At 66.3% G+C, this 51428-nt stretch carries 54 protein-coding genes, 1 tRNA gene and 1 pseudogene; 38 read left to right on the top strand and 18 right to left on the bottom strand.

The window, feature by feature from the left end:
- Positions 1 to 344 (top strand): annotated as a pseudogene (locus tag RR928_RS08095) (iron ABC transporter ATP-binding protein); the annotation flags it as partial.
- 79 nt (positions 345 to 423) lie between these two features.
- On the opposite strand, the gene queA reads toward RR928_RS08095, so the two are convergent.
- Together queA and RR928_RS08085 are read right to left on the bottom strand one after the other, a co-directional pair.
- Positions 424 to 1512 carry a tRNA preQ1(34) S-adenosylmethionine ribosyltransferase-isomerase QueA gene (gene queA / locus RR928_RS08090; RefSeq protein ID WP_332538249.1) on the bottom strand — a complete coding sequence of 363 codons (1089 nt, stop codon included), beginning with the start codon at positions 1510 to 1512 and terminating at the stop codon, positions 424 to 426.
- A 117-nt stretch (positions 1513 to 1629) separates the two neighbouring features.
- Positions 1630 to 2895, bottom strand: a complete 1266-nt coding sequence (locus RR928_RS08085; RefSeq protein ID WP_332538248.1) for an HD-GYP domain-containing protein — start codon at positions 2893 to 2895, stop codon at positions 1630 to 1632.
- A gap of 152 nt (positions 2896 to 3047) precedes the next feature.
- Between RR928_RS08085 and recG the strand changes: the two genes are divergently transcribed.
- The 4 genes from recG (at position 3048) to RR928_RS08065 (ending at position 7669) form a co-directional block, all read left to right on the top strand.
- The gene (recG, locus tag RR928_RS08080; RefSeq protein WP_332538247.1) at positions 3048 to 5168 is read left to right on the top strand and encodes an ATP-dependent DNA helicase RecG; all 2121 of its coding nucleotides are present in this window, start codon (positions 3048 to 3050) and stop codon (positions 5166 to 5168) included.
- A gap of 100 nt (positions 5169 to 5268) precedes the next feature.
- Positions 5269 to 6234 (top strand): LysR substrate-binding domain-containing protein, encoded by a 966-nt coding sequence (locus RR928_RS08075; protein WP_332538246.1) that lies wholly within the window; start codon positions 5269 to 5271, stop codon positions 6232 to 6234.
- A gap of 144 nt (positions 6235 to 6378) precedes the next feature.
- Positions 6379 to 7281 (top strand): 4-hydroxybenzoate octaprenyltransferase, encoded by a 903-nt coding sequence (gene ubiA / locus RR928_RS08070; RefSeq protein ID WP_332549463.1) that lies wholly within the window; start codon positions 6379 to 6381, stop codon positions 7279 to 7281.
- Between the two features lie 37 nt (positions 7282 to 7318).
- Positions 7319 to 7669 carry a hypothetical protein gene (locus RR928_RS08065; RefSeq protein WP_332538243.1) on the top strand — a complete coding sequence of 117 codons (351 nt, stop codon included), beginning with the start codon at positions 7319 to 7321 and terminating at the stop codon, positions 7667 to 7669.
- Here RR928_RS08065 and proC read toward each other — a convergent pair whose 3' ends face one another.
- The 3 genes from proC to RR928_RS08050 are packed head-to-tail and all read right to left on the bottom strand — an operon-like array spanning position 7670 to position 10822.
- Positions 7670 to 8500: a pyrroline-5-carboxylate reductase gene (proC, locus tag RR928_RS08060; protein WP_332538242.1), complete on the bottom strand. Its 831-nt coding sequence runs from the start codon at positions 8498 to 8500 to the stop codon at positions 7670 to 7672. It abuts the gene before it with no gap.
- 40 nt (positions 8501 to 8540) lie between these two features.
- Positions 8541 to 10037, bottom strand: coding sequence for a glycerol kinase GlpK (gene glpK, locus RR928_RS08055; RefSeq protein ID WP_332538241.1), 1497 nt, complete (start codon positions 10035 to 10037; stop codon positions 8541 to 8543).
- Positions 10038 to 10054: 17 nt separating this feature from the next.
- Complete coding sequence (locus RR928_RS08050; RefSeq protein ID WP_332538239.1) at positions 10055 to 10822, bottom strand: DeoR/GlpR family DNA-binding transcription regulator; 768 nt, start codon at positions 10820 to 10822, stop codon at positions 10055 to 10057.
- 221 nt (positions 10823 to 11043) lie between these two features.
- Between RR928_RS08050 and RR928_RS08045 the strand changes: the two genes are divergently transcribed.
- Positions 11044 to 12654 carry a glycerol-3-phosphate dehydrogenase/oxidase gene (locus RR928_RS08045; RefSeq protein WP_332682077.1) on the top strand — a complete coding sequence of 537 codons (1611 nt, stop codon included), beginning with the start codon at positions 11044 to 11046 and terminating at the stop codon, positions 12652 to 12654.
- Positions 12655 to 12656: 2 nt separating this feature from the next.
- On the opposite strand, the gene RR928_RS08040 is transcribed toward RR928_RS08045, so the two are convergent.
- Positions 12657 to 12899 (bottom strand): hypothetical protein, encoded by a 243-nt coding sequence (locus RR928_RS08040; protein WP_332538237.1) that lies wholly within the window; start codon positions 12897 to 12899, stop codon positions 12657 to 12659.
- Between the two features lie 145 nt (positions 12900 to 13044).
- Between RR928_RS08040 and rplN the strand changes: the two genes are divergently transcribed.
- From rplN to RR928_RS07945, 19 genes are all read left to right on the top strand, one after another.
- Positions 13045 to 13413, top strand: a complete 369-nt coding sequence (gene rplN / locus RR928_RS08035; protein ID WP_119558617.1) for a 50S ribosomal protein L14 — start codon at positions 13045 to 13047, stop codon at positions 13411 to 13413.
- 11 nt (positions 13414 to 13424) lie between these two features.
- Complete coding sequence (gene rplX, locus RR928_RS08030) at positions 13425 to 13745, top strand: 50S ribosomal protein L24 (RefSeq protein WP_119558616.1); 321 nt, start codon at positions 13425 to 13427, stop codon at positions 13743 to 13745.
- A gap of 10 nt (positions 13746 to 13755) precedes the next feature.
- Entirely contained in the window at positions 13756 to 14295 is a 540-nt protein-coding gene (rplE, locus tag RR928_RS08025; protein WP_159911542.1) for a 50S ribosomal protein L5, read from the top strand.
- Positions 14296 to 14304: 9 nt separating this feature from the next.
- Entirely contained in the window at positions 14305 to 14610 is a 306-nt protein-coding gene (rpsN, locus tag RR928_RS08020; RefSeq protein ID WP_159911543.1) for a 30S ribosomal protein S14, read from the top strand.
- Positions 14611 to 14630: 20 nt separating this feature from the next.
- Positions 14631 to 15026, top strand: coding sequence for a 30S ribosomal protein S8 (gene rpsH, locus RR928_RS08015; protein WP_159911544.1), 396 nt, complete (start codon positions 14631 to 14633; stop codon positions 15024 to 15026).
- A 26-nt stretch (positions 15027 to 15052) separates the two neighbouring features.
- Positions 15053 to 15586, top strand: coding sequence for a 50S ribosomal protein L6 (gene rplF, locus RR928_RS08010; RefSeq protein WP_159911545.1), 534 nt, complete (start codon positions 15053 to 15055; stop codon positions 15584 to 15586).
- An 11-nt stretch (positions 15587 to 15597) separates the two neighbouring features.
- The gene (gene rplR / locus RR928_RS08005; protein WP_332538235.1) at positions 15598 to 15963 is read left to right on the top strand and encodes a 50S ribosomal protein L18; all 366 of its coding nucleotides are present in this window, start codon (positions 15598 to 15600) and stop codon (positions 15961 to 15963) included.
- 15 nt (positions 15964 to 15978) lie between these two features.
- Positions 15979 to 16497, top strand: coding sequence for a 30S ribosomal protein S5 (gene rpsE / locus RR928_RS08000; protein WP_332682074.1), 519 nt, complete (start codon positions 15979 to 15981; stop codon positions 16495 to 16497).
- 11 nt (positions 16498 to 16508) lie between these two features.
- Entirely contained in the window at positions 16509 to 16691 is a 183-nt protein-coding gene (gene rpmD, locus RR928_RS07995; protein ID WP_119558609.1) for a 50S ribosomal protein L30, read from the top strand.
- An 11-nt stretch (positions 16692 to 16702) separates the two neighbouring features.
- The gene (gene rplO / locus RR928_RS07990; protein ID WP_159911547.1) at positions 16703 to 17134 is read left to right on the top strand and encodes a 50S ribosomal protein L15; all 432 of its coding nucleotides are present in this window, start codon (positions 16703 to 16705) and stop codon (positions 17132 to 17134) included.
- Positions 17135 to 17157: 23 nt separating this feature from the next.
- Complete coding sequence (gene secY, locus RR928_RS07985; RefSeq protein ID WP_213299574.1) at positions 17158 to 18477, top strand: preprotein translocase subunit SecY; 1320 nt, start codon at positions 17158 to 17160, stop codon at positions 18475 to 18477.
- Positions 18478 to 18607: 130 nt separating this feature from the next.
- Positions 18608 to 18721, top strand: a complete 114-nt coding sequence (gene rpmJ, locus RR928_RS07980) for a 50S ribosomal protein L36 (protein WP_003050535.1) — start codon at positions 18608 to 18610, stop codon at positions 18719 to 18721.
- Between the two features lie 21 nt (positions 18722 to 18742).
- Positions 18743 to 19108, top strand: a complete 366-nt coding sequence (rpsM, locus tag RR928_RS07975; protein ID WP_159911549.1) for a 30S ribosomal protein S13 — start codon at positions 18743 to 18745, stop codon at positions 19106 to 19108.
- Between the two features lie 18 nt (positions 19109 to 19126).
- Entirely contained in the window at positions 19127 to 19531 is a 405-nt protein-coding gene (gene rpsK, locus RR928_RS07970; RefSeq protein WP_159911550.1) for a 30S ribosomal protein S11, read from the top strand.
- 89 nt (positions 19532 to 19620) lie between these two features.
- Positions 19621 to 20244 carry a 30S ribosomal protein S4 gene (gene rpsD / locus RR928_RS07965; RefSeq protein ID WP_332538234.1) on the top strand — a complete coding sequence of 208 codons (624 nt, stop codon included), beginning with the start codon at positions 19621 to 19623 and terminating at the stop codon, positions 20242 to 20244.
- 112 nt (positions 20245 to 20356) lie between these two features.
- Positions 20357 to 21349, top strand: a complete 993-nt coding sequence (locus RR928_RS07960; protein WP_159911552.1) for a DNA-directed RNA polymerase subunit alpha — start codon at positions 20357 to 20359, stop codon at positions 21347 to 21349.
- A 96-nt stretch (positions 21350 to 21445) separates the two neighbouring features.
- The gene (gene rplQ, locus RR928_RS07955) at positions 21446 to 21835 is read left to right on the top strand and encodes a 50S ribosomal protein L17 (RefSeq protein ID WP_332540008.1); all 390 of its coding nucleotides are present in this window, start codon (positions 21446 to 21448) and stop codon (positions 21833 to 21835) included.
- 24 nt (positions 21836 to 21859) lie between these two features.
- Positions 21860 to 21936, top strand: a tRNA-Met gene (locus RR928_RS07950).
- A gap of 110 nt (positions 21937 to 22046) precedes the next feature.
- Positions 22047 to 23303: an Hsp70 family protein gene (locus RR928_RS07945; RefSeq protein WP_332540010.1), complete on the top strand. Its 1257-nt coding sequence runs from the start codon at positions 22047 to 22049 to the stop codon at positions 23301 to 23303.
- Positions 23304 to 23321: 18 nt separating this feature from the next.
- Here the strand turns inward: RR928_RS07945 and RR928_RS07940 are convergent, their stop codons facing one another.
- Complete coding sequence (locus tag RR928_RS07940) at positions 23322 to 24332, bottom strand: formylglycine-generating enzyme family protein (protein ID WP_442881649.1); 1011 nt, start codon at positions 24330 to 24332, stop codon at positions 23322 to 23324.
- A 68-nt stretch (positions 24333 to 24400) separates the two neighbouring features.
- The gene (gene rsmI / locus RR928_RS07935) at positions 24401 to 25327 is read right to left on the bottom strand and encodes a 16S rRNA (cytidine(1402)-2'-O)-methyltransferase (protein ID WP_332682070.1); all 927 of its coding nucleotides are present in this window, start codon (positions 25325 to 25327) and stop codon (positions 24401 to 24403) included.
- Between rsmI and RR928_RS07930 the strand changes: the two genes are divergently transcribed.
- From RR928_RS07930 to RR928_RS07920, 3 genes are read left to right on the top strand one after another with little or no spacing between them, the layout of a single operon-like run.
- Entirely contained in the window at positions 25327 to 25731 is a 405-nt protein-coding gene (locus RR928_RS07930; RefSeq protein ID WP_332540014.1) for a YraN family protein, read from the top strand. The two genes, rsmI and RR928_RS07930, sit on opposite strands and share 1 nt — an antisense overlap.
- Positions 25732 to 25780: 49 nt before the next feature.
- The gene (locus RR928_RS07925) at positions 25781 to 26389 is read left to right on the top strand and encodes an SIS domain-containing protein (protein WP_332540015.1); all 609 of its coding nucleotides are present in this window, start codon (positions 25781 to 25783) and stop codon (positions 26387 to 26389) included.
- Positions 26386 to 27048: a BON domain-containing protein gene (locus RR928_RS07920; RefSeq protein WP_332540017.1), complete on the top strand. Its 663-nt coding sequence runs from the start codon at positions 26386 to 26388 to the stop codon at positions 27046 to 27048. The genes RR928_RS07925 and RR928_RS07920 overlap by 4 nt, the downstream gene beginning before the upstream one ends.
- Before the next feature lie 46 nt (positions 27049 to 27094).
- Here the strand turns inward: RR928_RS07920 and RR928_RS07915 are convergent, their stop codons facing one another.
- A complete protein-coding gene (locus tag RR928_RS07915; protein ID WP_332682067.1) occupies positions 27095 to 28033 on the bottom strand; it encodes an AraC family transcriptional regulator in 939 nt (312 codons plus the stop codon).
- A 207-nt stretch (positions 28034 to 28240) separates the two neighbouring features.
- Here RR928_RS07915 and RR928_RS07910 point away from each other — a divergent pair, with 207 nt between their 5' ends.
- On the top strand, positions 28241 to 29266 hold the full coding sequence (locus RR928_RS07910; protein ID WP_332682065.1) for a class I SAM-dependent methyltransferase: 1026 nt from the start codon (positions 28241 to 28243) through the stop codon (positions 29264 to 29266).
- A gap of 9 nt (positions 29267 to 29275) precedes the next feature.
- Here the strand turns inward: RR928_RS07910 and RR928_RS07905 are convergent, their stop codons facing one another.
- The 4 genes from RR928_RS07905 to RR928_RS07890 all read right to left on the bottom strand — a co-directional run bounded on the left by RR928_RS07905 (position 29276) and on the right by RR928_RS07890 (position 33161).
- Complete coding sequence (locus RR928_RS07905) at positions 29276 to 30172, bottom strand: NAD(P)-dependent oxidoreductase (protein WP_332540020.1); 897 nt, start codon at positions 30170 to 30172, stop codon at positions 29276 to 29278.
- A 62-nt stretch (positions 30173 to 30234) separates the two neighbouring features.
- On the bottom strand, positions 30235 to 31371 hold the full coding sequence (locus tag RR928_RS07900) for a PilT/PilU family type 4a pilus ATPase (protein ID WP_332534699.1): 1137 nt from the start codon (positions 31369 to 31371) through the stop codon (positions 30235 to 30237).
- Positions 31372 to 31418: 47 nt separating this feature from the next.
- Positions 31419 to 32045 carry a Crp/Fnr family transcriptional regulator gene (locus RR928_RS07895; protein ID WP_442881436.1) on the bottom strand — a complete coding sequence of 209 codons (627 nt, stop codon included), beginning with the start codon at positions 32043 to 32045 and terminating at the stop codon, positions 31419 to 31421.
- A gap of 72 nt (positions 32046 to 32117) precedes the next feature.
- Entirely contained in the window at positions 32118 to 33161 is a 1044-nt protein-coding gene (locus RR928_RS07890) for a type IV pilus twitching motility protein PilT (protein WP_332534701.1), read from the bottom strand.
- Positions 33162 to 33199: 38 nt separating this feature from the next.
- Between RR928_RS07890 and RR928_RS07885 the strand changes: the two genes are divergently transcribed.
- Complete coding sequence (locus RR928_RS07885; RefSeq protein ID WP_332534703.1) at positions 33200 to 33913, top strand: YggS family pyridoxal phosphate-dependent enzyme; 714 nt, start codon at positions 33200 to 33202, stop codon at positions 33911 to 33913.
- A 78-nt stretch (positions 33914 to 33991) separates the two neighbouring features.
- Here the strand turns inward: RR928_RS07885 and RR928_RS07880 are convergent, their stop codons facing one another.
- Genes RR928_RS07880 through RR928_RS07870 form a run of 3 tightly spaced genes read right to left on the bottom strand, consistent with a single transcriptional unit; the run spans position 33992 to position 36977 of the window.
- Positions 33992 to 35245 (bottom strand): branched-chain amino acid ABC transporter substrate-binding protein, encoded by a 1254-nt coding sequence (locus RR928_RS07880; protein WP_332682062.1) that lies wholly within the window; start codon positions 35243 to 35245, stop codon positions 33992 to 33994.
- 56 nt (positions 35246 to 35301) lie between these two features.
- Positions 35302 to 36276, bottom strand: a complete 975-nt coding sequence (locus RR928_RS07875) for a Bug family tripartite tricarboxylate transporter substrate binding protein (RefSeq protein ID WP_332534706.1) — start codon at positions 36274 to 36276, stop codon at positions 35302 to 35304.
- Positions 36273 to 36977, bottom strand: a complete 705-nt coding sequence (locus tag RR928_RS07870) for a TetR/AcrR family transcriptional regulator (RefSeq protein WP_442881437.1) — start codon at positions 36975 to 36977, stop codon at positions 36273 to 36275. Before RR928_RS07870 ends, RR928_RS07875 begins: the two co-directional genes overlap by 4 nt.
- Before the next feature lie 132 nt (positions 36978 to 37109).
- Here RR928_RS07870 and RR928_RS07865 point away from each other — a divergent pair, with 132 nt between their 5' ends.
- Together RR928_RS07865 and RR928_RS07860 are read left to right on the top strand one after the other, a co-directional pair.
- The gene (locus RR928_RS07865) at positions 37110 to 38717 is read left to right on the top strand and encodes an AMP-binding protein (RefSeq protein WP_332549584.1); all 1608 of its coding nucleotides are present in this window, start codon (positions 37110 to 37112) and stop codon (positions 38715 to 38717) included.
- Positions 38718 to 38730: 13 nt separating this feature from the next.
- Positions 38731 to 42012, top strand: a complete 3282-nt coding sequence (locus RR928_RS07860) for an acetyl-CoA carboxylase family protein (protein WP_332682059.1) — start codon at positions 38731 to 38733, stop codon at positions 42010 to 42012.
- On the opposite strand, the gene RR928_RS07855 is transcribed toward RR928_RS07860, so the two are convergent.
- Positions 42013 to 43209: a glycosyl hydrolase family 79 C-terminal domain-containing protein gene (locus RR928_RS07855; RefSeq protein WP_332549582.1), complete on the bottom strand. Its 1197-nt coding sequence runs from the start codon at positions 43207 to 43209 to the stop codon at positions 42013 to 42015. It abuts the gene before it with no gap.
- 298 nt (positions 43210 to 43507) lie between these two features.
- Between RR928_RS07855 and RR928_RS07850 the strand changes: the two genes are divergently transcribed.
- Positions 43508 to 44653, top strand: coding sequence for an aminotransferase class V-fold PLP-dependent enzyme (locus RR928_RS07850; protein WP_332534714.1), 1146 nt, complete (start codon positions 43508 to 43510; stop codon positions 44651 to 44653).
- A 20-nt stretch (positions 44654 to 44673) separates the two neighbouring features.
- On the top strand, positions 44674 to 45084 hold the full coding sequence (locus tag RR928_RS07845; protein ID WP_332549567.1) for an FKBP-type peptidyl-prolyl cis-trans isomerase: 411 nt from the start codon (positions 44674 to 44676) through the stop codon (positions 45082 to 45084).
- Between the two features lie 4 nt (positions 45085 to 45088).
- Here the strand turns inward: RR928_RS07845 and norR are convergent, their stop codons facing one another.
- Entirely contained in the window at positions 45089 to 46684 is a 1596-nt protein-coding gene (gene norR / locus RR928_RS07840; RefSeq protein WP_332682056.1) for a nitric oxide reductase transcriptional regulator NorR, read from the bottom strand.
- Between the two features lie 166 nt (positions 46685 to 46850).
- Here norR and hmpA point away from each other — a divergent pair, with 166 nt between their 5' ends.
- The 4 genes from hmpA (at position 46851) to RR928_RS07820 (ending at position 51365) form a co-directional block, all read left to right on the top strand.
- Positions 46851 to 48008: an NO-inducible flavohemoprotein gene (hmpA, locus tag RR928_RS07835; RefSeq protein ID WP_332534719.1), complete on the top strand. Its 1158-nt coding sequence runs from the start codon at positions 46851 to 46853 to the stop codon at positions 48006 to 48008.
- Between the two features lie 122 nt (positions 48009 to 48130).
- The gene (locus tag RR928_RS07830; RefSeq protein WP_332682054.1) at positions 48131 to 49012 is read left to right on the top strand and encodes a hypothetical protein; all 882 of its coding nucleotides are present in this window, start codon (positions 48131 to 48133) and stop codon (positions 49010 to 49012) included.
- Positions 49009 to 50766, top strand: coding sequence for a patatin-like phospholipase family protein (locus RR928_RS07825; RefSeq protein ID WP_332682053.1), 1758 nt, complete (start codon positions 49009 to 49011; stop codon positions 50764 to 50766). The genes RR928_RS07830 and RR928_RS07825 overlap by 4 nt, the downstream gene beginning before the upstream one ends.
- 83 nt (positions 50767 to 50849) lie before the next feature.
- Entirely contained in the window at positions 50850 to 51365 is a 516-nt protein-coding gene (locus RR928_RS07820; protein ID WP_332682052.1) for a hypothetical protein, read from the top strand.
- The last annotated feature ends 63 nt before the right edge of the window (positions 51366 to 51428 follow it).

Below are 51428 nucleotides of genomic sequence, written 5' to 3'. Positions count from 1 at the left end.
GCCAGCGCCAGCGCGCCTACATCGCCATGGTGCTGTGCCAGGACACGCCCTACATGCTGCTCGACGAGCCGCTCAACAACCTCGACATGGCCCATGCCGTGGCGATGATGAAGCTGCTGCGCCGCGCGGTCGACGAGCGCGGCAAGACCGTGGTCGTGGTGCTGCACGACATCAATTTCGCGGCCTGCTATGCCGACCACATCATCGCGATGAAGGACGGCGCCGTGGCGCATGAAGGCCCGCCGCAGCAGGTGGTCCAGGACGAAGTGCTGTCCGCGCTCTACGGCATCGAGGTCACGGTGCACGAGGTCAAGGGCCAGCGCCTGTGCCACTATTTCGCCTAGGATGAGCGCGCCGTGCCCGTCTCGCCCTGAAACGCCCTTCAACGGCTCAGGGCGAACGGGCGCGCCCTGCTGAAATCGCTCAGCGCTGGCGTTCCAGCAGCATCGAATCGCCGTAGCTGAAGAAGCGGTAGTGGTGGGCAATGGCCTGCTGGTACAGCGACATCACCTGCTCGTAGCCGGCCAGCGCGCTGACCAGCATCATCAGCGTGCTCTTGGGCAGGTGGAAGTTGGTGACCAGCATGTCGACCACTTCGAACTGGAAGCCGGGCGTGATGAAGATGTTGGTGTCGCCCTGGATGTTGCCGCTCTTGGCCCAGGACTCGAGCGTGCGCACCGTGGTCGTGCCCACGGCGATCACGCGGCCGCCGCGCTGGCGGCAGCGCTCGAGCGCGGCCAGCGTGGCAAACGGAATGTCATACCACTCGCTGTGCATCTGGTGCTCGGCGAGGTTCTCGGTCTTGACCGGCTGGAACGTGCCCGCGCCCACATGCAGCGTCACGCTCGCGCGTTCCACGCCGCGTTCGGCCAGGCGCGCCAGCACGGCTTCATCGAAGTGCAGCGCGGCCGTGGGCGCGGCCACGGCGCCGGGCTTGTCGGCAAACACGGTCTGGTAACGCTGGCTGTCTTCGGCGGCGTCGGGGTCGTTGCCTTCCGATTGCTGGCGCTCGATGTAGGGCGGCAGCGGCAGGTGGCCGTGGCGCTCCATCAGCTCGTAAGGCGTCTCTCCGGCCGGGCCCTGCAGCGCGAAGCGGAACAGCGGGCCGTTTTCGTCGGGCCAGCGGCCCAGCAGCAGGGCGTCGAAGCCGCCGCCCCGCAGGCCGCCGCACATGTGGATGCGCGCGCCGGGCAGGGGTTTCTTGCTCACACGCATGTGCGCCACGACCTCGCCGCCTTCGAGCACGCGCTCGATCAGCAGCTCGAGCTTGCCGCCGCTGGCTTTCTCGCCGAACAGCCGCGCCTTGAGCACGCGCGTGTCGTTGAACACCAGCAGGTCGCCGGCGTTGAGCAGCTCAGGCAACTCGCGGAAGATGCGGTGCACCGAAGGCGCGGCGCGGCCGTCGAGCAGGCGCGAGGCGCTGCGTTCGGGCGTGGGGTGCTGGGCAATGAGGGATTCGGGAAGCTCGAAGTCGAAGTCGCTGAGCGTGAAGGCGCGAGGGCTGGAAGACATGCAGTTCTTGAGGGCCGGACAGGGCCCGTTCCAAGGGTCAAAAAAGGAACGCGAATTGTCGCAAAGAAACGATATGGCCGAGGCCACTGTTGTCTTTGCGCGCGCGCCGGCGCAGGCTCAGGCCGTCGCCGGCTCCTCGCTGGCGGCGCGGCCGCGCCACAGCGATTCGAGGTCGTCGAACGGCCAGTCGTCGGGATTCTCGTGCGTGGCGATGCGCTCGTCGCAGGTGAGGGCGGCGAGGTCGACGATGTACGGCGTGAGCCGCTGCTGGGTCCTGATCGCGTAGAACACCTTGATGCGCGGAGCGAGCAGCGAAACCTCCGAAGGCTCTATCACCACGGCCAGCAGACCCGAATGCAGCCGCACCAGCGAGCCCACGGGATACATGCCCACAGTCTGCACAAAGGCTTCGAACAGCTTGTGGTCCAGATGGGTGCGGCTCCATTGCGCCATGCGGCGTATGGCTTCGGCCGGCGGCCAGCCGCGCTTGTAAGGACGGTTGGAGGTCACGGCGTCGTAGACGTCGCAGATCGCCGTCATGCGCGCCAGCAGTGGAATGCTTTCGCCCGACAGCTGGTGCGGGTAGCCCGTGCCGTCGATCTTCTCATGGTGGTAGAGGCAGGCGTCGCGCACCGCCGGGTCGATTTCCATCGACTGCAGCATCTGCCAGCCCTTGGCCGAGTGGGTGCGCATGATGGCGAATTCGTAGTCATCCAGGGGGCCGGCCTTGTTCAGGATTTCAGGGCAGATGCTGGCCTTGCCCAGGTCGTGCAGCAGCCCGGCGAGCGCGGCCTTGCGCACGCTGTGGTCGTCGAGGCCCAGGCGCCGCGCGAGCGCCGCCATCAGCGCGCAGACCGCGAGGCAGTGCAGATAGGTGTACTGGTCGGCTTCCTTGAGACGTGCCAGGCTGGTCAGCGCGCTGGGGTTGCGCTCTATCGAATCGGTGATGTCCTCGACCAGGCGGTAGACCGGGTGGATGTCTATGCCCTGGCCATCGCGCGCCTGCGTGAACAGCTGGCTGATCGCCGGGTGCGCGCGCTGGCACAGGCTCGCTGCGTGCTGCAGTTCCTCGTCGAGGCTGCTGCTGTTCGCGCCCAGCGCCGAGCGCGGGCGCTCCGGTCGTGTCGAGCGCGCGTTGGGTGGATCGACGAAGGTCGCGGTGTCGGGGTCGTAGACCAGGCATTCCACCTCGGGCGCCACGTCGGCACCCTTGCGTATGTCGATCCAGACCTCCTGGATGGTGCCGCTGCGCAGCTTGGCCAATTCTTCCGCAGACTTGATCAGAAAGCGGCTGCGCCAGAACGGGTGCGCGAGCCAGGAGCCGCAGAATTCGTGCAGATACATGCCCTGCGAGAGGTGCTGGACATTGAGGCGCTTGAGCATGGGAGCGGGGCGTGAAAGGTAACCTGACGAAATGTGGACCGGCGCATGGTAGCCTTTTTACTCAGGCGGTAGTGCCGTGCTGCGGTGCGCGGGTTGCGCGCAAGCTTTCCCCTATTGTGCCTTTTCCATTTGACCGAGATTACCAGCCGTTCATGTCAGTCCCGTCTTCCGCCCCGTCCAAAGCCCCTGTCAGCAGCGCGCAAAAAGCGCTGCTCAAGCTCGGGCTGACGCGCGACATCGATCTGGCGCTGCATCTGCCGTTGCGCTACGAGGATGAAACGCGCATCACGCCGCTGCGCAACGCCCGCGACGGCTCTACGGTCCAGATCGAGGCCACCGTGGTGTCGAGCGAAGTGCAGCTGCGCCCGCGCCGCCAGCTGCTGGTGCAGGTCGAGGACGAGACGGGCAGCTGCGAGCTGCGCTTCTTCAGCTTCTATCCCTCGCACCAGAAGACGCTTTCCGTGGGCGCGAAGCTGCGCATACGCGGCGAGATCAAGGGCGGGTTCTGGGGCCGGCAGATGATGCACCCGGCGTTTCGCCTGGCCGGCGGCGAGCTGCCGGCCGCGCTCACGCCCATCTACCCCACGGTCGCAGGCCTGCCCCAGGCCTATCTGCGCCGCGCGATTGCCAGCGCACTGCAGCGCGCCGATCTGAGCGACACCTTGCCACCGCAGGCTGCGCCGCCCGTGCACCAGACCTATGGCGCCGGTGGGCTGCAGCCGTTGTTCAGCCTGCGCGATGCGCTCAGATTCCTGCACAATCCCACGCCCGATGTGGCGCTGGCCACGCTGGAAGACCACAGCCATCCGGCCTGGCAGCGTCTCAAGGCCGAAGAGCTGCTGGCCCAGCAGCTGTCCCAATACCAGTCCAAGCGCGAACGCGCACGGCTGCGCGCACCCGCGCTGAGCATTCCCGCGGGCGCGCCGGGCGCGCTGGCGCTCGATGCCCAGTTCCTGGCCCAGCTGCCGTTCGGCCTGACGCGGGCCCAGCAGCGCGTGTGCGCCGAGATTGCCGCCGACATGGCGCGGCCCGTGCCCATGCACCGGCTGCTGCAGGGCGATGTGGGCTCGGGCAAGACCGTGGTCGCGGCGCTGTCGGCCGTGACCTGCATTGCTGCGGGCTGGCAGTGCGCGCTGATGGCGCCGACCGAAATCCTCGCCGAGCAGCACTTCGGCAAGCTGGTCGGCTGGCTCGAGAAGATCCTCGAGCCGCTGGGCAAGAAGGTCGCCTGGCTCGCGGGCGCGCAGAAGAAGAAGCAGCGCACGGCCATGCTCGAACTCGTGGCCAGCGGCGAGGCCGCGCTGGTGGTCGGCACCCATGCGGTGATCCAGGAGCAGGTGCAGTTCCACAACCTCGCGCTCGCGGTCATCGACGAGCAGCACCGCTTCGGCGTCGCCCAGCGCCTGGCCTTGCGGCAAAAGCTCGCGCACACCGGGCTGGAGCCGCACATGCTGATGATGAGCGCCACGCCGATTCCGCGCACGCTGGCCATGAGCTATTACGCCGACCTCGACGTCTCGACCATCGACGAGCTGCCGCCGGGGCGCACGCCCATCGTCACCAAGCTGATTGCCGACAGCCGGCGCGATGAAGTCATAGAGCGCATCGCCGCCCAGGTGGCCGCGGGCCGGCAGGTCTACTGGGTCTGCCCGCTGATCGAGGAAAGCGAGGCGCTCGACCTGTCGAACGCCACCGCGACCCATGTCGACCTGAGCGATGCGCTGCCCGGCGTGATGGTCGGCCTGCTGCATTCGCGCATGCCCACGGCCGAGAAGAAGGCGGTGATGGAGCTGTTCACCGCGGGCGTGATGGGCGTGCTGGTCAGCACCACGGTGATCGAGGTCGGCGTCGACGTGCCCAATGCGTCGCTGATGGTGATCGAGCATTCCGAGCGCTTCGGCCTGAGCCAGCTGCACCAGCTGCGCGGGCGCGTGGGCCGCGGCGCGGCGGCTTCGGCCTGCGTGCTGCTGTATGCCGTGGGCGACAACGGCAAGCTCGGCGAAACCGCGAAGGAGCGCTTGCGCGCCATGGCCGAAACCAATGACGGCTTTGAAATCGCGCGCCGCGACCTCGAGATCCGCGGGCCCGGTGAATTTCTCGGAGCGCGCCAATCGGGGGCGGCAATGCTGCGCTTTGCCGATCTGGCGACAGATACCGACTTGCTGGAATGGGCGCGCGAATGCGCTCCAGAGATGCTGGACCGCTTCCCGCAGCTCGCCGAACGCCATGTTGCACGCTGGTTAGGTGGTAAAGCAGAGTTTCTCAAGGCATGATATGTAACCGTTTAAATATCAGACTTGGCAACGTCGATATCGGCACTGATGCCAAAGTGCCGCGACAATAGGCGTTCCGCATGGCCCAGGACCCCACTACATGACCCTCACTGAACTAAAGTACATCGTTGCGGTGGCCCGCGAGAAGCATTTTGGACATGCTGCAGAAGCATGCTACGTGTCGCAGCCTACGCTGTCGGTCGCCATCAAGAAGCTCGAGGAAGAGCTTGACGTCAAGCTTTTCGAGCGCAGCGCAGGTGAGGTGTCGGTGACGCCGCTGGGCGAGGAAATCGTGCGCCAGGCGCAAAGCGTGCTCGAGCAGGCGGCTGCCATCAAGGAAATCGCCAAGCGCGGCAAGGACCCGCTGGCCGGAGCCCTGACGCTGGGCGTGATCTATACCATCGGCCCCTATCTGCTGCCCGAGCTGGTGCGCCACGCGATCCAGCGCACGCCGCAGATGCCGCTGATGCTGCAGGAAAACTTCACCGTCAAGCTGCTCGAAATGCTGCGCACCGGTGAAATCGACTGCGCCATCGTGGCCGAGCCCTTCCCCGATACCGGTCTCGCAACCGCGCCGCTGTACGACGAGCCCTTCATGGCCGCCGTGCCCAGCAACCATCCGCTGGCCCAGCAGGATTCGGTGTCGACCATCGAGCTGAAGAACGAAACCATGCTGCTGCTGGGGTCGGGCCATTGCTTTCGCGACCATGTGCTGGAAGTCTGCCCCGAGTTCGCGCGCTATGCGAGCAATGCCGAAGGCATTCGCCGCACGTTCGAAGGCTCGTCGCTGGAAACCATCAAGCACATGGTTGCCGCCGGCATGGGCGTGACCCTGGTGCCGCGCCTGTCGGTGCCGCGCGATGCGCTCGAAGCTCCGGTGCGCCGCCGCAAGAACGACGAACCGCATATCCGCTACCTGCCTATCCGTACCGAAGACGGCCTGGTCACGCCCAGCCGCCGCGTGGTGCTGGTCTGGCGCCGCAGCTTCACGCGCTACGAAGCGATTGCCGCGCTGCGCAACGCGGTCTACGCCTGCAACCTGCCCGGCGTCGAACGGCTCTCCTGAAGCCTGCGGCCATGGCCGCGAGGACGGGGCAGGCGCTGGCCCCGTTCATCTTCTTCGACCTACGGGGGCGCTTGCGGCATGGCTTTTCCCGCGGCCGGCTCTGCGCTACATTGTGACCGGTACCCCTGTTCTCCACCGGATCCCATGTCACACGCTGCTTCCTCCTCCTCCACGCCACCGCCAGCATCCCCGCGCTCGCGGCTGGCGCTGTATCTCGACCTGATACGCTGGAACCGCCCCGCGGGCTGGCTGGTGCTGGTCTGGCCCACGCTCGCCGCGCTGTGGGTTGCCGCCGAAGGATTTCCGGGCTGGCATCTGCTGGCAGTGTTTGTGCTGGGCACGGTGCTGATGCGCAGCGCGGGCTGCTGCATCAACGACATCGCCGACCGCGATTTCGACAGGCATGTGAAGCGCACCACGCAGCGACCCATCACGTCGGGCCAGGTCTCGGTCAAGGAGGCCGTGGTGGTGGGCGCGGTGCTGGCGCTGGTCGCGCTGGGCCTGGTGCTGACCACGCGCTGGGAAGCCGTCGCCTGGTCGGTGCCCGCGGTGCTGTTCACCATCCTCTACCCGTTCACCAAGCGTTTCTTCTCCATGCCCCAGGCTTTCCTGGGCATTGCATTCAATTTCGGCATCGTCATTGCGTTTGCCGCCGTGCTGGGCACGGTCACCGCGACCGGCTGGATGCTGTGGCTGGCCAACATGTTCCTGGTGCTGGCCTACGATACCGAATACGCCATGGTCGATCGCGACGATGACCTCAAGATCGGCATGAAGACCTCGGCGATCACGCTGGGTCGCTGGGACGTGACCGGCATCATGGTTTTCTTTGCGCTCAGCTGGCTGCTCACGCTCTGGGCGCTGCTGCCCTACGGCCTGGGCTGGCCGTTTGCGCTGGGCATGGGTGCGGCGGCCGCGCAGATCCTCTGGCATTTCACGCTGATACGCGAGCGCACGCGCGCCGGCTGTTTTGTGGCCTTCAGCAAGAGCCACTGGATCGGTGCCACGCTGTTCGCGGGCGTGGCGCTGGGGTTTGCTTTGCGTTGACCGGCCTGCCGCATGTCGGCAATTGAAAGGACTCGCCATGGGCCAGAACCTGATCGTCATGCGTTTTGCCGCCGCCGACCGCGCCAGCCGGGCGCTGGCCGAACTCCGGGCGGCTTCGGCCGCCGGACGCCTGCAACTGCTGCAGGCCGCGCTGGTGCAGCGCGATGGCCAGGGGCTGACCCTGGCGGGCCCCGATGGGCAGTGTCTGCTGGAAGCAGCGCAAGGCAATGCGCCCGATGCGCTGGCCATGGCCGATGGCGCGGCCGCGCTGCTGGCGCGCGTGCGCGAGTTCAGCGAGCGCGAAGTCGACGGCCTGGCGCGAGAAATGGGCGTGGAACTGCTGCGCCGCCCCCTGCCGCCAGCGCAGGCAGCGCCGGGCGCGGCCTGATCAGTTGCCGAATTCCCGCGCGAGTTCCTTGGCGCGCTGTTCGGCGGCACGCATCGCGGCAATGAACTGCGCGGGCACGCCGGCTTCCTGCATGTGCGTCACGGCCGCATGGGTCGTTCCGCCCTTGCTGGTCACGCGCTGGCGCAGCACTTCCACCGGCTCGCTCGAGCGCGCGGCAAGTTCCGACGCGCCCTGGAAGGTTGCCACCGCGAGCTGGTACGACTGGTGCGCGCCCAGGCCCATCTCGACGCCGGCCTGGGTCATGGCTTCGAGGAACAGAAACACATAGGCCGGGCCCGAGCCCGACAGTGCCGTGACCGCGTCGAGCTGATCTTCCTGCTCGACCCACAGGTGCTTGCCCGTGCTGGCCACGACCTGCTCGACCAGCTCCTTGCCCGCGGCGTCCACGGCCGGGCGCGCGAACAGGCCCGTGATGCCCTGGCCGATCAGCGCCGGCGTGTTGGGCATGGCGCGCACGATGCGCTCGCTGCCCAGCCACTGCGCGATGCTGGCCGTGGGAATGCCCGCGGCCACGCTCAGGTGCAGGGCCTGGGCGGTATGCGGTGCGGCGGCCGCGGCTGCGTCCTTGAAGGTCTGGGGCTTGACGGCCCAGACCACCAGCTGCGCGCGCGCCAGCGCGTCGCTGGCTTCGGCCCGGGCATTGATGCCGAACTGCTCCTTGAGCGCCGCGCGCGCGGCTTCGAACGGCTCGACGACTTCGATCTGGTTGGCGGCAAGGCCCTGGCGCAGCAGGCCGCCGATGATGGCGCTGGCCATGTTGCCGCCGCCGATGAAGGCAATGGTGGTAGACAGGGGAGAGGTGTTGCTCATGGGCTTGCAGTACAGAAAGAAGGGGTAGGGGCGTGGGGGCTCAGGCAGGCAGCGAGGCTTGGGCGACCGCATGTTCCCAGCGCGCCATCAGTTCCTGGGCGCGCGACGGGGGCAGCGTGGGCATGAAGCGGCGTTCGGCGACCCACAGTTCGGTCAGCTCCTCGGTACTCTGATAGACGCCCGCCGACAGCCCGGCTAGATAAGCGGCTCCCAAGGCCGTGGTCTCGACCACGGCCGGACGCACCACGGGAATGCCCAGCAGGTCGGCCTGGAACTGCATCAGCAGGTTGTTGACGCAGGCGCCGCCGTCGACGCGCAGCTCGCTCACGGGTGCGCCGCCGCTCTCCACCGCGTCGCGGCTCATCGCCAGCAGCAGCGCCGCGCTCTGGTAGGCAATCGATTCGAGCGCAGCGCGCGCGATATGCGCCAGCGAGCTGCCGCGCGTCAGACCGGTGATCGTGCCGCGCGCATCGGGCTTCCAATAGGGTGCGCCCAGTCCCGTGAATGCCGGCACCAGCATCACGCCGCCCGAATCGGGCACGCTTTCGGCCAGCGACTGCACCTGGCCGCTGTGCTCTATGGCCTGCAGGCCGTCGCGCAGCCACTGCACCACGGCGCCGCCGATGAACACGCTGCCTTCCAGCGCGAACGCGCGCGTGGCGCTGGTCTGCGCGGCGCTGGTGGTGAGCAGGCCATTGTGCGAAGTCTGGAAGTTGGCGCCGGTATGCATCAGCATGAAGCAGCCCGTGCCGTAGGTGTTCTTGGCCATTCCGGCCTTGAAGCAGGCCTGGCCGAACAGCGCGCTTTGCTGGTCGCCGGCGACGCCGCCGATCGCAATCGCCGCGCCCAGCACATCGGTCGCGGTCTGGCCGAAGTCGCTGGCCGAGGGCAGTACTTCAGGCATCAGCGACTTTGGAATGCGCAGCAGCGCCAGCAGCTCGTCGTCCCATTGGTTGCGGTGCACATTGAACAGCATGGTGCGCGATGCATTGCTGACGTCGGTCACATGGCGCTTGCCTTGCGTCAGCTGCCAGATCAGCCAGCTGTCTATGGTGCCGAAGGCAAGTTCGCCGCGCTCGGCTGCGGCGCGCGCGCCCGGTACTTCGTCGAGCAGCCACTGCAGCTTGGTCGCCGAGAAATAGGCGTCTATGCGCAGCCCGGTCTTTTGCTGGATGCTGTCGGCATGGCCGTTTTCGCGCAGCTGGGCGCACGCGGGCTCGGCGCGTCGGTCCTGCCAGACGATCGCATGGTGTATGGGCTGGCCGGTCTGGCGGTTCCAGACCACGGTGGTCTCGCGCTGGTTGGTGATGCCCAGCGCGCGCACCTGGCTGGCCGCAATGCCCGCCTGGGCCAGCGCGGCGCGCGCCGTGCTCAGCTGGGTGCGCCAGATTTCCAGCGGGTCATGCTCGACCCAGCCCGGACGCGGATAGATTTGCGGCAGTTCGAGCTGGGCCTGGGCGACGATGCGGCCCTGGGCGTCGAAAAGAATGCTGCGGGAACTGGAAGTGCCTTGGTCTAGGGCGAGCAGGTAGGTCATATCGGGAGAGGAGGGGGTCAGGCGGCGACGGTGCATTGCACGCCGGCTTCGGCGAGCAGCGGGACGATGGCCGGCGGCGGCGGCGCGTCGGTGAACAGGCGGTTGATCTGGGCCAGCGTGGCGAGCTGCACCATGGCCTGGCGCTCGAACTTGCTGTGGTCGGCGGCGAGCCAGACTTCGCGCGACTGGGCGATGATGGTCTGGGCGACCTTGACTTCGCGCAGATCGAAATCGCGCAGCGAGCCATCGGCCTCGATCGCCGAGATGCCTATCAGCGCGATGTCGACCTTGAACTGGCGGATGAAATCCACCGCCGCCTCGCCCACGATGCCGCGGTCGCGCGAGCGCACCACGCCACCGGCGACAATCACTTCGCAGTCGGTGTTGCTGCTCAGGATGGCGGCGACGTTGAGGTTGTTGGTGATCACGCGCAGGCCGCGGTGCTGCAGCAGCGCCTGGGCGATGGCTTCGGTGGTGGTGCCGATGTTGAGAATCAGCGAGCAGCCGTTGGGCACGGCCTGGGCGACGGCGCGCGCGATGCGCGCCTTGCCGTCGGCATGCAGTCCCTGGCGCTGGGGGTGGGCCAGGTTTTCTACCGTGGCACTGGGCACGCGTACGCCGCCGTGAAAGCGCACCAGCAGGCCCGCGTCGGCGAGCTTTTGCACGTCGCGGCGCACGGTCTGCAGCGTCACGCCGAGATTGACGGCCAGTTGCTCCACCGTGGCGGACTGCTGCTGGCGCACGGCATCGAGCAACTGGAGTTGGCGGGGGTTGGAGTGGTTCACGCTTCTTCCTGGTGCGAATTTGGCTGTAGGGTAAAAACTAATTTCGAATCAAAACGCGCTCATGTGAACATCTTTTTCACAAAAACGAAACAAAAAGAGCGAAAATTACGCCATTGATTGTGACGCACATTGTTCCCGCTGCTGCCTTATCGTGATGGAGGCTGCAGCGCCTGCGGTCTGCGTTGCCCGATTTTCACCCAATCACGCTGCTAAGCCCGCTTATGACAACTACTTCGCTTCCCCTGGACACGGACCGCGCCGCCTTGCTCGCGCGGTTGGCCGAGCCTTGCGTCTACGACCTGGCGGTCATAGGCGGCGGTGCCACCGGCCTGGGCGTGGCGCTGGACGCGGTGGCGCGGGGCTTCAAGGTGGTGCTGCTCGAGTCGCATGATTTTGCCAAAGGCACATCGTCGCGCGCCACCAAGCTGGTGCACGGCGGCGTGCGCTATCTGGCGCAGGGCAATATCGCGCTGGTGCGCGAAGCCCTGCACGAACGCACGACGCTGTTGCGCAACGCGCCCCACCTTGCGCAGCGCCTGGCCTTCGTCATGCCCTCGTACCGCCTGCTCGACACGCCATTCTATGGCGCGGGTCTGAAGATGTATGACGCGCTGGCCGGCAAGGCCGGCCTGGGCGCCACCGAATTCCTGAGCCGCGACAAGACCGTCTCGCTGCTGCCCACGGCGCGCACCCAGGGCCTCAAGGGCGGCGTCAAATACTGGGACGGCCAGTTCGATGATGCGCGTCTGGCGCTCGCATTGGCGCGTACCGCCGCGGCCAAGGGCGCGCTGCTGGTCAATTACTGCCCGGCCAAGGAGCTGCTGCACGAAGACGGCAAGGTCACGGGCGTGGTCTGCGAGGACTCCGAGACCGGCACGGTCTATCGCGTGCACGCCAAGTGCGTGGTGAATGCCACCGGTCCCTGGGTCGATCTGTTCCGCCAGCTCGACGGCAAGGCGCTGGGCCGCGAAGTCAAGCCCATGGTCGCGCCCAGCCAGGGCGTGCACGTGGTCGTGGACCGCGAGTTCCTGCCCACCGACCACGCGCTGCTGATTCCCAAGACCGCCGACGGCCGCGTGCTGTTTGCCGTGCCATGGCTGGGCAAGGTGATCCTGGGCACGACCGACACGCCGCGCAACGATCTGGCGCGCGAGCCCCTGCCTTTCCCCGAGGAAGTCGACTTCATCCTGTCGGAGGCCGGCAAGTACCTGGTGCGCCAGCCCACGCGCAACGATGTGCGCAGCGTCTGGGTCGGCCTGCGTCCGCTGGTCAAGCCCCAGGACGACGACGGCGAGAACACCAAGAAGATCAGCCGCGAGCACACGGTGATGAGCAGCCGCTCGGGCCTGGTCACCGTGACCGGCGGCAAGTGGACCACCTACCGTGCGATGGCCGAGGACGTGCTGCGCGAGTGCTTTGCGACCGGCCAGCTGCCCGAGCGCGCGGGCGGCGTGACGGTGAACCTGCCGCTGGTCGGTGCTCCGGCCGGCGGAACGCCGGCTGTAAACCCGGGGCTCAAGGGAATGAATGCGCCCCAGGGTCTGCACTCGTACGGCACCGAAGCCACAGCCGTGGCCGCCTTGCCCGGCGCCGATCTCTGGCTGACCGAAGGCCTGAGCGAAGCCATGGTGCGTTTTGCGGTGCGCCATGAATATGCGCGCAGCGTCGAGGACGTGCTCGCGCGCCGCAGCCGCCTGCTGTTCCTCGATGCCCAGCGTGCCGTGGCGATCGCGCCGCGTGTCGCGGCGCTGATCGAGGAGGAGCTGGGGCGCGACGCGGGATTGACCGCCTTCCAGTCGCTGGCGCGCCAATATTTGCCACAGGGCCAGTGATGTCAAAAATGAGAGCGTCCCGGATTCAAGGGAACAGGGGTGCTCACTTTATGGAACCGGTCTGCAAGGCTGCATAAGCCTTGCAAGCTACTGATTTCATAGCGTTTTCGCAGTCCGCAGAGGTCGCCGCCGGCCTCTGTTGCAATTGCGCCGCACAGGACCGCGCCGACCCGCAGCTTTGGGCCGGCAAAACGGGCTAAGCGGTTGACGTGCAAAGGAAATTCTGCGAGAATCGAATGCTTCACGTTTAATGCGTGAGGTTTCTGCCCAGCGGGAAGCGTTGCAAAATGGTTTGCGACGTGGACGACGGGCCCAAGACTGACTGGCTGGTCGCAGCCCTTGAGAAGTACTCTGGGGCTGTCCAAGCTGGTGCAAGTTGGGAATATTGAAATGATCCAAACAGAATCTCGGTTAGAGGTTGCCGACAACACCGGCGCTAAGTCCGTCCTGTGCATCAAGGTGCTGGGTGGTTCGAAGCGTCGCTATGCAAGTGTTGGCGACATCATCAAGGTGAGCGTTAAAGAAGCTGCTCCACGTGGCCGCGTCAAAAAAGGCGAGGTTTACAGTGCAGTGGTCGTGCGCACGGCGAAGGGTATTCGCCGCGCTGACGGTTCGCTCGTTAAATTTGACGGCAATGCAGCAGTTCTGCTCAACGCCAAGCTTGAGCCCATCGGCACTCGCATCTTCGGACCCGTGACGCGTGAATTGCGTACCGAAAAGTTCATGAAGATCGTGTCCCTGGCACCTGAAGTTCTCTAAAGGAAAGTGCAATGAACAAGATTCGCAAGGGCGACCAAGTCATCGTGCTGACTGGCCGTGACAAGGGCAAGCAAGGCGTCGTGGCGCTGCGCAAGGACGATTCTTACGTGTTGATCGATGGCATCAACCTCGTGAAGAAGCACGTCAAGCCAAACCCCATGAAGGGCACCACCGGCGGTATCGTGGAAAAGGCTATGCCTATCCACCAATCCAACGTGGCTATTTTCAATGCAGCTACTGGCAAGGCCGACCGCGTGGGCATCAAGCTCAGCGCAGACGGCAAGCGCGTTCGCGTGTACAAGTCCAGCGGCGCTGAAATCAAGGCGGCCTAAGGGGTAAAACATGGCACGACTGCAAAAACTCTATCGCGAAAAAATCGCGGCTGAACTCAAAGAAAAGTTCGGCTACACCTCCACTATGGAAGTGCCCCGTCTGACCAAGATCACCCTGAACATGGGTGTGAGCGAAGCCGTGGCCGACAAGAAGGTGATGGACAACGCCGTGGCTGACCTGACCAAGATTGCTGGTCAGAAGCCTGTGGTGACCAAGGCCAAGAAGGCTATCGCTGGTTTCAAGATCCGTGAAGGCCAAGCAATTGGCTGCATGGTGACCCTGCGTGGCGTTCAGATGTACGAATTCCTGGACCGTTTCGTCACCGTGGCTCTGCCCCGCGTGCGTGACTTCCGTGGTATCTCGGGCCGTTCGTTCGATGGTCGCGGCAACTACAACGTTGGCGTCAAAGAACAGATCATCTTCCCTGAAATTGAGTACGACAAGGTCGACGCACTGCGCGGTCTCAATATCAGCATCACCACGACTGCGAAGAACGACGAAGAGTGCAAGGCACTGCTCGCCGCTTTCCGCTTCCCGTTCAAGAACTGAGGCAAGCGTATGGCAAAAGTAGCATTGATCCAGCGCGAACTGAAGCGCGAAAAGCTGGCAGCCAAGTACGCTGTCAAGTACACCGAGCTGAAGGCCATCGCCGGCGACGCAAAGCGTAGCGACGAAGAGCGTGATGCAGCCCGCCTGGGCCTGCAAAAGCTCCCACGCAACGCCAACCCTACACGTCAACGTAACCGCTGCGCAATCACCGGTCGCCCACGTGGCACGTTCCGCCAATTTGGTCTGGCACGCGCAAAGATCCGTGAACTGGCTTTCGCAGGCGACATCCCCGGTGTCACCAAGGCCAGCTGGTAAGCAAGCAGGAGAGATTAAACATGAGCATGAGTGATCCCATCGCTGACTTGCTGACCCGCATCCGCAATGCACAAATGGTCGCCAAGACCACCGTGACGGCTCCTTCTTCCAAAGTGAAGATCGCCATCGCACAGGTGCTGAAAGATGAAGGCTATATCGACGGTTTCCAAGTGAAAACCGAAGACGGCAAGGCTGAACTCGAAATCACCCTGAAGTACTACGCGGGTCGCCCCGTGATCGAGCGCATCGAGCGCGTGAGCCGTCCCGGCCTGCGCGTGTACAAGGGCCGTGATGCAATTCCACAAGTCATGAATGGCTTGGGCGTGGCAATCGTTACCACCCCCCAAGGCGTGATGACCGATCGTAAAGCGCGTGCTACCGGTGTCGGTGGCGAAGTGCTTTGCTATGTGGCCTAACGTGACATTGAAGGAGAAATACTGAAATGTCTCGCGTAGCAAAAATGCCTGTGACCATCCCCGCTGGCGTGGATGTGTCTATCAATGATGCACAAATCAGTGTCAAGGGCACTGGCGGCACTCTGTCGCTGGCCCAGAACGCACTGGTCACTGTGACCAATGCCGACGGCAAGCTCTCTTTCGAGCCCGCCAACGACTCCCGTGAAGCCAACGCCATGAGTGGTACCCAGCGTCAGCTGGTGAACAACATGGTGACCGGCGTGACCAAGGGTTTCGAGAAGAAGCTGACGCTGGTAGGCGTGGGCTTCAAGGCCGCTGCCTCGGGTTCCAAGCTGAACCTGGCCATCGGTTTCTCGCACCCCGTGAACTTCGAAATGCCCGCTGGCATTACGGTGGCTACCCCGATCCCGACCGAAATCGTGATCAAGGGCGCTGACCGTCAGGTCGTGGGCCAACTGGCCGCTGAGATCCGTGCTGTTCGTCCTCCCGAGCCCTACAAGGGCAAGGGTATCCGCTATGCGGACGAAAAGATCACGATCAAAGAGACCAAGAAGAAATAAGGAGCTGCAATATGTTGACCAAGAAAGAGCAGCGTCTCCGTCGTGCACGTCAGACCCGCATCCGCATTGCACAGCAAGGCGTGGCGCGTTTGAGCGTGAACCGCACGAACCTCCACATCTACGCCAGCGTGATTTCCGGCGACGGCACCACGGTGCTGGCCAGTGCTTCCACTGCAGAAGCCGAAGTGCGCACGTCGCTCGGCGGCTCCGGCAAGGGTGGCAACACTGCTGCGGCAACCCTGATCGGCAAGCGTATTGCTGAAAAGGCAAAGGCTGCCGGTGTCGAGAAGGTTGCATTCGATCGCGCAGGTTTCGCTTACCACGGTCGCGTCAAGGCTTTGGCCGACGCAGCCCGTGAAGCTGGCCTGCAGTTCTAAGCGGAGCGGATAAAAATGGCTAAATTTTCCCCCAAAGTGCAAGACCAGGCTAATGACGACGGTCTGCGCGAAAAAATGATCGCGGTGAACCGCGTCACCAAGGTTGTGAAGGGCGGTCGTATCCTCGGCTTCGCTGCACTGACCGTGGTTGGCGACGGTGACGGCCGTGTTGGCATGGGCAAGGGCAAGTCGAAAGAAGTGCCTGCTTCCGTGCAAAAGGCGATGGAAGAAGCTCGCCGCAACATGATCAAGGTGTCCCTGAAGAACGGCACGATCCATCACATGGTTAACGGTCACCACGGTGCCGCTTCCGTCATGATGGCTCCCGCTCCCAAGGGTACCGGCATCATCGCCGGCGGCCCGATGCGCGCCGTGTTCGAAGTGTTGGGTATCACGGACATCGTGGCCAAGAGCCATGGTTCCTCCAACCCTTACAACATGGTTCGCGCCACGTTAGACGCCCTGACTCGTTCCACTACCCCCTCGGAAGTGGCATCGAAGCGCGGCAAGTCGGTCGAAGACATCTTCGCCTGATTGGAGTCCACATGACGACGCAACAAACTGTCAAGATTCAACTGGTGCGCAGCCCTATCGGCACCAAGGAATCGCATCGCGCCACCGTTCGCGGCCTGGGTCTGCGCAAGCTCAATAGCATCAGCGAGCTGCAAGACACTCCCGAAGTCCGTGGCATGATCAACAAGATCAGCTATCTGGTCAAGGTCCTCTGAAAGGATTGATGATGGAACTCAATAGCATCAAGCCTGCAGACGGCTCCAAGCACGCCAAGCGCCGCGTTGGTCGCGGTATCGGTTCCGGCCTGGGCAAGACTGCCGGCCGTGGCCACAAGGGTCAAAAATCGCGTTCGGGCGGCTACCACAAGGTAGGCTTCGAAGGCGGTCAAATGCCTCTGCAACGCCGTTTGCCCAAGCGCGGTTTCAAGTCGCATCTGCTGAAGTTCAATGCAGAAGTGACTCTGACTGCTCTCGAGCAACTCGGTCTGGCCGAAGTCGATCTGGCTGCCCTCAAGCAGGCTGGCCTGGTCGGCGAAATCGCCAAAGTCGTGAAGGTCATCAAGAGCGGCGCAATCACCAAGGCTGTCAAGCTGAACGGTATTGCTGCTACAGCGGGTGCCAAGGCAGCTATTGAAGCTGCCGGTGGCAACGTGGCCTGATTAAGTTCTGAAAGAAGACATCCGTGGCTACTAGCGCAGCTCAAATTGCAAAAACCGGAAAATTCGGCGATTTGCGTCGTCGGCTGGTTTTTCTGTTGCTTGCGCTGGTCGTATACCGTATCGGGGCGCATATCCCCGTGCCGGGCATCGACCCAGCGCAGCTGCAGCAGCTGTTCAATGGCCAGCAGGGCGGCATTCTCAATCTGTTCAATATGTTCTCGGGTGGAGCGCTTTCGCGCTTCACGGTGTTCGCACTGGGGATCATGCCGTACATCTCGGCATCGATCATCATGCAACTGATGACCTATGTCGTCCCGACGTTCGAACAGCTGAAAAAAGAAGGTGAATCGGGTCGTCGCAAGATCACCCAGTACACCCGCTACGGCACTTTGGCCTTGGCAATTTTTCAGTCCCTTGGGATTGCAGTGGCTCTGGAAAGCTCGGCAGGGCTGGTGCTCAGCCCAGGTATGGGCTTCCGCCTCACGGCGGTGGTCAGCCTGACCGCTGGCACCATGTTCCTGATGTGGCTCGGTGAACAGATCACTGAACGTGGTCTGGGCAACGGTATCTCGATCCTTATCTTTGCTGGTATTGCCGCAGGCTTGCCCAGCTCGATTGGTGGATTGCTGGAACTGGTGCGCACCGGCGCGATGAGCATTCTGGCTGCGATCTTCATTGTTCTCGTGGTGGCTGGCGTGACGTATTTCGTCGTGTTCGTCGAGCGGGGGCAGCGCAAGATCCTGGTGAACTACGCACGCCGTCAAGTAGGAAACAAGGTTTATGGTGGTCAGTCCTCGCACTTGCCACTGAAGCTGAACATGGCCGGGGTCATCCCTCCCATCTTCGCTTCCTCGATCATCTTGTTGCCTGCCACGGTGGTGAACTGGTTCAGCGCGGGAGAGTCGATGCGTTGGTTGCGTGACATCGCAGGTGCCCTGACCCCAGGTCAGCCGGTCTATGTGATGTTTTATGCAGCGGCCATCATCTTCTTCTGCTTCTTCTATACGGCCCTGGTCTTCAACAGCCGGGAAACAGCCGACAATCTGAAGAAGAGCGGTGCGTTCATTCCGGGCATTCGCCCAGGTGAGCACACGGCACGCTACATCGACAAGATCCTGGTTCGCCTGACCTTGGCTGGCGCGGTTTACATCACGTTTGTCTGTCTGCTGCCCGAGTTCATGATCCTGAAGTACAACGTTCCGTTCTACTTCGGTGGTACATCACTGCTGATCATTGTGGTGGTGACCATGGACTTCATGGCACAGGTGCAGAACTACATGATGTCGCAGCAGTACGAGTCGCTCCTCAAAAAAGCGAACTTCAAGGCTACGCCGGGCACTTGAGAAAAGGTTATGGATGCTCCCGGCGACGCCAGGAGCATCCAGCTCAGAGTTAGTAGATTTGTCCCACGTAGGGACGCCACGAGTTCCGCGCAGAATGGCCGGAACGGATGCAAAGTTTTAGGAGAATGAAATGAGAGTTTCGGCTTCGGTCAAGAAAATCTGCCGCAACTGCAAGATCATCCGCCGCAAGGGTGTGGTGCGTGTGATCTGCACAGACCAGCGCCATAAGCAGCGCCAGGGTTGATTGAAAGTATAGAGGACGCATATGGCACGTATAGCTGGCATTAATATTCCGCCGCATCAGCATGCTGAAATCGGCCTGACCGCTATTTATGGTATCGGTCGTACCCGCGCTCGCAAGATTTGCGAAGCATGCGAAATCGCATATTCCAAGAAGATCAAAGATCTGACGGATGGCGATCTCGAAAAAATCCGTGATGCGATTGCACAGTTCACCATCGAAGGTGACCTGCGTCGCGAAACAACGATGAACATCAAGCGTTTGATGGACATCGGTTGCTATCGCGGTTTCCGTCATCGCCGTGGCCTGCCCATGCGCGGCCAGCGCACTCGCACAAATGCGCGTACTCGCAAGGGTCCGCGTAAGGGTGCAGCGGCTTTGAAGAAATAAAGAGATTGAAAGATCACTATGGCTAAATCTCCCGCAAACAACGCATCGCAGCGCGTTCGCAAGAAGGTTCGCAAGAACATTTCTGACGGTATCGCTCACGTGCATGCGTCGTTCAACAACACGATCATCACCATCACTGACCGCCAGGGCAATGCATTGTCTTGGGCTTCGTCGGGTGGCCAAGGCTTCAAGGGCTCGCGCAAGTCGACGCCTTTCGCAGCTCAAGTGGCTTCCGAAGTTGCTGGTCGTGCAGCGATTGAACAAGGCATCAAGAACGTCGACGTCGAAATCAAGGGCCCCGGTCCTGGTCGCGAATCGTCGGTGCGCGCTCTGGGTGCCCTGGGCATCCGCATCACTTCCATCTCGGACGTGACGCCTGTGCCGCACAACGGCTGCCGCCCTCAAAAGCGTCGTCGTATCTAATTTTTTATAAGCCCACCGCCACCTGCATGGCTATGCCAGGCAGGTGGCTCCCGCAATTGTTTTGCGGCAGATGACACAAGGAAGATCACGTGGCACGTTATATCGGCCCTAAGGCCAAACTTTCCCGCCGTGAAGGCACCGACCTGTTCCTGAAGAGCGCACGTCGCTCGATCGCGGACAAGTCGAAGTTCGACACGAAGCCTGGCCAGCATGGCCGCACTTCTGGCCAACGCACTTCGGACTACGGTCTGCAGCTGCGCGAAAAGCAGAAGGTCAAGCGCATGTACGGCATTCTGGAAAAGCAATTCCGCCGCTACTTCGAAGCTGCTGATGGCAAAAAGGGCAACACGGGTGCAAACCTGCTGACGCTGCTGGAAAGCCGTCTGGACAACGTCGTGTACCGCATGGGCTTCGGCTCCACGCGTGCAGAAGCCCGCCAGCTGGTGTCGCACAAGGCGATCACGGTGAACGGTCAATCGGTGAACATCGCTTCCTACCTGGTCAAGGTCGGTGACGTGGTTGCCGTGCGCGAAAAGTCCAAGAAGCAGGCTCGCATTGTCGAAGCCCTGCAACTGGCTCAGCAAGTGGGCTTCCCCGCTTGGGTGGAAGTCAGCCTGGACAAGGCTGAAGGAACCTTCAAGAAGGCTCCTGACCGTGACGAATTCGGCGCAGACATCAACGAATCCCTGATCGTTGAATTGTATTCGCGTTGATTTTTCCGGCTAATTTTCGCTAAAACCGTCCCTAAACCGCGAGGCATCGCGGTTTAGGCGCTTCACCAGCCTTACCGGTGTAACGAGCCGGGGGTATTGAGAGGAAGTCTGCATGCAAACCAATTTGCTGAAACCCAAGGCAATCAATGTCGAACAACTTGGCCACAACCGTGCCAAGGTCGCACTTGAGCCGTTCGAGCGTGGTTACGGCCACACGCTGGGCAATGCCCTGCGCCGTGTTCTGCTCTCGTCCATGGTGGGTTACGCAGCGACGGAAGTCACGATTGCCGGCGTGCTCCATGAGTACTCCTCGATCGACGGCGTTCAGGAAGATGTGGTCAACATCCTGCTGAACCTCAAGGGCGTGGTGTTCAAGCTGCACAACCGTGACGAAGTCACGCTGAGCCTGCGCAAGGATGGCGAAGGCGTTGTCACTGCACGTGATATCCAGACCCCGCACGATGTCGAAATCGTGAACCCTGATCATGTCATCGCCAACCTGTCGCAAGGCGGCAAGCTGGACATGCAGATCAAGGTCGAAAAGGGCCGTGGCTATGTGCCGGGCAATGTGCGTCGCTATGGCGATGAGTCCACCAAGTCGATCGGCCGCATTGTGCTCGACGCTTCGTTCTCTCCCGTGAAGCGCGTCAGCTACACGGTCGAAAGCGCACGTGTCGAACAGCGTACCGACCTGGACAAGCTCGTGGTCGAAATCGAAACCAACGGTGCCATCACCGCGGAAGATGCAGTGCGCGCTTCGGCGAAGATCCTGGTCGAGCAGCTGGCTGTGTTCGCACAGCTCGAAGGCGGCGATCTGGAAGGCATCACTGGCAGCGCAGCTCCGCGCAACAACGCCAGCTTCGATCCTATCCTGCTGCGTCCTGTGGACGAGCTGGAACTGACGGTGCGTTCGGCCAACTGCTTGAAGGCCGAAAACATCTACTACATCGGCGACCTGATTCAGCGTACCGAGAACGAGCTGCTCAAGACCCCCAACCTGGGTCGCAAGTCGCTCAACGAGATCAAGGAAGTCCTGGCTTCCCGCGGTCTGACGCTGGGCATGAAGCTCGAAAACTGGCCGCCAGCCGGCCTGGACAAGCGTTAAGCTATAATCTGCATCCCGCCTTTTTGGGGTGGGAAGTGCCTCGGGCAGTACCTGATACGGCTGCCCGATTTAATTAAATATCAAGGAAAAAGCACCATGCGCCACGGTCACGGCCTCCGCAAACTCAACCGCACTTCTTCGCACCGCCTGGCGATGCTGCAGAACATGATGAATTCGCTCATCGAGCACGAAGCCATCAAGACCACCGTCCCCAAGGCCAAGGAACTGCGCCGCGTGATCGAGCCCATGATCACCCTGGCCAAGGTCGACACCGTCGCCAACCGCCGCCTGGCTTTCGACCGCCTGCGCGACCGCGACAGCGTCACCAAGCTGTTCAACGTGCTGGGTCCCCTGTTCAACGCCCGTCCCGGTGGCTACACGCGTATCCTGAAGATGGGCTTCCGCGTGGGCGACAACGCCCCCATGGCCTACGTTGAGCTGGTTGAACGCAGCCAAGAAGTGCAAACTTCTGACGCAGCAGCCTAAATCTGCTGTACAATAACTACATACCGCGCGATGGAGCAGTCTGGTAGCTCGTTGGGCTCATAACCCAAAGGTCGGAGGTTCAAATCCTTCTCGCGCAACCAAACATTCAACGCCCACTTTTCAGTGGGCGTTTTTGTTTTTGCGGTCCGCCTGCCGGGCCGCAACCGGTGTTCACCTTCTCTGCGCGCACTTCGCTGCGGCCCTCTGATTGATGACTTCTTCGTTTCCCAGCACCCTCGGCATTGATTTCGGCACCTCCAACTCGGCGATGGCGCTGCGTGTCGGCGCCAACCCGGCCCGCCTGATTCCTCTGGAAGGCGAGATGCTGGCCATGCCCACGGCCCTGTTTTTTCACGCCGAGGAACTGAGCACCCATTACGGCCGCGACGCCATGTCCCAGTACCTCGAAGGCGAGGAGGGGCGGCTGATGCGCTCGCTCAAGAGCCTGCTGGGCAGCGCGCTGCTGCAGGACAAGACCGTGGTGCACGGCAATCTGGTGAGCTACCAGGACATCATTGCGCTGTTTCTGCGCCATCTGGCCAACCGCGCCCAGAAGGAGCTGGGCCAGATGCCCGAGCGCGTGGTGCTGGGCCGGCCGGTGCATTTCGTCGATGATGACCCCGAGCGCGACGCGCTGGCCGAAGGCGCGCTGCGCGAAGCCGCGCACCGCGCGGGCTTTGCCGAAGTGCAGTTCCAGCTCGAACCGATTGCCGCGGCGCTCGACTATGAGCAGCGCCTGGACCGTGAATCGGTGGTGCTGGTGGTCGACATAGGCGGTGGTACTTCCGACTTCACCGTCGTGCGCCTGGGGCCGGAGCGCATCGCGCACCCGGACCGCAGCGTAGACGTGCTGGCGACCACGGGCGTGCACATCGGCGGTACCGACTTCGACCAGCGGCTCAATCTCGAGCTGCTGCAGCCGCTGCTGGGCCTGCGCCACCATGGCAAGAGCGGGCGCGAAGTGCCCAGCCGCGTGTTCTTCGATCTGTCGACCTGGCATCTGATCCAGTGGCTCTATACCGCCAAGGCGGTGCGCGAGGCGCAGAACCTGCGCACCGACTACCAGGACGAGCGCCTGCATGCGCGGCTGATGACGGTGCTCGAAGAGCGCCTGGGCCACCGCCTGGCCAACACCATGGAGCAGGGCAAGATCGCGGTGTCGCAAAGCGGCGCGGCCCAGACCCTGGACCTGGGCTGGCTCGAGAACCAGCTGCAGGCTCAGGCCACGCCCGAGCTGCTGGACCTGCATCTGCAGCCCGCGCTGACGCGCGTGGTCGCCTGCGCCCAGGAATGCCTGCGTCGCGCGGGCGTGCAAGCCCGGGAGCTCGATGCGATTTATCTCACGGGCGGCTCCTCTGCGCTGCGTCCTCTGCGCAGCGCGCTGCGCGCGGCATTTCCGCAGACGGAGCAGGTCGAAGGCGATCTGTTTGGCGGCGTGGCCTCGGGCCTGGCCTATACGCAGGGCTGACAGCGCCGGCGCGTCCTGTCATGGCCTGATGTCGCGCACCAGGCGTATGCCGACCAGCGTATAGCGGGTCTGCGGCGTGTTCCAGTTGCGGTAGGCGCAGCGCGCATACAGCGGCCATGTATGCCATGAGCCGCCTCGGCGCACGCGCACGCTGCCTTCGGCCGGGCCTTGCGGATCGCTGGCCGGGGCCTCGGCGTAGTAGGTCGATGCATGCCAGTCCGCGACCCATTCCCAGGCGTTGCCCAGCATGTCGTGCAGGCCGAAGGCATTGGGCGCATGGCTGCCTACAGGCGCGGTGAACGCATGGCCGTCGTTGCCGGCGAGCGCATGCTGGCGCCAGCGCGGCCAGAATGCGGCCGCGCTCTGGTCGAAGGTGTTGGCCGTGCGCACCAGCCCCTGCGGGTCGTCGCCGTGCGGATAGCGGGTACGGGTGCCCGCGCGGCAGGCGTATTCCCATTGCGCTTCGGTCGGCAGACGGTATTGATGGCCTTCGCTGCGACTGAGCCATGCGGCCAGCGCCTGGGCGTCGTTCCAGGTGACGTTGACGACCGGGTGGTCATCACCTTGGGCAAAGCCGGGATTGCGCCAGGAATAGCGCGGATCGCGGCCTTCGAAGGCGTCGCCGCGCGCGCTGCTCGCGGGGTCGTAGGCCGGGTTGTAGCCATAGCCGCCTGTGCCGTCGGCTTCGGATTCGGGGCGGTAGCCCGAGGCCTCGATGAAGCGGCGGAACTGCCCCACGGTGACTTCGTGCTGGCCCAGGTAGAAGTCGTGGCTGATGCGCACCGCGTGCACCGGCGCTTCGTCGGCGAGCGCCTCGAAGCGCTGGCGTTCAAGCAGGGGAAAGTCGCGCGCCAGCGCTTCGGGGTCTTCGGCGCTGCCCATGGCAAAGCTGCCGGCGGGAATGCGCACGAACGCCATGCCCAGCGAGTTGCGCCATACGGCGATGTCCCCGGGAACAGGCTGCTGTGCCGTGGCGGAGCTGGCCAGCAGCGCAAGAACGCAGGCGAAGGCGGGCGCGAAATCGGTCATGCTGCATCTCCCGAAGAGGCCATGGCGGCCTGGACAGCAGTGTAGATGGGCCGGGCGCGCGCTGCCGTTCAGTCTTCGTCGGCGTCTGCGCGCTTGATCTGCAGCGCCGCGTCATAGAGGGCGTTGCGCGCCGCGCCGGTGATGTCGGCGGCCAGCCGTACCGCGACCTTGGTCGGCAGTTCGGCCAGCAGCAGGCGCAGCACGCGCAGGCCTTCGCCGCTGTCTTCCTGCAGCGCGACGGGATGCAGCACGACCACGAATTCACCGCGCGAGCGCTGCGGCGAGCCTTCGAGCCAGGCGGGCAGCTGGTCCGCGGGCTGGGTCACGATTTCCTCGAACTGCTTGGTGATTTCGCGCGCCAGCGTGACGTTGCGTGCACCCAGCACCGCCAGCGCCTGGGCCAGCTCGCCTATGCGGTGCGGCGCTTCGAGCAGCACGCAGCAGCGCGCTTCGAGGCCCAGTTGCTGCACCTGCGTTGCACGCTCGGCCTGCTTGCTGGCAAGAAAGCCCGCAAACAGAAAACCGCTGCTGGCCTGCGACGGCGCGACCGCGCCGGCGACGCTCAGCGCGGCCGTGATGCTGCTCGCGCCGGGCAGCGGAATGGTGCGCAGGCCTGCGGCCTGGACGGCTGCGGCCAGGCGCGCGCCGGGATCGCTGACGCCGGGCGTGCCCGCGTCGCTCACGTAAGCGATGCGCTGACCCTGCTGCAGGCGTGCGATCACCTGTTGCGCGGCTTCGGCTTCGTTATGCTGGTGCAGGGCCAGCAGCTGGCTGCCGGGGCGCTCCAGGCCGTAGGAGCGCAGCAGGCCCTGGGTATGGCGCGTGTCCTCGCAGGCAACGGTGTCGACGATCTGCAGCACATGCAGCGCGCGCAGGCTGATGTCGGCCAGATTGCCGATCGGGGTGGCGACCACATACAGGGCGCCTTGCGGATAGTGTTGCGCCGAGGCTGCGTCGTGGGCAGCGCTCAGCGCAGAGGCGAAAGAGGCACTCAATGGGTTTCCTTAAAAATCCGGGCGCAGCGGGCGCGGCGCCGTCAACCACGCGGCAACTGGGCCAGGCCGCGGAAGACCAGGCACTGCATTGTCTGCAGGCCGCGGGACTGCGGCTGGTGGAGCGCAATTATCGGACGCCCGGGCGTGGCGGTGGCGAGATTGACCTCATCATGCGCGATGCCGCAGGCACGCTGGTGTTTGTCGAGGTGCGCCGGCGTCGCCACGCGGACTACGGCGGCGCCGGCGCCAGCATAGGCAGGACCAAGCAGGCCCGTATTGTGTGCGCGGCCCGGCATTATCTGCAACGCTGGTCGTCGCCACCGCCTTGCCGCTTCGATGTGGTGCTGCTCGACGCCGGCGGCCTGCAATGGCTGCGCGCAGCCTTTGACGGAAACGAGCGGTAACCGTGGGATGGCGAAAGGTTTGCAGCCTCGCAGGTATCATCGGGCCTCCATGCTAGAGCAACGTATCCAACAGCATTTCATCGACAGCGCCGATCTGAAGTATCAGGCGGCGCAGGCGTTGAGTCTTCCCATCGCTTCCGCCGTGCAGGCCATGCTGGCCTGCGTCACCAGTGGCGGCAAGGTCCTGGCCTGCGGCTCGGGCCCTTCCGTCACTGACGCGCAGATGTTCGCATCGCTGTGCGTGACGGGGTTCGAGCGCGACCGTCCCGAACTCGCGGCACTCGCGCTGAGCGCGCAAGGAGGGCTGCTTGGCAGCCTGCCGGTGTCGGGCGGCGGCGGCAATGCCCAGCACTATCTGGCCCGCCAGGTGCGTGCGCTGGGCCAGGCGGGCGATCTGCTGCTGGTGCTGTCGGTGACCGGCAACGACCCCTGCGCACTCGAAGCCGTCGAGGCCGCGCACGAGCGCGACATGATGGCCGTGGTGCTCAGCGGCCGTACCGGCGGCACCTTGGCGGCGCGCATGCGCGAGACCGATGTGCTGATCTGCGTGCCGCATGACCGCGCGGCGCGCGTGCGCGAAGTGCATGCCCTGGTGCTGCACTGCCTGTGCGACGGCGTGGATGCCCAGTTGTTAGGTGAACAGGAGATGCCTTTATGAAGTTCAAGATCCGTCGTGCCGTTTGTTCCTCGCTGGCCGTGGTGCTGCTCGGTGGCGCATTGTCGGCTTGCGTTCCGCTGGTGGTCGGTGGCGGCATGGTCGCGGGCACGCTGGTGGCCGTGGACCGGCGCACGGCCGGCACCCAGGTCGAAGACGAAAGCATAGAGGTCAAGGCCGCGAACCGTATCCGCGACACGCTGGGCGACAAGGCGCGCATCAATGTGACCAGCTACAACCGCCAGGTGCTGCTGACCGGCGAAGTGGGCAACGAGACCGACAAGCAGGCGATGACACGCCTGGTCGAATCGGTCGACAACGTGCGCGGCGTGGTCAACGAGGTCGTGGTCGCGCCGTTCACCGCGACGCTGAGCCAGCGTTCGGCCGACACCTTCATCACCGGCAAGGTGCGCGCGAGCCTGCTCGATGCCAAGGATATCCAGGCCTCGGCGATCAAGGTGACGACCGAGAACAAGGTGGTCTATCTGATGGGCATAGTCACGCCGCGCGAAGCCAAGCGCGCGGCCGAAATCGCGCGCGGCGTCAATGACGTGACCAAGGTGGTGCGCGTGTTCGAAGTGGTCTCGGAAGAGGATCTGGCGCGCTACCAGCCCAAGCAGGCACCGGTCACGACCGACAGTTCGCCCACGGTCGCGCCCTGATACTGCGCACTCCATGAAACAGCCGGCCATGCCGGCTGTTTTTGTTTCAGCAGGCGCGGGACACCGACTTGGGCCTGCGGCCATAGTGGCGCTCGAACGCCGCGCTGAAGCTCGACAGGTGGCGGTAGCCGACGCGGTCGGCGACCGTGGACACGCGCAGGCCGGATTCGAGCAGCTGCCAGGCCTTCTTCATGCGGATGTCGGTGAGCATGCGGTGGGGGCTGGTGCCGAACAGTTCGCGAAAGCCCTGCTTGAGCTTGAATTCATTGATGCCGGTCGCGGTGCACAGGTAGGCGATGGTCAGCGCCTGGTCGTATTGCTGCAGCAGGATGTCGCGCGCCTGCAGCAAGCGCTGCTGATCGTCCGCGCGCAGCCGGCCCGGGGTGACCTGCGGTAGCGGCTGCAGCGTTCGGGCCTGCGCCGCCAGCAGGCTCAGCGCGGCGATCTGCAGGTCGAGCACGCTGGCGTCGCGGCCGTGCAGATGCACCAGCGCCTGGGCCAGCTGCCGGGTCGCGGCGTCCTGCTGGCCGAAGAACAGGTGGCGGGCGCGGTCGTCGTGCGCAACGCCATCGAGCAGCGGCTCCAGCCGGTAGCGCTGCAGCAGCGATTCATCGGCAATCAGCCGCAGCTGGCGCGTGCGGCGCCGGGCTGGAAAGCGGCGCACGGCGCGCGCGCTGGCAAACGCCGCGACCGTGCTGTGGCCGGCGATGAACTCGAAGCACTGGCCGTCGCTGGCTACGGTGCTCGACGCGCCTTCGAGCGCCACCGTGATGGTCAGGGCGCGGCAGCCGCGGTCTATGGTGCTGGCCTCGAGCAGGTCTTGCTGCGGCAGGTAGTCGGCGTAGGCGAGTGCCAGGCCGTCGTCGAGCCGGCAGATGTCGTTGGTGCAGGGCCCCAGGGTCTGGGGCAGCTGCGAGCGCCACCAGGTGCCCTGTCCCCGGCGCGCCGGGGCTGCGATGTCTGCCGCATCGATGCGGTAAGTCATGGGCGCTTCTCCTGGTCGCTGGGCGTGCTCCGGAATGCCAAACAAAGAATCCGGATCGCCTAAAAAATGAATGATAGCCATTCGCGTCTGAATCTACAGTGAATCCAGGGCGAACAAGCGCCTGTCTTCCTGGAGCCATTGCATGAAATACGAACCCGAGGCGCTGTGTTGCGCCGGCCTGAAGCCCTCTGCACCGGGAGGTGGACAATGAATTTCCATGCCGCGCATGATCTGCAGCCGTTCTGGACCCTGGCCGCGGCACCAATACAGACCCGGGCCCTGGAGCAGGCCCTCACGCTGGGCCTGTTCGAGCGGCTGCGCCAGCCGGCCAGCGCCGCGGCGCTGGCCGCGCAGCTGGAACTCGATCCGGTGGCGACCAGCGTCTGGCTGGACCTGCTGTGGAGCATGGAGCTGCTGTCGCGGCACAGCGCGCTGGACGCGCCCGCCACGCCGCGCTACACGGCTTCGCCGCTGGCGCTGCGGCATTTCACCTCGGCCTCGGCGCAGAACTGTGCCCAGGCCTGGCTCTACCGCGCGCAATTCATGGAGCGCTTTGCGAACCAGTGGGAGACGCTGCTGCATCAGGGCTTCGATCCGCGGGGCGCGGCCGCGCCGCAGGGCAGCTGGGCTCAGGCGGCGCGCGTGCAGATAGGGCAGGAGCAGCGCGTCGTGACCGTGCCCGCGGTGCTGGGCCTGATCGACACATTGGCACTGCCAGCGACGGGGCGCCTGCTCGATCTGGGCGGCGGGCCAGGCCATGTAGGCATTGCGCTGGCGCAGCGCCTGCCGCGCTGGCAGGGCGTGCTTTGCGACCAGCCCGAGACTGCCGAGGTGGCGCAGGAGAACATTCTCGCGGCGGGGCTGTCCGGCCGCTTGCAGGCCCTGGGCTGCGACCTGGAGACCGATTCGATAGGCAGCGGCTACGACCTCATCTGGTGCTCGGCGGTGCTGCATTTCATGCGCGATCCGCAGGCACTGGTGCACCAGGCCTGCGCCGCGCTCAGTCCGGGTGGTCGGCTGCTGCTGGCCCATGCCGAGCAGGTCGATGACCCGGAACTGGCGGCCAGGGTGCTGCCGTTCTACGGCACGCTGGCGGTGCGCGGCAACCATCTGCCGCGCCCTGGCGGCATAGGCCGGATGATGGCCCAAGCCGGCCTGGTCGACATCCAGTCGCTGGGTCGCATCGATTTCCCCATGGCGCCCGTCTGGGTGCATGCGGGAAGGCGGCCTTGAACGCGGCGCTTATTTCAAGCGTTTGATGAGACTGGAGGTGTCCCAGCGGTTGCCGCCCATCTGCTGCACATCGGCGTAGAACTGGTCGACCAGCGCCGTGACCGGAACGCGCGCGCCGTTGCGCCGCGCTTCGTCGAGCACCAGGCCCAGGTCCTTGCGCATCCAGTCGACCGCAAAGCCGAAGTCGAACTTGTCGGCGACCATGGTCTTGCCGCGCTGGTCCATCTGCCAGCTTTGCGCCGCGCCCTTGCCTATGACTTCAAGCACCTGGTTCATGTCCAGGCCGGCCTTGCCGCCGAATGCAATCGCTTCGGACAGGCCCTGGATCAGGCCGGCGAGGCAGATCTGATTGACCATCTTCGCGAGCTGGCCCGAGCCGCTTTCGCCCAGCAGCGTGCAGGCGCGCGAGAACGCCATGGCCACGGGCTGCACGGTGGCAAAGGCCGCGGCATCGCCGCCGCACATCACGGTGAGCTGGCCGTTCTGGGCGCCGGCCTGGCCGCCCGAGACCGGCGCGTCGATGAACTGCAGGCCCAGCGCCTGGGCCGCGGCGTTGAGTTCGCGCGCGACTTCGGCCGAGGCTGTCGTGTGGTCGACAAAGATCGCGCCAGGCTGCATGCCCGCGAGTGCGCCCTGCGCGCCCAGCACCACCGAGCGCAGGTCGTCGTCATTGCCCACGCAGCAGAACACGATGTCGGCGCCTTGCGCGGCTTCGCGCGGCGTCGCGGCCTGGCGCGGCGCGGCCGTGTCGGCGAACTCGGCGCACCACTGCGCGGCCTTTGCCGGGCTGCGGTTGTAGACCGTGACACTGTGGCCGGCACGAGCGAGGTGGCCGGCCATGGGGTAGCCCATCACACCCAGGCCCAGGAAGGCCACGGAGCGTGGCGAGACGGCAAGGCTAGACATAGAAAACACTCTCCAAACGAAAAACAGCCCGGGGATCGGGCAAAAAATGCAGGGCAGCAGGATCAGACAATCGCGAAATGCTCGGTGCCCGAGGACAGGTCAAGATTGCGCGCGCGCTGGCTGTTGAGCTTGATGTTCAGCCGCAGGTCATTGACCGAGTCGGCATTGCGCAGCGCATCTTCATAGGTGATCTGCTGGGCTTCGAACAGATCGTACAGCGCCTGGTCGAAGGTCTGCATGCCCAGGTCGCGCCCTTTCTTCATGATTTCCTTGATCTCGGCGACTTCGCCCTTGAAGATCAGATCGGAAATCAGCGGCGTGTTGAGCATGACTTCCATGGCCGCGACCCGGCCCTTGCTGTCCTGCTTGGCGATCAGGCGCTGCGACACCATGGCGCGCAGGTTGAGCGACAGGTCCATCAGCAGCTGCTGGCGGCGCTCCTCGGGGAAGAAGTTGACGATGCGGTCCAGCGCCTGGTTGGCGCTGTTGGCGTGCAGCGTGGCCAGGCACAGGTGGCCGGTTTCGGAGAACGCGATCGCATGCTCCATGGTCTCGCGGTCGCGGATTTCCCCCATCAGTATCACGTCGGGTGCCTGGCGCAGCGTGTTCTTCAGCGCGGCTTCCCAGCTTTCGGTGTCCAGGCCCACTTCGCGCTGGGTGACGACGCAGTTCTTGTGCGGGTGCACGAATTCGATCGGGTCCTCGACGGTGATGATGTGGCCGTACGAGTTTTCGTTGCGCCAGTCGACCATGGCCGCCAGCGTCGTCGACTTGCCCGAGCCCGTGGCGCCGACGAGTATGCACAGGCCGCGCTTGCACATCGCGATGTCCTTGAGCACCTGCGGCACGCCCAGCTTGTCTATGGTCGGCACGGTCATCGGAATGGTCCGCATGACCATGCCGATGCGGCCCTGCTGCACGAAAGTGTTGACGCGAAAGCGGCCTATGCCCGCGGGCGAGATCGCGAAGTTGCTTTCCTTGGTGCGCTCGAAGTCGGCGATCTGCTTGTCGCTCATGATGGAGCGCGCGAGCGTGAGCGTGTGCAGCGGCGTCAGCGGCTGGGGCGAGACCTTGGTGATCTTGCCGTCGACCTTGATCGCGGGTGGAAACTCGGCGGTGATGAACAGGTCGCTGCCGTTGCGGCTGACCATGAGTTGCAGCAGATCATTGATGAATTTACTCGCCTGGTCTCGTTCCATGGAATTCTCCGGTGACTGGGGCAGGTCCTGCGCCAGGTAGTGTGTGGCTAGGGCGTCTGCTGGCCCAGGCGGCTGCTGACGGCGCGCAGGCGCACCGAAAGCTTGCGTGCCAGGATGGCGATCAACTGGGCGGCGAGCGCGGGGTCGTGCGCCAGCATGTCGTCCAGGGCTTCGGCGCTGAGCACCGCGAGTTCGCTGTCGACCAGCGTGGTGCAGCTCGAAAAGCGCTGTCCGCTGTCGAGCAGCGACATTTCGCCCAGCAGATCGCCGGGCCCGGTCTGTGCCAGGCGCAGCGTTTCGCCCCAGGGCTGGCGGCGGTTGACGACCAGCTCGCCGCTGAGCACCACCACCATGAAGTTGCCGTATTCGTCCTGCAGGATCACGTCGCGCTGGGCCTTGACGGCGGCGAAGTGCAGATAGCGCTCCATGCGCGCCAGCGCATCGGCGCCCAGCGTCGACAGATGGCGGTCATGCGCCCACAGCGCCTGCAGCTGGCGCAGCGCGGGGCGCGCCGGCAGCGGCCGCGCGCCCAGCTCGACCGCGCGCGCCTCCCAGGGAACCAGCGGCTCCTGGTTGCCCTGGTGCCAGACGGTGGTGAAGAATGCCGACTCCGCGTCCTGGCGCGAGATCTCGGGCTCCGGCGCCTGGCGCAGCCGCTGCAGGATGCGTATCACCGCAGGCTCCGGGCGCTATCGCCTGGGTGGCTGGCGCGGTACGGGCGCAGGAGCAGAGTCATGGCAGCGTGCTCACCCGGGGAAGTTGTCCGGAATCTTGGCTTTGCCGCGCGCTTCCGCCGCAGTGATGATGTTGCGGCGCACCAGGTCGGTGAGGTTCTGGTCCAGCGTCTGCATGCCCACGTTCTGGCTGGTCTGGATGGTGGAGTACATCTGCGCCACCTTGGCCTCGCGGATCAGGTTGCGGATGGCGCTGGTGCCCAGCATGATTTCATGCGCGGCAACGCGGCCCTGGCCGTCCTTGGTCTTGCACAGCGTCTGCGAGATGACGGCCTGCAGCGACTCGGACAGCATGGCGCGCACCATTTCCTTTTCCTCGGCGGGGAAGACGTCGATGATACGGTCAATGGTCTTGGCGGCGCTCGAGGTGTGCAGCGTGCCGAACACCAGATGACCGGTTTCGGCGGCCGTCATCGCCAGGCGAATGGTTTCGAGGTCGCGCATTTCGCCGACCAGGATGGCGTCCGGATCCTCGCGCAGCGCCGAGCGCAGCGCGGCCGAGAACGAATGCGTCATCGGCCCGACTTCACGCTGGTTGATCAGGCATTTCTTCGAGTCGTGGACGAATTCGATCGGGTCCTCGACGGTCAGGATATGGCCGTATTCGGTCTCGTTGAGGTAGTTGACCATGGCCGCCAGCGTGGTCGACTTGCCCGAGCCCGTGGGGCCGGTCACGAGCACCAGGCCGCGCGGCTTGAGCGCGAGCTCGGCGAAGATCTTGGGCGCGTTGAGCTGCTCGAGCGTCAGGATCTTGCTCGGAATGGTACGGAACACCGCGGCCGCGCCGCGCTGCTGGTTGAAGGCGTTGACGCGAAACCGCGCCAGGCCTTCGATCTCGAACGAGAAGTCGATCTCCAGCATCTCGTCGTAGACCTTGCGCTGGGCGTCGCTCATGATGTCGTAGATCATCGCGTGCACGGTCTTGTGGTCCAGTGCGTCGACATTGATGCGCCGCACGTCGCCGTGCACCCGGATCATCGGCGGCAGGCCAGCGGAAAGATGCAGGTCGGATGCCTTGTTCTTGACGCTGAACGCCAGCAATTGGGTGATGTCCACGAAAGGCCCTTTGTCGTTTGGTACGCTTGTCGGTGATTATGACAATGATTGGTAACAACCTCCACCAGATCCACGCGCGCCTTGACCAGGCCTGCGTGGACGCCGAACGCGCGCCGGGCAGCGTTGCGCTGCTTGCCGTCTCCAAGACGTTCGGCCCCGACGCGGTGTACGAAGCCGCGCTTGCGGGCCAGCGCGATTTCGGCGAGAACTACATCCAGGAGGCGGTTGAAAAGATCGCCATCCTGCGTGAAATGGCCTGGCCGCCGGGCCATGCGCCGCTGCGCTGGCACTGCATTGGCCCGATCCAGAGCAACAAGACGCGGCTGGTTGCCGAGCATTTCGACTGGGCGCAGAGCGTGGACCGGCTGAAGATCGCGCAGCGGCTGTCCGACCAGCGGCCCGAAGGCCTGGCGCCGCTGCAGGTCTGCCTGCAGGTCAACCCCGACGGCGGGGCGGCCAAGTCGGGCGTGCCGCCCGAGGAGGCGCTGGCGCTGGCCCAGGAAATCGCGCTGCTGCCCAACCTGCAGCTGCGCGGGCTGATGGCGATTCCCGAGGAGGGCGCGGACTTCGCCGCGCAGTACGCGGTGCACCGCCGCGTGCGCCTGCTGTTCGACAGCATTGCCGCCAGCGGCGCGCCGGGCCTGGCGGCGTTCGACACGCTGTCGCTGGGCATGACCGCCGACCTCGAGGCCGCGGTGCATGCGGGCAGCACCATGGTGCGCGTGGGCCGCGGCATCTTTGGCAAACGCTGAGATCGGCTTGCCGCGGCGACGCGTGCGCGTCGAATGGACGCGGCGACGTTTGAGCGTCGAATTTTCCCGGCGACGTCTTTAACGTCGCATGGGCCGCTGCATCTGGCAGGCGCTGGGCAGCGTCAGCTGCTCGGCGGGAATCACGGCATCGGTGCGAAAGCCCCACTGCGTGCCTTCCCAGCCCTGGGTCACGCGCTTGCCGTCTACCGGCGCAATGGTGTTGACCACCTGCGCCAGCAGCAGCTGGTGGTCCTGGCCGCGCATGCGCACCTTGCCCACGCTGGTGTCCAGGGCCATGTCTTCCATGGCCAGCGCGAGTTTGAGCGGGTCGGTCGACTGCGACTTCTGCATTGCCGCGGCCAGGAAGCGCACGGTCATGTCGATGCGCGGGGCGAGAAAATCCTTGCCGGTTTTCGCCTTGTAGGCCTTGGCCTGGGCATCGACGGCAGGCCGATCGGCCTGGCCCGGGTGCCATTCGGCGACCCAGGTCAGCTGGCCCTTGCCGGCCTGGGAGACGGCCAGCACGGTGCCGGGAACGCCGCCCGCGCTGTGGTTGAAGTAGCGGTAGTCAAGGCCGGCGTCGCCCGCGGACTTGAGCAGCAAGGCCATGTCCTGGCCCCAGTTGCCGGTGATGAGGGTGTCGGCGCCGGATGCCTTGATCTTGGCGACATAGGGCGCGAAATCCTTGACGCGGCCTATGGGGTGCAGCGTCTCGCCGACAAACTGGATGTCGGGGCGGGCCGCGCCCACCATGCTGCGGCCATAGGCCGCCCACTGCTTGCCATGCGCGTAGTCCTGGTTGAGCAGGTAGACGTTCTTGATGGCGGGCTGGGTCTTGATGTAGTCGCTGATCGCCTTCATGCGCATCGCGGTGTTGGCATCGAACATGAAGTGCCAGAAATTGCAGGCCTTGCCCGTGAGCTCGGGGTCTATCGACGAATGGTTGAGCACCAGCACTTCCTTGCCCGGATTGCGCTGGTTGTGGCGCGCGGCCGACTGCACCAGCGCCGTCACCACCGAAGAGCCCGAGCCGCCGGTGATGATGGCGCGCGCCCCTTGGTCTATGGCCGCCTGCAGCGCGCTCTGGCTTTCCTGCGCCGACAGCTTGCTGTCGAACTGCAGCAGCTGCAGCTGTGCCTTGCCCGGCAGCCCGCCCTGGGCGTTGATCTCCTCGACCGCAAACTGCACATGGTTGAGCATCAGCTCGCCGACGTTGACGAAAGGCCCGGACAGCGGATCGATGTAGGCGATCTTGAACGTTTCCTGGGCCTGGGCGCCGGCGGCGCACAGCAGGGCGGCCGCGGCCAGGGGGCGCAGCGAACGGGTGGACATGGCAGGCATGGAAGCAGGTCTCCTGGAAGGTGAAAGCAGATGCCTGGGCGGCCACGCTACTCGAGCGCAATGCCCTGGCTGCGGATCAGCGGGTGCCAGCGCGCGGTTTCCATGCGCACCAGTTCTTCAAAGGCCTGGGGCGTGCTGGCCACGGGCTCCAGGCCCAGATCGGTGTAGCGGGCGCGTATCTCGGGGCGCTGCAGCGCGGCGGCAATGGCCTGCTGCAGCGCGGCCACGGTGTCGGCGGGCGTGGATGCGCGCACGGCGACGCCGATCAGTGCCGAGGCCTGCATTCCCGCCAGTCCCAGCTCCTCGAACGTGGGAACGTCGGGCAGCAGCGGATGGCGCCGGGTGTCGGCCACGGCCAGCGCGCGCAGCTTGCCCGACTTGAGAAAGCCGCTGGCCGGCGCGTAGTCGCTCATCACGGCCGGAATCTGCCCGGCCACCAGATCGCTGAGCGCGGGCGCGGAGCCGCGGTAAGGCACATGCGTCATGGGCAGGCTGGCCTGCTTCTTGAGCAGTTCCATGGCCAGGTGATGCGGGCTGCCGGCGCCGGCCGAGCCGTAGCTCAGGCGCCCCGGGCCGCGGCGGGCTTCGGCGAGAAACGCCGGGAGATTGCGCGCCTGGCTGCCCGGGCCTACCAGCAGGATCATCGGTGTGCGCGCCAGCAGCGTGACCAGCGTCAGATCGCGCGTCGGCGAATAGCTCAGGTGCTTGTAGAGCGCGGCGTTGAATACCAGCGTGCCGCTGTCGACATTGAGCAGCGTGTGGCCGTCGGCGGGAGCGCGCAGCAGGTCGGCAACCGCGACCGCACCGTTGCTGCCGGGTTTGTTCTCCACGGCCACGGATTGCTGCAGATCTGCGGCCAGTGGCTGGGCGAGGGCGCGCGCCATGAAGTCCGATCCGCCACCTGCAGGGTAGGGCACGACCCAGCGCAGCGGCTTGGCCGGAAAGTCCGCGGCACGGGCCGCGGGCAGAGCGGCCAGCAGACCGGAACAGAACATCAGCGCAAGCGCCATTCGCTTCTTCATGGATTCTCCTTGGAGGGTGGGCCAGCGCGCAGACCGATGACGCGCAGGGCCAGCAGCAGCAGTTCCTGCTCCATGGCTTGGGCGTCGAGGCGGCCGTCGGGGCGGTACCAATGGTAGAGAAAACCAGGAAGGCTGCACGCGGCCTGGGCCGTGATGCGCGTTTCGCGGAAGTCGAAATGGCCGCTGGCGCGGCCTTGCTCGAGCAGCGCGCACAGCTGCCGGTAGAAGTGGTTGGCGATGCGGCGCGACTGCGCGAGGTACTCGGGCCGGTAGCACTGCGGCTCGCGATAGGGGAAGAAGGCCGCGGGATAGTGCGCGATGGTCGCGCGTATCAACTGCCGCAGGCCGTCCTCGACTTTCTCGTGCGCCGGGCGCAGGTCGCTGGCGGGAAAGTCGAGCACCGTGAAGCAGGCCACCGTGGGGCGCCACGACAGCGCCTCGAAGATTTCCTGCTTGTTGCGAAAGTAGTAGTAGACGAAAGGCTTGGTCACGCCGAGCGCATCGACGATCTGCGCCATGGTGGTGTTGGCGTAGCCCTGGGCATGGAACAGCGCCTGCGCGGCCTGCAGGATGCGCTCGCGCTTGGCGTCGGATTCGGCCGTGGGCCGGCGCTGGCGCCCGCCCGCGGGCAGCAGCGGATCGCGCGCCAGGGAGTTGTCCGGGGCGGCGGCTGGAGGCGGGGCGGTGAGGGGGTGTCGCATGGGTGAAAGCTGGATTGGCTTTGTCATACCCAGCGGTATATATTGAAAAGACACCTGCCGGTATCGCGTCCTATGGCAAACCCTGATGCGGTACTGAGAACCGGTGAATCCAGACACCAAGGAGACAACGCCATGGCCGATTCCGCCGAGCAGCAGCCGCTGCATGAATGCCTGCGCGCCAACGCGCGCCACCACCCCGATGCAACGGCCTACCAGTGGTACGGCCGCTGCGTCACCTGGGCCGAAATCGACGCCGGCAGCGAGGCCTTTGCGGCGCGGCTGCAGGCGCTGGGCGTGGCCAAGGGCGAGCCCGTGGCGCTGTTCATGAACAACTGCCCGCAGTACGTGATGGCGCATTACGGCATTCAGAAAATCGGCGCCATCGTCTGCCCCTGCGGACCGCTCAACAAGGAGCATGAGCTCGAATATCAGCTGGGCGACCTGCAGGCGCGGGTGATCGTCAGCGCGGCCGGGCTGCTGCCCGTGGTCGACAAGGTGCGCGCCACGACGGCGCTGGCCCATGTATTCGTCGTGCATTACGCCGACCTGTTGCCTGAGGTCGCGACGCTGGCATTGCCGGCCGAGCTGGCCCAGCTGCAGGCTGCGCCGCGCGCCGTGCCCGAAGGCTGCGAGGACTTTCTGCAGGTCGCGCTTTCGGGCGCGCAGGCCGCGCCCGTGGACATCGCCATGGACGATGTCGCGCTGATGACCTATACCTCGGGCACTACCGGCCTGCCCAAGGGGGCGATGCTCAGCTACCGCAACGCCTGGTTCAAGACCCAGGCCTCGGCGCTGACCAATGGCATCGATCGCAGCGCCGTGCTGCTGGCGATCGCGCCGCTGTACCACATCGCGGGCATGCTGATGGGCGTGAACCTGCCGGTGCTCACGGGCGCGCCCACGGTGCTGCTGTTTCGCTTCGACGCGCTGGCCACGGCCCAGGCGATAGAGCGCTACCGCGTGAGCTGGTGGTACAGCATCGCGCCCATGAACGTCGCGCTGCTGCAGCTGCCGGGCGTGCGCGAGATGGATCTGTCATCGCTCAAGCGCAATGCCGTCACCAGTTTCGGCATCACCTTCACCGAGGCACTGGCCGCGCAGTGGCGCACGCTTGCACCCGACTGCATTGCCTGCGAGGCCGCCTACGGCCTGAGCGAAACGCATACCGTCGACAGCACCATGCCCGCGGACGCAATCCGCTGGGGCACGCATGGCAAGCCCGTGCCGGGCAACGAGATCCGCATCATCGACAGCCTCACGGGCCAGGCCTTGCCGGCCGGCGAAGTCGGCGAGATCACCATCCGCGGACCGGGCAATTTCCTCGGTTACTGGAACAAGCCCGAAGCCACGGCGCAGACATTGCGCGGCGGCTGGGTGCACACCGGCGACATGGGCCGCATAGATGCCGACGGCTATCTGACGTTCATGGGCCGCTTCAAGGAAATGATCAAGGTCTCGGGCTACAGCGTGTTTCCCGAGGAAGTCGAAACCATTCTGATACGCCACCCGGCGATTGCCCAGGCGGCGGTGATAGGCGTGCCCGATGCCGAGAAGGGCGAAGTGGTGCGCGCCTTCGTCGTCGCCAAGCCGGGCCAGGCGCTGGACGCGGCCGAACTGGTGCAATGGGCGCGCGACAACATGGCGCCCTACAAGGCGCCGCGCGAAGTGCGCATCATCGCCGCGCTGCCGGCCACGGGCGCGGGCAAGGTGCTGCGCCGGCTGCTCAAGGACCTTGCCTGAACGGATGCCCGCCATGTTCCACAAAGTACTGATCGCCAACCGCGGCGAAATTGCGCTGCGCATCGTGCGCGCGCTGCGCGACCTGGGCATTGCCAGCGTCGCCGTGCATGCCGCCGACGACACCGACGCGCCCCATGTGCACGCCGCCGACCAGGCCAGGGCGCTGCCGGCCACGGGGCCTGCGGCCTACCTCGACGGCGCGCGGCTGCTGGCGATCGCGCGCGAACTGGGCTGCGACGCCGTCCACCCCGGCTATGGCTTTCTGAGCGAGCGCGCCGATTTCGCCCAGGCCTGCGCCGCTGCCGGACTGCGCTTCATCGGCCCCACGCCCGCGCAGCTGGCGCTGTTCGGCGACAAGGCCCAGGCGCGCGCGCTGGCCCGGCACTGCGGCGTGCCGTTGATGCCCGGCAGCCAGGGCGCGGTGACGCTGGAGCAGGCCCAGGCGTTTTTCGCGGCGCAAAGCGGCGCCGGCGTGATGATCAAGGCGCTGGGCGGCGGCGGCGGGCGCGGCATGCGCGCCGTGCGCAGCGCCGAGGAATTGCCCGCGGCCTATGCGCGCTGCCGCAGCGAAGCGCTGGCCGCGTTTGGCGTCGACGGCGTCTATGTCGAGCGGCTGATGCGCAACGCGCGCCACATCGAGCTGCAGTTGCTGGGCGACGGCCGCCAGGTGATGAGCCTGGGCGAGCGCGAGTGCACGCTGCAGCGGCGCTTCCAGAAACTCGTCGAGATCGCGCCCAGCCCCTCGCTCACGCCCGCCTTGCGCGCCGCGCTCACGCAGGCCGCGCTGCGCATGGCCGGCGAAGTGGCTTACGAGGGTCTGGGAACGTTTGAGTTTCTCGTCGACATGGCGTCCAGCGAGCTGCCGTTCGTGTTCATTGAAACCAATCCGCGGCTGCAGGTCGAGCACACGGTGACCGAGGAAGTCACGGGCCTGGACCTGGTGCAGACGCAGATCCTGCTGGCCGCGGGCCAGAGCCTGGCGCAGCTGGGGCTGGATCCCGCGGCGCCGCCGGCGGTCCTGGGCCATGCGGTGCAATGGCGCATCAACGCCGAAACGCTCACCGCCTCGGGCGAGGCCCGGCCCGGCCATGGCCGGCTCGCGCGCTTCGAACTGCCCGCGGGTCCGGGCGTGCGCGTCGACACGCATGGCGTGGCCGGCACAGCGCCTTCGCCGCATTACGACACGCTGCTCGCCAAGCTGATCGTCAGCAGCCGCGGCGGTGGCTGGGAGCAGGTGCTGCGGCGCTCGCAGCGCGCGCTGGCCGAATGCCGTATCGAAGGCCTGGCCAGCAATCTCGATCTGCTGGCCGCGCTTGCCGCCAGGCCCGAAATGGCGAGCCAGGCCGTGCACACGCGCTGGCTCGAAGAAGTGTTGCCCGAGCTGCTGGTCCAGGCCGATGCGCAGGGCTCGGCGCGCGCCGCGGCGCGGCCCGCCCAGCCGCCAGGCCTGCCGGCCGCGCCGGCGCTGGCGCCCGCGGCCCTGGGCACGGTCTGCGCGCCCATGCCTTCGCGGCTGGTGCAGTTCAGCGTGGCGGTGGGCGACGAAGTGGCCGCGGGCGCCGAGCTGGCGGTGCTCGAGGCCATGAAGATGGAGCATGTGCTGCAGGCACCGCATGCGGGCCGCGTGACGGCCCTGCCGTTGCAGGTCGGTGACTACCTGGCCGAAGGTGAATGCGTGCTGGTGCTCGAGCCGCTGTCGGCCGCCGCCGAGCTGCAGGCCGAGGTCGGCGCGATGGCCGACCCCGATGCCATACGCGCCGATCTGCAGCGCCTGCGCGAGCGCCAGGCGCTGACGCTGGACGCGGCCCGGCCGCTGGCCATGGACAAGCGCCACGCGCAGGGCGGGCGCTCGGCGCGCGAGAACATTGCCGATCTCTGCGACGAAGACAGCTTTCTCGAATATGGCGCGCTGGCGATCGCGGCGCAGACGCGCCGGCGCAGCCTGGACGACCTGATCGCCAACACGCCGGCCGACGGCATGGTCACGGGCGTGGGCAGCATCAACGCCGCGCTGTTCGGCGCCGAGCGCGCGCGCGCCGTGGTCATGGCCTATGACGCGACGGTTCTCGCCGGCACCCAGGGCGCGCGCAACCATGCGAAGACCGACCGCATGCTGGGCGTGGCGCTGGCGCAGAAGCTGCCCGTGGTGCTGTTTGCCGAAGGCGGCGGCGGGCGCCCGGGCGACACCGACATGCCCGTGGTCGCGGGCCTGCATGTGCACACCTTTGCGGCCTATGCGGCGCTGTCGGGCCAGGTGCCGGTGGTGGGCATCACGGCCGGGCGCTGCTTTGCCGGCAATGCGGCGCTGCTGGGCTGCAGCGACGTGATCATTGCCACGCGCGCCAGCAACATCGGCATGGGCGGGCCGGCGATGATAGAAGGCGGCGGCCTGGGCGTGTTCCGCCCCGAGCAGATCGGGCCCAGCAGCGTGCAGCATGCGAACGGCGTGATCGACATATTGGTCGAGGATGAAGCCCAAGCCGTCGCCGCCGCGCGCCACTACCTGTCGTTCTTCCAGGGCCGGCTCGCGCAGTGGGCCGCGCCCGACAGCCGCGCGCTGCGCCAGGTGGTGCCCGAGAACCGGCTGCGCGTCTACGACACGCGCGCGGCGCTGCGCGGTCTGGTCGATGAAGGCAGCCTGCTGCTGCTGCGCACCGGCTTTGGCGTCGGAATCCATACCGCGCTGGCGCGCATCGAAGGCCGGCCCGTGGGCCTGCTGGCCAGCAATCCGCTGCATCTGGGCGGGGCCATCGACGCCGACGCCGCCGACAAGGCCGCGCGCTTCATGCAGCTGTGCAATGCGCATGGCATTGCACTGGTGAGCCTGGTCGATACGCCGGGCTTCATGGTCGGGCCCGAAGTCGAGCAGACGTCGCAGGTGCGCCATGTGAGCCGGCTGTTCGTCGCCGCGGCGAATCTGCGCGTGCCGTTCTTCAGCGTGGTGCTGCGCAAGGGCTACGGCCTGGGCGCGATGGGCATGACGGCCGGCAGCTTTCACGCGCCGCTGTTCAACGTCGCCTGGCCCACGGGCGAGTTCGGCGCCATGGGCCTTGAAGGCGCGGTGCGGCTGGGCTATCGCAAGGAGCTCGAGGCGCTGGCCGAAGGCGCCGAGCGCGATGCCTTGTTCGCGCAGCTGCTGGCCCAGCAATACGCGCATGGCGAAGCCATGCACATGGCCAGCACGCTGGAAATCGATGCCGTGATCGACCCCGCCGACACGCGCGCCTGGCTGGTGCGCGGGTTGGCTGGTGCGCGCGTGGCGCCGGCGCGCGGGCCCTTTGTCGATACCTGGTGACTACTGCGGCGTGAGCGTCAGCAGCGCCGCGCTGTGCGCACCCATGGCCAGCAGCAGCTGGCCGTCGGCGTCGGCTTCAAGGATTTCGCCATAGGCCGTGCCCACGGGCCGGCCGTCGCGGCTGCCGTCGAAGGTCTGGCCCGCAAGGCGCAGCGGATCGGCGCTGTCCAGGCGCGTGACCACGGCCTCGCGCAGGCCCGGCGGCAGCTGCACGGCGACCGTGCCCGACGTGCTGGCCTCGTGGTTGATCAGCGCGACGCGCAGCGTCTGGCTGCGCGCGTCGCGCACCGCCCAGGCCTTGATCTGCGCGCTGTTGTCGAGCTGCACCGGCAGCCACTGGCCTTGCGCGCCCGCGAAATGCGCGAAGAACAGCATGCCGTAATAGCGCGCTGCCACCGTTTGCGGCGTGGCCGCGGCGTCGGTGATGCCGCCCTGCAGAGTCACGCCGGCAGCGCCCCACTGTGCGTACTGCAGCAAGGTGTCGACGGTGGCGAGCGCGGTGTCCGTACCCAGGGCCAGCGTGCAGCGCAGGCCGGGTGCGGGCGCAGGCACACGTGCCAGCTGGTCAGCGCCGGGGCAGTCGGCCGCGGCGCGCGCGGTCTCCAGCGTCACCGTGCCTGGCGGCAGGCCTGCGAGCAGCTTGCGCGCCGGCGCGATGCGGCCGTCGGCCGGACGTATCGACAGCGGCCCGCCGCCATAGTTCTGCAGATTGCGCAGCAGTTGGCCCTCGCGCGCGGCCAGCGGGCCTGCGGTCGGCAGCACCACGCCCAGAAAGCCCGGGGCAATGCGGGCGCCCGCGGGCTGGACGGCGACGCGCAACCGGGCCAGCGGGGGCTCGGCCGGCGTCACTTCGACGGTCACGCTGGCGCTGATCGGCGCGCCGCTGGGCGCGGGACCGCTGAGCGTATAGGTGGTGGTCCGGGCCGGGCGCACCAGCACGGCGCCGGGCGGCGTGGCCGTGAGGCCGCTCATGCGCAGGCTGTTGCCCAGCGGCGCATCCCACGACAGGCGCGCGCTCTGGCCGGCTTCGATGCGCGGCGGCTGGGCCGTGAGCGCGGGTGTGGTGTAGACGGGCGGCTGGGGCAGTTGCTGGCAGCCGCCCAGCAACGCCGCGGCGGCCAGCGTCCAGACCAGGCCTTGGCGGGTGATGGAGGGCAGCGGCGCAGGGGCCGCGGTCTGGAAGAGGGTGTTCGACATGGTCTATCCGTTGGTCCGGTCGCCGTGGGCCGGGTGGGCCGCACGGGGCGGGGCAATGGTCACAGCGCGCAAAGCCGCAGGCGGGTTTTGCGCAGGGCTGCCTGGCATTGTGGGCAGGGTCTGTGACGCGGGTTGTACGACAGCGCCGCATCTGCAGGCGGATCGGCTTGGACCGAGCCTGGCGGGCACAAAGGCCCATGCTAAGCTGTGATTCCACTTCGTGTCGCTTTGCGCCTGCATGGCCGGACCGCTTGCAGGGAGACGCGCAGCGCCCACCGAACTACTTCAGGAAAATTTCATGCCAGGACTTTTGCCCGAGATCGATCCCGACGGACTGCTCGAATTTTCGGTCGTCTATACCGACCGCGCGCTCAACCATATGTCCCAGCGTTTCGTCGGCGTGATGCAGGACATTCTTGGAACGCTCAAGGAAGTCTATGCGGCCCAGACCGCGGTGCTGGTGCCGGGCAGCGGCACGTTTGGCATGGAAGCCGTGGCGCGCCAGTTCGCCAACGGCGAGAAGGTGCTGATCGTGCGCAACGGCTGGTTCAGCTACCGCTGGACGCAGATCTTCGAGGCCGGCGGCTTCGGCCTGGGTGGCGGCGCCGTGGTCTGCAAGGCGCGCAAGCAGGGCGAAGGCGCACAGGACCCCTGGGCGCCGTGCGCGGCCGCCGATGTCGCCGAAGCCATCCTGCATGAGAAGCCCAAGGTGGTGTTTGCGCCCCATGTAGAAACGGCCAGCGGCATCCTGCTGCCCGACGACTATCTGCGCACCATCGCCGATGCTGCCCATGCCGTGGGCGCGCTGTTCGTGCTCGACTGCGTGGCTTCGGGCGCGATGTGGGTCGACATGCAAAAGACCGGGGTCGACGTGCTGATCTCGGCGCCGCAAAAAGGCTGGAGCAGCTCGCCCTGCTGCGCCATGGTGATGCTCAGCGCCCGCGCCCGCGAAGCCATCGAGAACACGCAGAGCTCGAGCTTTGCCTGCGACCTGAAGAAGTGGATGCAGATCGCCGAAGGCTACGAAAAAGGCCAACATGCCTACCATGCGACGCTGCCCACCGATGCCCTGGTGCGCCTGCGCGACGTGATGCTCGAGACCCGCGCCTATGGCTTCGAGGCCGTCAAGCAGGAGCAGATCGCGCTGGGCGCCAAAGTGCGCGCACTGCTGGCGGCGCGCGGCTTTCCCAGCGTTGCGGCGCCGGGCTTCGAGGCGCCGGGCGTGGTCGTGAGCTACACCACCGATCCGCTCATCCAGAACGGCAAGAAGTTTCTCGAAGTCGGCCTGCAGACCGCGTCGGGCGTGCCGCTGATGTGCGATGAAGGCCCGGACTTCAAGACCTTCCGCATCGGCCTGTTCGGCCTCGAGAAGTGGCACCATGTGGACCGCACGGTGGGACACCTGAGTGCCGCGCTCGACAAGCTGGGCATTCCTGCCGCCTGATACGTCTCCAAGGAATATTGATGCAACGACTGATTCCCGCCGCGCTGATCGCGGCCGCACTGTTCGCCACGGCCGCCCAGGCCGCCGAGCCCGTGACCACGGCCAGCGGCCTGGTCTATCAAAGCCTGACCGAAGGCACGGGCGCGAGCCCTGCGGCGCGCGATACCGTGCGCGTGCACTACCGCGGCTACTTTCCCGACTCCGGCAAGGAGTTCGACAGCTCGATCGCGCGCGGCCAGCCCATAGACTTCCCGCTCAATGGCGTGATTCCCTGCTGGACCGAAGCGCTGCAGAAGATGAAGGCCGGCGGCAAGGCCAAGCTGACCTGCCCGGCGTCCATCGCCTACGGCAGCCGCGGCGCGGGCGGCGTGATTCCGCCGAACGCGACCTTGAACTTCGACGTCGAACTGATCTCGGTCAAGGGCAAATAAGCCGTCAGGGCAGCATGCAGCCCAGGCGTTTGGCCAGTCGCTGCAGGTTGGCGCGGTCCATCTGCAGCGCGCGCGCCGCGGCCGCCCAGTTGCCCTGGTGGCGCGCCAGGCTCTGCTCTATGCTGCGGCGCTCGAAAGCTTCGACCGCGGCGCGCAGGCCGGTGTCTTGCGCCGTGCTCGGCGCCGACGCAGCGGGCGCGTAGACCGGCGCTGGCGGCAAGGCCTCGCGCCCCTGGGGCCAGAGATCCTGCAGCGTCACCGTCAGCACGCGCGGGCGCCGGCCGTGGCGGCTCAAGGCCTTGAGCACGCCGCGGCTGATCAGGTGCTCGAGTTCGCGCACATTGCCGGGCCAGGAATGCGACAGCAGCGCCGATTGCGCGAGCGCATCGAGCCGCACCGTGCCCAGCTCCGCGCCCGAGGCCACGGCGGCCAGCCGAGAGCGGTTCTCCTCCAGGAAATAGCCGCACAGCAGCAGGATGTCGCTGCCGCGCTCGCGCAGCGGCGGCACCTGCAGCGGGTAGACGCTGAGCCGGTGAAAGAAGTCGGCGCGCATGCGGCCCGAGCGCACGGCCTCCTCGAGCGGGCGGTTGGTCGCGGCAATCACGCGCACGTCGACGCGGTGCTCGCGGTCCGAGCCCAGGCGCTGCAGCTGGCCGCTTTGCAGCACGCGCAGCAGCTTGGCCTGCACGGTCAGCGACAGCTCGCCGATTTCATCGAGAAACAGCGTGCCGCCATCGGCGCGCTCGAACTGGCCCTGGCGCTCGCCCACGGCGCCTGTGAAAGCGCCGCGCACATGGCCGAACAGTTCGCTTTCGGCCAGCGTGTCGGGCAGGGCCGCGCAATTGACGCTGACCAGCGGCCGGCCCGCGCGCTGCGATTGCGCGTGCACGGCCTGGGCCACGAGCTCCTTGCCGACGCCGGTCTCGCCGGTGATCAATACGTTGAGTTCGCTGGGAGCGACCAGCGCTATGTCCTTTTGCAATTGCCGCAGCGCCGGGCTTTGGCCCAGCAGCGGGCGGCGCGCCTGCGCGGGCAGCGCGGCTTGGCGCCAGCTCTCGGCGCGCGAGCGTTCGTCCTGCACGCTTTGCGCGAGCTGGCGCAGACGCTCGGCGGCAGCGACGGTGGCCGCGGCGAGATTGCTGAATGCCTGCAGGGCTTCGAGATGGCCGGCTGCAGCAAAGCGCCCGGGAGCGAGCGCGTCCAGCGTCAGCAGTCCCCAGGTGCTGCCGCCGACGACCAGGGCGCAGCCCATGCAGTCGTGCACTTCGAGCGGGCCCGCGTGTTCGACCAGACCGTCGTAGGGGTCGGGCAGCGGGCTGTCGGGTGCGAAGCGCAATGCCTGGCCATGGGCCAGCAGCTGCGCCAGCCGCGGGTGTTCGGCGATGCGAAAGCGCCGGCCCAGCGTGTCGCTGCTCAGGCCGTCGATGGCCACGGGCGCAAGCACCTCTCCTTGCAGCCGCAGCAGCGCGACCGCATCGCAGGGCAGCAGGGTCCGCAGCGCCTCGAGCAGGCGGCGATAGCGCTCGCGCTCGGGCAGGTCGTCGGCCAGGTCGGCGACCAGCGGAACGAGGCTGCGCAGCAATTTGTGGGTGGCAGTCATTTTGACTCGGTTCTGTGTCCAATTGACATGTTTTGACGCGGGTCATATTGACGCATGAAATTCCAAGTCATTGATCCTAAAGGGAGATTGCGCTGGCATGCGGATTGCGACTGTCTGGTCAGCCGGGGCGTCATCTGCCCCTTGTCGTTCATTTCCAGGAGTTTCCATGCTGACTGCCGAGCAACGCGCCATCGTCCAATCCACCGTTCCGCTGCTTGAAAGCGGCGGCGAGGCGCTGATCACCCACTTCTACCAACGCCTGCTGGGCGGCCACCCCGAAGTGCGCGCGCTGTTCAACAGCACGCACCAGCAAAGCGGTGCCCAGCCGCGCGCGCTGGCGTTCAGCGTGCTGATGTATGCCAAGCACATCGACCGGCTCGAGAACCTGGGCAACCTGCCCGCGCAGATCATCAACAAGCATGTGGCGCTGCAGGTGCAGCCCGAGCACTACCCCATAGTCGGCCAGTGCCTGCTGGCGTCGATACGCGAAGTGCTGGGCGCCGAGATCGCCACCGATGCGGTGATCGACGCCTGGGCCGCGGCCTACCAGCAACTGGCCGACATCCTGATCGGTGCCGAAAGCCAGGCCTATGAGCGCAACGCCAGCGCGCCCGGCGGCTGGCGCGGCGCGCGCGCCTTCCGCGTCGCGCGCAAGCAGATCGAAAGCACGGAAATCACGTCGTTCTATCTCGCGCCTGTCGATGGCGGCGCGGTGATGGCGCATCTGCCGGGCCAGTTCATAGGCCTGCGCATCGTGGTCGACGGCAAGGAGCAGCGGCGCAACTACTCGCTGTCGGCGCTGGCCAACGGCCGCGAGCTGCGCATCAGCGTCAAGCGCGAAGCCGCGGGCGTGGTCTCGCGCCATCTGCACGACGCGGTGCGCGAAGGCGATGTGCTGGAGATCTTCCCGCCGGCCGGCCATTTCACGCTGGCCGAAAGCGACAAGCCGCTGGTGCTGGTCAGCGGCGGCGTAGGCATCACGCCCACGCTGCCCATGCTCGCCGCGGCGCTGGGCAGCGCCCGCCCCGTGGTGTTCATCCACTGCGCGCGCACGCCCGAAGTGCAGGGCTTTCGCGCACGCCTCGATGCGCTGGCGCTCGAGCACCCGCAGCTGCAATGCCATTACCTCTACGAGAACGCCGCGCCGGCGCGCATCGACGCCGAGCAGCTGGGCCGCTGGCTGCCCGCGTCGCGCGATGTCGAGGCCTACTTCTGCGGCCCCCAGCCGTTCATGGCGGCCGTGCTGCAAGGCCTGCGCGCGCTGGGCGTGCCGCCCGCGCAGACGCATTACGAGTTCTTCGGCCCCGCGCAGGCGCTGGCGTAGGCCGCACGCGGGGCAAGAGATTGCCGCGCTGCCCATGGCCATGACGGCGTCTTGCCCGGCTTGAGGGCGCGGGGTCGGCGAACGGCGCGCGCCGCGTCGCAGAGCGAGCATTCAGGCTAGCCATGAATGATCTTGCCGAACTTGCCCCAGCGCTGTGCCGCCTGCTGCAGAACCAGGGCGCAGCCGTCGCACCCGACCCGGACACGGGCGCAGCGCTGCGCTGCGCGCTCGGCCGCGGACGCTGGGTGGACCTGCACTTCCAGGCGCAGCAGCAGCGCTGGCTGCTGGGCGTGGGCTGTGCGAGCGGCATGTGGGACGCAGCGCGGCGGGCGCGGAGCGAGGAAGCGCTGCTGCGCGTGGGCCACGCAAGCCGCTGGGGACTGCAGCAGACCGCGCTGGGCGATGGCCAGGGCCTGCAACTGGTCGACTGCGACTTTTGTGCCGCGCCCGCGCAGCTGACGGCGGCGGCCGTGGAGCAGCAGCTGCAGGCGCTGCTGGGCCAGCTCGATGCGCTGGCCGAAGGCGATGACATGGCCCCTGGCGCGCCCCTGGAGCGCTGCGCAGCGCCCCGGCCCGACTGCGGCTGCGCGCAGGCGTTCCGTGCGCGCATGCAGGCGCTGGACGCGTCGCGCGCGCCGCGCAGCGTTGCGGCGCAGGAGCTGCTGCTGGAGCCGCAACTGCCGGTGCGCATTTCCTTGCACCCCTGCAGCCACCACTGGGTGTTCGAAGCTTTTGTCGGCGATGCGTCGGTGCTGGCCGGGCCGCTGCGGCGCAGCCTGGTGGCCGCGCTGCTGCTGGTCAACGGCGCGGTGCTGACCGGCAGGCTGCTGGTCTGCAGCCTCGACGGCTGCGATCGCGTGGTGGTGATCAGCCGCTGGCACCTGGACTGGGCGGCACAGATGCCGTTGCTCGATTGGCTCGACTACAGCACGCGCCAGGCGCAGCGCATTCGCGCCGCGGTCGCGGCCATTGCGATGCACGACGATGGGGGAAGGCTGCCATGAATCCGGTCGTGCCTGCGGGCGCGTCGGCCGCGGCGCTGCGGCCCGTGCCGCGCACCGGCGGCGCGGCCGGCCCATGGCGCGGGCTGCGCGCGCTGTTCTCACCTTCGCCCGCGCCGCGCCTGCTGACCACGGCGCAGCTCATCAACCAGCAGGAGGCGCTGCAGGCGTCGCTGGTCGCAGCAATGAACGTGGCCAGCCAGCAGGTCGCGCCGCAGTGGCGCCAGGCGTTCGCGGCGCGCGCCGCGGCCATGGTGAACGACGTGATCGCCGACAGCATGTATCCGGTGCACAGCGCGATGATACGCAGCCGCGCGCACACCGTGGACTGGGAGCTGTTTCGCGCCGCGGCGGACCGCGCCAGGCAATGGGTGGAGCGACACCGGCAGGTGGAGCTGTCGATGCAACCCATGCGGGACCCCGCACCCCATGCGCAGCTGCTGGCATCGGGCCAGATCCTGCTGCTGCGCGCGGCGCCGGCGATCGAGAGCCTCGTGCTGGGCGGCGGCGGCGTGCGCGGCATGGCGAATGCGCCCGCGCTGCGCGCACTGCAGAACCTGGGCCTGCTGTCGCAACTCAGGCAGGTGGCCGGCAGCTCGGCCGGGGCGCTGACCGCGATCTTGCTCGCCGCCGGCGTGTCGCCCAAGGGGCTCCAGCAGCAGCTCAACGGCACCGACCCGCTTTCGCTGCTGACCACGCCGCCGGACTTCGCGCGCAATTACCCTGGCGTGAAGCTCGGTGCCCTGGGCTTCGATGCGGGCGCGGCCGTGCAGACGCTGGACAGGATGACGGCCCTATCCGCGGCGCGCTACCTCGACGGCCATTGGGCGCAGGTCACGCGCCTGCCGCAATGGACGCACTTCACCGCTGCGCAGCAGCAGCGCCTGGAACTGCTTCGCCGGCCCGACTTCACGGCGCCGCGCACCGATCAGATGCTGACCTTTGGCGATCTGCAGCTGCTGCACCAGCTGGCTCCGGCCAGGTTCAAGGCGTTGACGGTGACCGGTTGGAACCAGTCCGAGAAGCGCCTGGCCTACTTCTGCGCGCAGACCCATCCCGACATGCCGCTGGCACTGGCCGGGCGCATTTCGATAGGCCTTCCCGTGCTGTTCGCCGATGTGAAAGTGGTACAGCAGGACCGGATCCAGCGCTGGGCGGACGGCGGCGTGGGCAGCAACCTGCCCACGGAGGCGGTTCTTGGCGGGATCGAGGGCCAGGCGCTGCAGGAAGCGCAGTCGCGAACGCTGGTGATGGCGTTTGTCGACCAGGGCCGCACCCAGGCCGTGATGCACGGCCCGCCGGACCGGTACCTGCCGGCGGTGAGTCCGGTCGTGACCTGGCTGTCGGGCAATCCGCACTTCCCCGAGGCCGTGCATGCCGACCGGGGCAAGCTGTACGCGGCGGGCCTGCATGTGATGCCCGTCGCGCATGGCGATCTGGGCATTGCCTCCTTTGAGGCGGGCGCCGAGCGCGTGGCGCGCGCCAAGACCGAGTCACTGGAGCAGGCGCTGGTGTTCATTGCGCAGAACCGGCACAACTTCCGCCATGACCTCGTGAACGATGTGCAGGCCGCTGCGGCGCTGCTGTCGCCGCAGGAGCAGGATCTTTTTCTGCTGCGCCACGCGGGCGACGCCACACCGCTGAACGCGCAGCTGAGCGCAGCCATCCTCCAGCAGCGCGCCTGTCTCGCGCCGGCGGCCGGCGCATCGGAGCGTGCCGCGGCGCTGGCCTGGGGGCGCAGGGATGCGGCCATCTGAAGTGCGCTCGCGGGCGCGCGCCCTGGCCGCGGCGGGTGAAGATGGAACTTCGGCACGCAGCGTGTGACGTATGGGGTAGCCGCGTGCGTTCGCGCGCGACGAAACGGCCGCCGGCCGACAAGGGCTCCATGAACGATCTGACTCATATTTCGGCGCAGCTATGGGAGTTGTTCCGTTGCGGCGAGGTGCCTGACGCACTCGCCGCCGGAGGCATGCTGCGCTGCGTGGTGGACGATGTCCGTTGTGTACAGCTGCGTTTCGCGCCGCTGCAGCAGCGCTGGCAGCTGGGCGTCGATCAGACCATAGACAGGCTCAGCGAGGACCGCCAGGCCCAGTGCCAGGAAGCGCTGCTGCGCGCGGCGCACGCGACTCGCTGGACGGGCCAGCAAGTGGGGGCGCTGGAGACCGAAGGCTGCATCACTCTTGTGGACTGCGATTTTCCCGGGACGCCGCAGCAGGCCGCGGCGCTCGCCGGTGCGGATGCGATCGAGGGCCGGCTGGCCGCGCTGATGGAACAGCTCGAACGGTTTGCGTCGCGCGCGGCCGTCTCCACGGCGGCATCGCCGGCCACCGAACCTCCATCCTGGATCAAGGCATGAACGATTCCTCCACCGCCCTGGCGTCGGCATTCAGCGCGCAGATGCATTTGCTCGATCCCCAGC

It is taken from the genome of Comamonas sp. (assembly GCF_036666375.1).
Taxonomy (GTDB): Bacteria; Pseudomonadota; Gammaproteobacteria; order Burkholderiales; family Burkholderiaceae_C; genus Comamonas.
The sequence above is the reverse complement of the archived record's forward strand: the minus strand, read 5'-3'. Positions and strand labels throughout refer to the sequence as shown.

Excerpts from the sequence above, each read along its gene's own strand:
- queA (WP_332538249.1), bottom strand. The coding sequence starts at position 1,512 with ATGTCTTCCAGCCCTCGCGCCTTCACGCTCAGCGACTTCGACTTCGAG.
- RR928_RS08085 (WP_332538248.1), bottom strand. The coding sequence starts at position 2,895 with ATGCTCAAGCGCCTCAATGTCCAGCACCTCTCGCAGGGCATGTATCTG.
- recG (WP_332538247.1), top strand. The coding sequence starts at position 3,048 with ATGTCAGTCCCGTCTTCCGCCCCGTCCAAAGCCCCTGTCAGCAGCGCG.
- RR928_RS08075 (WP_332538246.1), top strand. The coding sequence starts at position 5,269 with ATGACCCTCACTGAACTAAAGTACATCGTTGCGGTGGCCCGCGAGAAG.
- ubiA (WP_332549463.1), top strand. The coding sequence starts at position 6,379 with ATGTCACACGCTGCTTCCTCCTCCTCCACGCCACCGCCAGCATCCCCG.
- RR928_RS08065 (WP_332538243.1), top strand. The coding sequence starts at position 7,319 with ATGGGCCAGAACCTGATCGTCATGCGTTTTGCCGCCGCCGACCGCGCC.
- proC (WP_332538242.1), bottom strand. The coding sequence starts at position 8,500 with ATGAGCAACACCTCTCCCCTGTCTACCACCATTGCCTTCATCGGCGGC.
- glpK (WP_332538241.1), bottom strand. The coding sequence starts at position 10,037 with ATGACCTACCTGCTCGCCCTAGACCAAGGCACTTCCAGTTCCCGCAGC.
- RR928_RS08045 (WP_332682077.1), top strand. The coding sequence starts at position 11,044 with ATGACAACTACTTCGCTTCCCCTGGACACGGACCGCGCCGCCTTGCTC.
- rplN (WP_119558617.1), top strand. The coding sequence starts at position 13,045 with ATGATCCAAACAGAATCTCGGTTAGAGGTTGCCGACAACACCGGCGCT.
- rplX (WP_119558616.1), top strand. The coding sequence starts at position 13,425 with ATGAACAAGATTCGCAAGGGCGACCAAGTCATCGTGCTGACTGGCCGT.
- rplE (WP_159911542.1), top strand. The coding sequence starts at position 13,756 with ATGGCACGACTGCAAAAACTCTATCGCGAAAAAATCGCGGCTGAACTC.
- rpsN (WP_159911543.1), top strand. The coding sequence starts at position 14,305 with ATGGCAAAAGTAGCATTGATCCAGCGCGAACTGAAGCGCGAAAAGCTG.
- rpsH (WP_159911544.1), top strand. The coding sequence starts at position 14,631 with ATGAGCATGAGTGATCCCATCGCTGACTTGCTGACCCGCATCCGCAAT.
- rplF (WP_159911545.1), top strand. The coding sequence starts at position 15,053 with ATGTCTCGCGTAGCAAAAATGCCTGTGACCATCCCCGCTGGCGTGGAT.
- rplR (WP_332538235.1), top strand. The coding sequence starts at position 15,598 with ATGTTGACCAAGAAAGAGCAGCGTCTCCGTCGTGCACGTCAGACCCGC.
- rpsE (WP_332682074.1), top strand. The coding sequence starts at position 15,979 with ATGGCTAAATTTTCCCCCAAAGTGCAAGACCAGGCTAATGACGACGGT.
- rpmD (WP_119558609.1), top strand. The coding sequence starts at position 16,509 with ATGACGACGCAACAAACTGTCAAGATTCAACTGGTGCGCAGCCCTATC.
- rplO (WP_159911547.1), top strand. The coding sequence starts at position 16,703 with ATGGAACTCAATAGCATCAAGCCTGCAGACGGCTCCAAGCACGCCAAG.
- rpmJ (WP_003050535.1), top strand. The coding sequence starts at position 18,608 with ATGAGAGTTTCGGCTTCGGTCAAGAAAATCTGCCGCAACTGCAAGATC.
- rpsM (WP_159911549.1), top strand. The coding sequence starts at position 18,743 with ATGGCACGTATAGCTGGCATTAATATTCCGCCGCATCAGCATGCTGAA.
- rpsK (WP_159911550.1), top strand. The coding sequence starts at position 19,127 with ATGGCTAAATCTCCCGCAAACAACGCATCGCAGCGCGTTCGCAAGAAG.
- RR928_RS07960 (WP_159911552.1), top strand. The coding sequence starts at position 20,357 with ATGCAAACCAATTTGCTGAAACCCAAGGCAATCAATGTCGAACAACTT.
- rplQ (WP_332540008.1), top strand. The coding sequence starts at position 21,446 with ATGCGCCACGGTCACGGCCTCCGCAAACTCAACCGCACTTCTTCGCAC.
- RR928_RS07945 (WP_332540010.1), top strand. The coding sequence starts at position 22,047 with ATGACTTCTTCGTTTCCCAGCACCCTCGGCATTGATTTCGGCACCTCC.
- RR928_RS07940 (WP_442881649.1), bottom strand. The coding sequence starts at position 24,332 with ATGACCGATTTCGCGCCCGCCTTCGCCTGCGTTCTTGCGCTGCTGGCC.
- RR928_RS07930 (WP_332540014.1), top strand. The coding sequence starts at position 25,327 with ATGGGTTTCCTTAAAAATCCGGGCGCAGCGGGCGCGGCGCCGTCAACC.
- RR928_RS07925 (WP_332540015.1), top strand. The coding sequence starts at position 25,781 with ATGCTAGAGCAACGTATCCAACAGCATTTCATCGACAGCGCCGATCTG.
- RR928_RS07920 (WP_332540017.1), top strand. The coding sequence starts at position 26,386 with ATGAAGTTCAAGATCCGTCGTGCCGTTTGTTCCTCGCTGGCCGTGGTG.
- RR928_RS07915 (WP_332682067.1), bottom strand. The coding sequence starts at position 28,033 with ATGACTTACCGCATCGATGCGGCAGACATCGCAGCCCCGGCGCGCCGG.
- RR928_RS07910 (WP_332682065.1), top strand. The coding sequence starts at position 28,241 with ATGAATTTCCATGCCGCGCATGATCTGCAGCCGTTCTGGACCCTGGCC.
- RR928_RS07905 (WP_332540020.1), bottom strand. The coding sequence starts at position 30,172 with ATGTCTAGCCTTGCCGTCTCGCCACGCTCCGTGGCCTTCCTGGGCCTG.
- RR928_RS07900 (WP_332534699.1), bottom strand. The coding sequence starts at position 31,371 with ATGGAACGAGACCAGGCGAGTAAATTCATCAATGATCTGCTGCAACTC.
- RR928_RS07885 (WP_332534703.1), top strand. The coding sequence starts at position 33,200 with ATGACAATGATTGGTAACAACCTCCACCAGATCCACGCGCGCCTTGAC.
- RR928_RS07880 (WP_332682062.1), bottom strand. The coding sequence starts at position 35,245 with ATGTCCACCCGTTCGCTGCGCCCCCTGGCCGCGGCCGCCCTGCTGTGC.
- RR928_RS07875 (WP_332534706.1), bottom strand. The coding sequence starts at position 36,276 with ATGAAGAAGCGAATGGCGCTTGCGCTGATGTTCTGTTCCGGTCTGCTG.
- RR928_RS07870 (WP_442881437.1), bottom strand. The coding sequence starts at position 36,977 with ATGCGACACCCCCTCACCGCCCCGCCTCCAGCCGCCGCCCCGGACAAC.
- RR928_RS07865 (WP_332549584.1), top strand. The coding sequence starts at position 37,110 with ATGGCCGATTCCGCCGAGCAGCAGCCGCTGCATGAATGCCTGCGCGCC.
- RR928_RS07860 (WP_332682059.1), top strand. The coding sequence starts at position 38,731 with ATGTTCCACAAAGTACTGATCGCCAACCGCGGCGAAATTGCGCTGCGC.
- RR928_RS07855 (WP_332549582.1), bottom strand. The coding sequence starts at position 43,209 with ATGTCGAACACCCTCTTCCAGACCGCGGCCCCTGCGCCGCTGCCCTCC.
- RR928_RS07850 (WP_332534714.1), top strand. The coding sequence starts at position 43,508 with ATGCCAGGACTTTTGCCCGAGATCGATCCCGACGGACTGCTCGAATTT.
- RR928_RS07845 (WP_332549567.1), top strand. The coding sequence starts at position 44,674 with ATGCAACGACTGATTCCCGCCGCGCTGATCGCGGCCGCACTGTTCGCC.
- norR (WP_332682056.1), bottom strand. The coding sequence starts at position 46,684 with ATGACTGCCACCCACAAATTGCTGCGCAGCCTCGTTCCGCTGGTCGCC.
- hmpA (WP_332534719.1), top strand. The coding sequence starts at position 46,851 with ATGCTGACTGCCGAGCAACGCGCCATCGTCCAATCCACCGTTCCGCTG.
- RR928_RS07830 (WP_332682054.1), top strand. The coding sequence starts at position 48,131 with ATGAATGATCTTGCCGAACTTGCCCCAGCGCTGTGCCGCCTGCTGCAG.
- RR928_RS07825 (WP_332682053.1), top strand. The coding sequence starts at position 49,009 with ATGAATCCGGTCGTGCCTGCGGGCGCGTCGGCCGCGGCGCTGCGGCCC.